Source organism: Cytobacillus sp. GQ23 (genome assembly GCF_059758675.1).
Window position 1 is genome coordinate 1 of the sequence record NZ_JCAXER010000026.1, and the last position, 57,671, is coordinate 57,671.

The 57,671-nt window shown below is 40.2% G+C and carries 57 protein-coding genes, 1 pseudogene and 2 riboswitches (1 of these 60 running past the window's edge); of the genes and pseudogenes, 14 read left to right on the plus strand and 44 right to left on the minus strand.

What is annotated here, in order from left to right; all coding sequences use genetic code 11:
* Positions 1-62: 62 nt before the first annotated feature.
* From AC6CHU_RS19710 to AC6CHU_RS19730, 5 genes are all read right to left on the minus strand, one after another.
* On the minus strand, positions 63-1,175 hold the full coding sequence (locus tag AC6CHU_RS19710; RefSeq protein WP_498122629.1) for a thermonuclease family protein: 1,113 nt from the start codon (positions 1,173-1,175) through the stop codon (positions 63-65).
* 97 nt (positions 1,176-1,272) lie between these two features.
* Positions 1,273-2,163: an L-serine ammonia-lyase, iron-sulfur-dependent, subunit alpha gene (gene sdaAA, locus AC6CHU_RS19715; protein WP_498122630.1), complete on the minus strand. Its 891-nt coding sequence runs from the start codon at positions 2,161-2,163 to the stop codon at positions 1,273-1,275.
* 31 nt (positions 2,164-2,194) lie between these two features.
* A complete protein-coding gene (gene sdaAB, locus AC6CHU_RS19720) occupies positions 2,195-2,857 on the minus strand; it encodes an L-serine ammonia-lyase, iron-sulfur-dependent subunit beta (RefSeq protein ID WP_159869330.1) in 663 nt (220 codons plus the stop codon).
* A gap of 78 nt (positions 2,858-2,935) precedes the next feature.
* A complete protein-coding gene (locus tag AC6CHU_RS19725; protein ID WP_498122631.1) occupies positions 2,936-3,619 on the minus strand; it encodes a helix-turn-helix transcriptional regulator in 684 nt (227 codons plus the stop codon).
* A gap of 162 nt (positions 3,620-3,781) precedes the next feature.
* Positions 3,782-4,015 (minus strand): group-specific protein, encoded by a 234-nt coding sequence (locus tag AC6CHU_RS19730; RefSeq protein ID WP_159869327.1) that lies wholly within the window; start codon positions 4,013-4,015, stop codon positions 3,782-3,784.
* A gap of 134 nt (positions 4,016-4,149) precedes the next feature.
* Here AC6CHU_RS19730 and AC6CHU_RS19735 point away from each other — a divergent pair, with 134 nt between their 5' ends.
* From AC6CHU_RS19735 to AC6CHU_RS19745, 3 genes are read left to right on the plus strand one after another with little or no spacing between them, the layout of a single operon-like run.
* Positions 4,150-5,523, plus strand: coding sequence for a HAMP domain-containing sensor histidine kinase (locus AC6CHU_RS19735; protein ID WP_498122632.1), 1,374 nt, complete (start codon positions 4,150-4,152; stop codon positions 5,521-5,523).
* A complete protein-coding gene (locus tag AC6CHU_RS19740) occupies positions 5,523-6,200 on the plus strand; it encodes a response regulator transcription factor (protein ID WP_498122633.1) in 678 nt (225 codons plus the stop codon). Before AC6CHU_RS19735 ends, AC6CHU_RS19740 begins: the two co-directional genes overlap by 1 nt.
* A gap of 3 nt (positions 6,201-6,203) precedes the next feature.
* Positions 6,204-6,644, plus strand: coding sequence for a VTT domain-containing protein (locus AC6CHU_RS19745; protein WP_498122634.1), 441 nt, complete (start codon positions 6,204-6,206; stop codon positions 6,642-6,644).
* Positions 6,645-6,803: 159 nt separating this feature from the next.
* Here the strand turns inward: AC6CHU_RS19745 and AC6CHU_RS19750 are convergent, their stop codons facing one another.
* The 3 genes from AC6CHU_RS19750 to ltaS (AC6CHU_RS19760) all read right to left on the minus strand — a co-directional run bounded on the left by AC6CHU_RS19750 (position 6,804) and on the right by ltaS (AC6CHU_RS19760) (position 10,008).
* Positions 6,804-7,403, minus strand: coding sequence for a YdhK family protein (locus tag AC6CHU_RS19750; protein WP_251283762.1), 600 nt, complete (start codon positions 7,401-7,403; stop codon positions 6,804-6,806).
* Between the two features lie 186 nt (positions 7,404-7,589).
* Positions 7,590-7,919, minus strand: a complete 330-nt coding sequence (locus AC6CHU_RS19755) for a four-helix bundle copper-binding protein (protein WP_159869315.1) — start codon at positions 7,917-7,919, stop codon at positions 7,590-7,592.
* 121 nt (positions 7,920-8,040) lie between these two features.
* Positions 8,041-10,008, minus strand: a complete 1,968-nt coding sequence (gene ltaS / locus AC6CHU_RS19760) for a lipoteichoic acid synthase (protein WP_498122635.1) — start codon at positions 10,006-10,008, stop codon at positions 8,041-8,043.
* Between the two features lie 315 nt (positions 10,009-10,323).
* Between ltaS (AC6CHU_RS19760) and AC6CHU_RS19765 the strand changes: the two are divergent.
* A pseudogene (locus tag AC6CHU_RS19765) lies at positions 10,324-10,950 on the plus strand (YczE/YyaS/YitT family protein).
* Positions 10,951-10,985: 35 nt separating this feature from the next.
* On the opposite strand, the gene AC6CHU_RS19770 reads toward AC6CHU_RS19765, so the two are convergent.
* Positions 10,986-13,277: an ATP-dependent DNA helicase gene (locus AC6CHU_RS19770; protein WP_498122636.1), complete on the minus strand. Its 2,292-nt coding sequence runs from the start codon at positions 13,275-13,277 to the stop codon at positions 10,986-10,988.
* 157 nt (positions 13,278-13,434) lie between these two features.
* Here AC6CHU_RS19770 and AC6CHU_RS19775 point away from each other — a divergent pair, with 157 nt between their 5' ends.
* On the plus strand, positions 13,435-13,869 hold the full coding sequence (locus tag AC6CHU_RS19775) for a hypothetical protein (RefSeq protein ID WP_498122637.1): 435 nt from the start codon (positions 13,435-13,437) through the stop codon (positions 13,867-13,869).
* Positions 13,870-13,973: 104 nt separating this feature from the next.
* Positions 13,974-14,159, plus strand: a complete 186-nt coding sequence (locus tag AC6CHU_RS19780) for a hypothetical protein (protein ID WP_159869300.1) — start codon at positions 13,974-13,976, stop codon at positions 14,157-14,159.
* A 66-nt stretch (positions 14,160-14,225) separates the two neighbouring features.
* Here AC6CHU_RS19780 and AC6CHU_RS19785 read toward each other — a convergent pair whose 3' ends face one another.
* Positions 14,226-15,260, minus strand: a complete 1,035-nt coding sequence (locus tag AC6CHU_RS19785; protein WP_251283759.1) for a mechanosensitive ion channel family protein — start codon at positions 15,258-15,260, stop codon at positions 14,226-14,228.
* A gap of 136 nt (positions 15,261-15,396) precedes the next feature.
* Between AC6CHU_RS19785 and AC6CHU_RS19790 the strand changes: the two genes are divergently transcribed.
* Together AC6CHU_RS19790 and AC6CHU_RS19795 are read left to right on the plus strand one after the other, a co-directional pair.
* Positions 15,397-16,482 (plus strand): AI-2E family transporter, encoded by a 1,086-nt coding sequence (locus AC6CHU_RS19790; RefSeq protein WP_159869294.1) that lies wholly within the window; start codon positions 15,397-15,399, stop codon positions 16,480-16,482.
* Between the two features lie 107 nt (positions 16,483-16,589).
* On the plus strand, positions 16,590-17,639 hold the full coding sequence (locus AC6CHU_RS19795; protein WP_159869291.1) for a M42 family metallopeptidase: 1,050 nt from the start codon (positions 16,590-16,592) through the stop codon (positions 17,637-17,639).
* A 48-nt stretch (positions 17,640-17,687) separates the two neighbouring features.
* Here AC6CHU_RS19795 and AC6CHU_RS19800 read toward each other — a convergent pair whose 3' ends face one another.
* The 4 genes from AC6CHU_RS19800 to AC6CHU_RS19815 all read right to left on the minus strand — a co-directional run bounded on the left by AC6CHU_RS19800 (position 17,688) and on the right by AC6CHU_RS19815 (position 20,917).
* A complete protein-coding gene (locus AC6CHU_RS19800) occupies positions 17,688-18,227 on the minus strand; it encodes a M15 family metallopeptidase (RefSeq protein WP_498122638.1) in 540 nt (179 codons plus the stop codon).
* A 173-nt stretch (positions 18,228-18,400) separates the two neighbouring features.
* Positions 18,401-19,225, minus strand: a complete 825-nt coding sequence (locus AC6CHU_RS19805) for a MetQ/NlpA family ABC transporter substrate-binding protein (RefSeq protein ID WP_498122639.1) — start codon at positions 19,223-19,225, stop codon at positions 18,401-18,403.
* A 23-nt stretch (positions 19,226-19,248) separates the two neighbouring features.
* Positions 19,249-19,914: a methionine ABC transporter permease gene (locus AC6CHU_RS19810; protein WP_159869441.1), complete on the minus strand. Its 666-nt coding sequence runs from the start codon at positions 19,912-19,914 to the stop codon at positions 19,249-19,251.
* A complete protein-coding gene (locus AC6CHU_RS19815; protein ID WP_159869282.1) occupies positions 19,904-20,917 on the minus strand; it encodes a methionine ABC transporter ATP-binding protein in 1,014 nt (337 codons plus the stop codon). Before AC6CHU_RS19815 ends, AC6CHU_RS19810 begins: the two co-directional genes overlap by 11 nt.
* 80 nt (positions 20,918-20,997) lie before the next feature.
* Positions 20,998-21,102: riboswitch (SAM riboswitch) on the minus strand.
* Positions 21,103-21,294: 192 nt separating this feature from the next.
* On the opposite strand from AC6CHU_RS19815, the gene AC6CHU_RS19820 reads away from it, so the two are divergent.
* Positions 21,295-21,486, plus strand: a complete 192-nt coding sequence (locus tag AC6CHU_RS19820; protein ID WP_498122640.1) for a CsbD family protein — start codon at positions 21,295-21,297, stop codon at positions 21,484-21,486.
* Positions 21,487-21,532: 46 nt separating this feature from the next.
* Here AC6CHU_RS19820 and AC6CHU_RS19825 read toward each other — a convergent pair whose 3' ends face one another.
* The 11 genes from AC6CHU_RS19825 to AC6CHU_RS19875 all read right to left on the minus strand — a co-directional run bounded on the left by AC6CHU_RS19825 (position 21,533) and on the right by AC6CHU_RS19875 (position 34,502).
* Positions 21,533-22,519, minus strand: coding sequence for a C40 family peptidase (locus AC6CHU_RS19825; protein ID WP_498122641.1), 987 nt, complete (start codon positions 22,517-22,519; stop codon positions 21,533-21,535).
* Between the two features lie 290 nt (positions 22,520-22,809).
* Positions 22,810-24,699, minus strand: coding sequence for a selenocysteine-specific translation elongation factor (selB, locus tag AC6CHU_RS19830; protein WP_498122656.1), 1,890 nt, complete (start codon positions 24,697-24,699; stop codon positions 22,810-22,812).
* Positions 24,700-24,763: 64 nt separating this feature from the next.
* Positions 24,764-25,567, minus strand: a complete 804-nt coding sequence (gene coaW, locus AC6CHU_RS19835; RefSeq protein WP_498122642.1) for a type II pantothenate kinase — start codon at positions 25,565-25,567, stop codon at positions 24,764-24,766.
* The gene (locus AC6CHU_RS19840) at positions 25,564-26,295 is read right to left on the minus strand and encodes a YwaF family protein (protein ID WP_251283753.1); all 732 of its coding nucleotides are present in this window, start codon (positions 26,293-26,295) and stop codon (positions 25,564-25,566) included. The genes coaW and AC6CHU_RS19840 overlap by 4 nt, the downstream gene beginning before the upstream one ends.
* Positions 26,296-26,361: 66 nt before the next feature.
* Positions 26,362-26,736 carry an SET domain-containing protein gene (locus AC6CHU_RS19845; RefSeq protein WP_159869271.1) on the minus strand — a complete coding sequence of 125 codons (375 nt, stop codon included), beginning with the start codon at positions 26,734-26,736 and terminating at the stop codon, positions 26,362-26,364.
* A gap of 36 nt (positions 26,737-26,772) precedes the next feature.
* Entirely contained in the window at positions 26,773-27,450 is a 678-nt protein-coding gene (locus AC6CHU_RS19850) for a Dph6-related ATP pyrophosphatase (protein WP_251283752.1), read from the minus strand.
* A gap of 63 nt (positions 27,451-27,513) precedes the next feature.
* Positions 27,514-30,648 (minus strand): SbcC/MukB-like Walker B domain-containing protein, encoded by a 3,135-nt coding sequence (locus AC6CHU_RS19855; RefSeq protein WP_498122643.1) that lies wholly within the window; start codon positions 30,646-30,648, stop codon positions 27,514-27,516.
* On the minus strand, positions 30,645-31,790 hold the full coding sequence (locus tag AC6CHU_RS19860) for an exonuclease SbcCD subunit D (RefSeq protein ID WP_159869266.1): 1,146 nt from the start codon (positions 31,788-31,790) through the stop codon (positions 30,645-30,647). The genes AC6CHU_RS19855 and AC6CHU_RS19860 overlap by 4 nt, the downstream gene beginning before the upstream one ends.
* Positions 31,791-31,968: 178 nt before the next feature.
* Positions 31,969-33,252 (minus strand): Na+/H+ antiporter NhaC family protein, encoded by a 1,284-nt coding sequence (locus AC6CHU_RS19865; protein WP_498122644.1) that lies wholly within the window; start codon positions 33,250-33,252, stop codon positions 31,969-31,971.
* 85 nt (positions 33,253-33,337) lie between these two features.
* A riboswitch (SAM riboswitch) is annotated at positions 33,338-33,442 on the minus strand.
* A gap of 158 nt (positions 33,443-33,600) precedes the next feature.
* A complete protein-coding gene (locus AC6CHU_RS19870; protein ID WP_159869251.1) occupies positions 33,601-34,185 on the minus strand; it encodes a DUF421 domain-containing protein in 585 nt (194 codons plus the stop codon).
* A gap of 116 nt (positions 34,186-34,301) precedes the next feature.
* A complete protein-coding gene (locus AC6CHU_RS19875) occupies positions 34,302-34,502 on the minus strand; it encodes a cold-shock protein (RefSeq protein ID WP_009334826.1) in 201 nt (66 codons plus the stop codon).
* A gap of 343 nt (positions 34,503-34,845) precedes the next feature.
* Between AC6CHU_RS19875 and AC6CHU_RS19880 the strand changes: the two genes are divergently transcribed.
* Positions 34,846-35,115 carry a phage holin family protein gene (locus AC6CHU_RS19880; protein ID WP_498122645.1) on the plus strand — a complete coding sequence of 90 codons (270 nt, stop codon included), beginning with the start codon at positions 34,846-34,848 and terminating at the stop codon, positions 35,113-35,115.
* Positions 35,116-35,164: 49 nt separating this feature from the next.
* On the opposite strand, the gene AC6CHU_RS19885 is transcribed toward AC6CHU_RS19880, so the two are convergent.
* From AC6CHU_RS19885 to AC6CHU_RS19920, 8 genes are all read right to left on the minus strand, one after another.
* On the minus strand, positions 35,165-35,491 hold the full coding sequence (locus AC6CHU_RS19885; protein WP_251283750.1) for a hypothetical protein: 327 nt from the start codon (positions 35,489-35,491) through the stop codon (positions 35,165-35,167).
* Between the two features lie 126 nt (positions 35,492-35,617).
* Positions 35,618-36,373, minus strand: coding sequence for an SDR family oxidoreductase (locus tag AC6CHU_RS19890; RefSeq protein WP_159869245.1), 756 nt, complete (start codon positions 36,371-36,373; stop codon positions 35,618-35,620).
* Between the two features lie 421 nt (positions 36,374-36,794).
* Positions 36,795-37,175: a hypothetical protein gene (locus AC6CHU_RS19895; protein WP_498122646.1), complete on the minus strand. Its 381-nt coding sequence runs from the start codon at positions 37,173-37,175 to the stop codon at positions 36,795-36,797.
* Positions 37,176-37,184: 9 nt separating this feature from the next.
* The gene (locus tag AC6CHU_RS19900) at positions 37,185-37,973 is read right to left on the minus strand and encodes a methyl-accepting chemotaxis protein (RefSeq protein WP_498122647.1); all 789 of its coding nucleotides are present in this window, start codon (positions 37,971-37,973) and stop codon (positions 37,185-37,187) included.
* A complete protein-coding gene (locus AC6CHU_RS19905; protein WP_498122648.1) occupies positions 37,876-38,535 on the minus strand; it encodes a CHASE3 domain-containing protein in 660 nt (219 codons plus the stop codon). The genes AC6CHU_RS19900 and AC6CHU_RS19905 overlap by 98 nt, the downstream gene beginning before the upstream one ends.
* A 301-nt stretch (positions 38,536-38,836) precedes the next feature.
* Positions 38,837-39,859: a VanW family protein gene (locus tag AC6CHU_RS19910; RefSeq protein ID WP_498122649.1), complete on the minus strand. Its 1,023-nt coding sequence runs from the start codon at positions 39,857-39,859 to the stop codon at positions 38,837-38,839.
* 167 nt (positions 39,860-40,026) lie between these two features.
* The gene (locus AC6CHU_RS19915) at positions 40,027-40,191 is read right to left on the minus strand and encodes a hypothetical protein (protein ID WP_498122650.1); all 165 of its coding nucleotides are present in this window, start codon (positions 40,189-40,191) and stop codon (positions 40,027-40,029) included.
* Positions 40,192-40,207: 16 nt separating this feature from the next.
* Complete coding sequence (locus AC6CHU_RS19920) at positions 40,208-40,351, minus strand: hypothetical protein (protein ID WP_201306592.1); 144 nt, start codon at positions 40,349-40,351, stop codon at positions 40,208-40,210.
* A 195-nt stretch (positions 40,352-40,546) separates the two neighbouring features.
* Between AC6CHU_RS19920 and AC6CHU_RS19925 the strand changes: the two genes are divergently transcribed.
* On the plus strand, positions 40,547-40,729 hold the full coding sequence (locus AC6CHU_RS19925; RefSeq protein ID WP_159869227.1) for a hypothetical protein: 183 nt from the start codon (positions 40,547-40,549) through the stop codon (positions 40,727-40,729).
* Between the two features lie 42 nt (positions 40,730-40,771).
* Here the strand turns inward: AC6CHU_RS19925 and fosB are convergent, their stop codons facing one another.
* Together fosB and AC6CHU_RS19935 are read right to left on the minus strand one after the other, a co-directional pair.
* Positions 40,772-41,194 (minus strand): metallothiol transferase FosB, encoded by a 423-nt coding sequence (gene fosB / locus AC6CHU_RS19930; RefSeq protein ID WP_159869224.1) that lies wholly within the window; start codon positions 41,192-41,194, stop codon positions 40,772-40,774.
* Between the two features lie 127 nt (positions 41,195-41,321).
* Positions 41,322-42,863 carry a DHA2 family efflux MFS transporter permease subunit gene (locus tag AC6CHU_RS19935; protein WP_159869221.1) on the minus strand — a complete coding sequence of 514 codons (1,542 nt, stop codon included), beginning with the start codon at positions 42,861-42,863 and terminating at the stop codon, positions 41,322-41,324.
* A 186-nt stretch (positions 42,864-43,049) separates the two neighbouring features.
* Here AC6CHU_RS19935 and AC6CHU_RS19940 point away from each other — a divergent pair, with 186 nt between their 5' ends.
* Together AC6CHU_RS19940 and AC6CHU_RS19945 are read left to right on the plus strand one after the other, a co-directional pair.
* On the plus strand, positions 43,050-43,940 hold the full coding sequence (locus AC6CHU_RS19940; RefSeq protein ID WP_498122651.1) for a TetR/AcrR family transcriptional regulator: 891 nt from the start codon (positions 43,050-43,052) through the stop codon (positions 43,938-43,940).
* Between the two features lie 114 nt (positions 43,941-44,054).
* On the plus strand, positions 44,055-45,545 hold the full coding sequence (locus tag AC6CHU_RS19945; RefSeq protein ID WP_498122652.1) for a spore germination protein: 1,491 nt from the start codon (positions 44,055-44,057) through the stop codon (positions 45,543-45,545).
* Positions 45,546-45,579: 34 nt separating this feature from the next.
* On the opposite strand, the gene AC6CHU_RS19950 is transcribed toward AC6CHU_RS19945, so the two are convergent.
* A complete protein-coding gene (locus AC6CHU_RS19950) occupies positions 45,580-46,995 on the minus strand; it encodes an FMN-binding glutamate synthase family protein (RefSeq protein WP_251283745.1) in 1,416 nt (471 codons plus the stop codon).
* A 133-nt stretch (positions 46,996-47,128) separates the two neighbouring features.
* Here AC6CHU_RS19950 and AC6CHU_RS19955 point away from each other — a divergent pair, with 133 nt between their 5' ends.
* Positions 47,129-47,284, plus strand: a complete 156-nt coding sequence (locus AC6CHU_RS19955; RefSeq protein WP_201306591.1) for a hypothetical protein — start codon at positions 47,129-47,131, stop codon at positions 47,282-47,284.
* Between the two features lie 75 nt (positions 47,285-47,359).
* Here the strand turns inward: AC6CHU_RS19955 and AC6CHU_RS19960 are convergent, their stop codons facing one another.
* The 8 genes from AC6CHU_RS19960 to ltaS (AC6CHU_RS19995) form a co-directional block, all read right to left on the minus strand.
* On the minus strand, positions 47,360-49,000 hold the full coding sequence (locus AC6CHU_RS19960; protein WP_498122653.1) for a glycoside hydrolase family 13 protein: 1,641 nt from the start codon (positions 48,998-49,000) through the stop codon (positions 47,360-47,362).
* A gap of 62 nt (positions 49,001-49,062) precedes the next feature.
* The gene (locus tag AC6CHU_RS19965; RefSeq protein WP_159869206.1) at positions 49,063-50,748 is read right to left on the minus strand and encodes a glycoside hydrolase family 13 protein; all 1,686 of its coding nucleotides are present in this window, start codon (positions 50,746-50,748) and stop codon (positions 49,063-49,065) included.
* Between the two features lie 33 nt (positions 50,749-50,781).
* Positions 50,782-51,603, minus strand: coding sequence for a carbohydrate ABC transporter permease (locus tag AC6CHU_RS19970; RefSeq protein WP_035330520.1), 822 nt, complete (start codon positions 51,601-51,603; stop codon positions 50,782-50,784).
* Entirely contained in the window at positions 51,603-52,466 is an 864-nt protein-coding gene (locus AC6CHU_RS19975; protein WP_251283742.1) for a carbohydrate ABC transporter permease, read from the minus strand. Before AC6CHU_RS19975 ends, AC6CHU_RS19970 begins: the two co-directional genes overlap by 1 nt.
* A 58-nt stretch (positions 52,467-52,524) precedes the next feature.
* A complete protein-coding gene (locus AC6CHU_RS19980; protein ID WP_251283741.1) occupies positions 52,525-53,757 on the minus strand; it encodes an ABC transporter substrate-binding protein in 1,233 nt (410 codons plus the stop codon).
* Between the two features lie 81 nt (positions 53,758-53,838).
* Entirely contained in the window at positions 53,839-54,846 is a 1,008-nt protein-coding gene (locus AC6CHU_RS19985; RefSeq protein WP_251283740.1) for a LacI family DNA-binding transcriptional regulator, read from the minus strand.
* 207 nt (positions 54,847-55,053) lie between these two features.
* Positions 55,054-55,869 (minus strand): uroporphyrinogen-III synthase, encoded by an 816-nt coding sequence (locus AC6CHU_RS19990; protein ID WP_251283739.1) that lies wholly within the window; start codon positions 55,867-55,869, stop codon positions 55,054-55,056.
* A 473-nt stretch (positions 55,870-56,342) separates the two neighbouring features.
* On the minus strand, positions 56,343-57,671 hold the 3' portion of the coding sequence (gene ltaS / locus AC6CHU_RS19995; RefSeq protein WP_159869191.1) for a lipoteichoic acid synthase. It continues 675 nt past the right edge of the window; the window shows 1,329 of its 2,004 coding nt (coding positions 676-2,004); its start codon lies off the right edge, out of view; its stop codon occupies positions 56,343-56,345.

Here is a 57,671-nt window from a genome sequence, read left to right on the forward strand (position 1 = left end):
TATATGTGATTATTACAGTATTAAAATCCAATGTATGCTGATGTGATTATTCAGTATGTGAATTACCTTTCACACGCATAATTATCCTTATCTCTATCATGCTTTGAGTCATAGGCAGGATGTGTCGACGGCACACCATCTGGATATACCTTCCTTAACTCAGTACAGTTTTGGTAGGACTCCGTGCTGCCTTCTGCTGGTGATGAATTTCCGGTTGTACCACTGCTGTTATTTGATCCGCTGCTGCCTGCATTCCCGGAGCTTGATGATGAACTGCTTGCTGCTGCAGAATCCAGGTCTCCTTTAGTCGTTCCTTCATCTCCGAGGGCCCATAACCCTTTGTTGGAATCTCTTGCTTCCCTGCCGAATTTTCTGAAGTATTCACTATATTTTACATCCGGATTATAGGTGGATGGCTCAGCATAACCTTTCAGAACCAAATGGGCATTGAACATTTTTTCACGTATTTCATCTTCGTCCAAATCATCCGCTGGGATGTCCAGCCAAATGATTCTCAGCAGGCGGCCATATCGATCTGTGTCTGAGACATCCTTTTGCATCCAGATTTTTTTGCCCGTCAGCTCAGATTTAGTAAATTGGCTCGCTTCTTTTCCATATTCTTCTACTCTCGTTGTTGATTCTGGAGTGTTCACTCCAATCAGGCGGACTTTTCTTCCGTCAGTAGTTTCGATCGTGTCACCATCTACTACTCTGCCAACGACAACTGATTCCAGACCTAAGCTATGTGCTTCCTGACTTTGAACCTGTTCCTGTTTTTGTTTTTCAGCTTCTTCCTGCTTCTGTTTTTCTTCCCTCTCTGCTTCTAACCTTGCTTGCCCCTCTTCTTGTTTTTTTACTTCCTCTTCATCAGCTTTCTCTTGGGCAAGCCTTTCTTGTTCGGCCTCCTGATCTGTTTCTATTTGTTCCTTCTCAGGTTCATTTACAGTTTCAGTTGCATCGGAATCCGCAGTTGCTAAAAAAATGGATAAAATGAAGCCTGCAGCCATAATCAAGCCTGATTTATTAAAATTTATTTTATACTTCCGGTACTGATTATTTAAATATAAGCCTAGTAAAAAGACAGCTAATCCAATAAAAGCCGCGGGTGCAGCTATGCCCATTAACAGCATAAACAAAATAACAATAGTGATTATAGTCCCTCTTATAACTTTCAAACTCTTGTTTCTCTCCCTTTGAAAAATAATCCTTAGTAATCATATCTTTTTTTCTTCAAATATAAACACCAATTCACTAATGAACTGGTGTAATAAGTCACTGAATTATACTACTGTTTTTTCCAAAAATTTCTTCCTGCAGCCTCCTGCCAGTTGGTGTTGCAGCCAGTCCGCCCTCAGCAGTTTCCCTAAGCGCTGATGGCATGGATTGCCCGATAAGGAACATTGCGTTAATGACTTCATCACATGGTATTCTGCTTGTAATTCCCGCGAGAGCCATGTCTGCAGCTGTCATAGCATTGGAAGCCCCCATGGCATTCCGTTTTACACATGGAACTTCTACTAGTCCGGCAACGGGATCACATACTAGGCCCAGCATATTTTTTAATGTGATCGCCATAGCTTCTGCTGCTTGTTTGGGTGTCCCGCCTGCCATTTCTACAATGGAAGCTGCGGCCATGCCGCTTGCAGACCCTACTTCAGCCTGGCATCCCCCAGCTGCACCTGATATAGAGGCATTGTTTGCCACAACAAAGCCAAATGCTGCAGATGTAAATAGGAATTCGATCATTTCCATGCGTGTTGGTTTGAGGACTTCTTTAACAGCGAACAATGTACCGGGCACCACGCCAGCCGAACCTGCTGTAGGTGTAGCGCATATTGTGCCCATTGCTGCATTTACTTCATTGGTTGCAACTGCTTTGCTGACAGCATCCAATAAGATATTCCCCGATAAAGCCTTTCCACTTTGAATGTACTTTTGCAGAAGGACTGCATCACCGCCTGTAAGTCCTGTAACAGATGTTACCCCTTTCAGTCCCCTCTCAACTGCCTGTTCCATGACAGTCAGGTTGCGGTCCATTTTGGCGATAATTTGATCACGTGTTAATCCTGTTACTTCTATCTCCTGCTGAATCATGATTTCAGCGATTTTTACACCTTTATTTTCAGCGAGCTCTACAAGCTCCGCAACATTTCTAAATAACATGAGATTTTCCCTCCTGATGACCAGCTAACTATTAGTCAACCATTCTGATAATTTGTGTAACATTCGGAAGACCTTCAAGCTCAGTCATCACATCCTGGCCGATCTTCTGATCCACTTCAATGACCATGATGGCCATTTTACCTTTTTCCTTGCGTGAAACTTCCATATGGCCAATGTTGATCTGGTGCTTGGATAGTATATTCGTTACAGCGGAAATAACACCAAACTGATCGTTATGAACAACTAAAATGGCAGGATGTTCCCCTGACAATTTAAGTTCGAAGGAATTCAGTTCAGTTATTTCAATTGTCCCTCCGCCAATGGATATTCCTACTAGTTCAATTTCACGATCCCCTTCAGAAAGCTTCACTCTTACAGTATTAGGATGATCTGTAACGGTATTTTCAACTGTAAAAATAACTTCAATTCCCGCTTCTTCAGCTAGTTGAAGGGCAGAAGGAATTCGCTCGTCAAAGGTATCAAAGTCAAGGATACCGCCAACAATGGCAACATCTGTGCCATGTCCTTTATAGGTTTTTGCAAATGAACCATATAAAGAAATCTCTGCTTTGGATGGCTGTTTTCCAAAAAGAGTCCGGGCAACACGGCCAATGCGTGCTGCTCCAGCTGTATGTGAGCTTGAAGGTCCGATCATAACCGGGCCAATAATATCAAATGCTGATCTATATTTCATTTTGTATGCCCCTTTACTTTTAAGGTCTTTAAATGACTATAGCTGAAATGATAACATCAGCTATATAAATAACTCTTCTTATTTATGCTCCAGGGCTGCTTCCGGATGGAGCTCATTAATCGTTCTTATTTTCTGAAGGTAATTATAGATGGTAAACTTAGAAACCCCTAGGACAGATGCAACATAATCAGTTGCACCTTTAATGAGGAACGTCCCTTTGTCTTCAAGCTGGCGAACACATTCAACTTTTTCTTCCAGCGTCATTAATGAAGGTGCCTTTTTAAAGCCCTGCAGGACCTGATCCACCATCTCGTGAATAACATCCTGGACAGAATTAAAAAAAGTTTCCGATTTAGAGGATTGTTCATCAAAGCTGATAAATTCTTCAATTTCTCCTCCAAATTGCATGAGCAAACTAATATCATAATTAAGGCATAATGCACCAATTACTTTATTCTCATCATCACGGAGAAAAATCGTAGATGATTTCAGCACATTCCTTTTTTTCGACTGAGTTTTATAATTGGCTATATCTTTTACCTCATTTTTATGACTGGCCAATTCATTCAATACAAGATCGGTAATGGGTGAGCCGATTTTTCTGTCTGTTATATTTCCTGCTATATGAATAAGCGATTTTTTTAAGTTGCTGAAATCGTGCACAGCCACTTCACAGCGGGAACCGAACATTCGGACAAGCATATCTGCAGTCCGGATCGCCAGGTCAAAAACAGGTCTATGGCATTCCTTCAACTTTGTCACTCCCTTTTATGAAACCGCTTTCAATATTATACTACACTATTTTTCTCTTAGTTTTATAATACCATAAAAACAATTTAGTTAAAATAATATTTTAATAACTACAAAAAAATTGTAATATACATAAAAAATTGCCGCAGATTAATCAACTGCGGCAATTCAATATTAAACATTCTTTAATACAAGGTAAAGTCTGTTAACACGCTCTGTTCGTTCTTCTTCAGAAGCAAGATCAAATTTTTTCAGCAGATGGAAGACCTCATTTAAGATATCCTGTGTATGTTCCTGCTGGAAAAATGCCTGAAACAGAGCCTTCATCTCTTCCGGAAGGAAATCCCTCTGCTGTTCAAATTTTGTTTGAACATCTTCTGGTGTATGGTCCAATTTACATTCGCTCATTTAAAAACCTCCTGTATGACATCATACTTTCTATTTTACCTTCTACAGTCCTATTAAAACATATACCTCTTCTGCACAGTTTCTTCAAACATTTCGACTATAATAGAAGTACTTGATTTGAAATGGGTGGTTCTTTGAAAAAACTTTCCATGAAGCTGGGACTTCTGTTCTTTCTGATTCTATTTGGGCTTGAAACTATTATGTTCTTCTTTTTACATAGTACCCTTGTTGAATCTCGTGTGGAAGATGAGCTCATAGCTCTGCAAATACGAGGCAATTCACACCGTGCCATACTTGAAAAGCATTTTGATGAAAATACGATATCCCATGTAGCTCTGATGGAATCTGAAGCAAATACAGATGTAGTTATTACGAATTCGAAAAAAGAAATCCTAGGTGCTTCTGTTGACAGCAGTTTGATCCAAAGATACATAGAAATGGCGATTATGTCTCCTGAAAGGGAAGGCAAAACCATCGGGGACAATTGGAAAGAAGAAGATTATATCTCAACAGTCAGTCCAATCGAACAGAATGGAGTACTTATTGGCTTTGTATATATGTTTCAGGATACATCCTGGATTCAGTCGTTAATCTCGCGCTTAAATGAACAATTTTTGATCGCCGGGTTGATGGCCGTCATTTTTACTATCACTATTATCATCTTTTTATCAAAGGCCCTGGCGAAACCGCTCATTAAAATGAAGGAAGCCACCTCTCAAATAAGCAGCGGTGATTTTTCAGTTTCCCTTCCTCAAACCGGTGATGATGAACTTGGGGATTTAGCGCGTTCTATCCAGTTACTGGCGGACGACCTGAATTACCTCAAAGAAGAACGCAATGAATTCCTATCCAGCATATCGCACGAGCTTCGCACCCCTCTTACATATATAAAAGGATATGCGGATATAGTCCAGAAGCGGAACCTTAGCCAGGATGAAAGACATCAGTATTTATCGATAATCCTGGAGGAAACGAACCGGCTTTCAGATATGGTTAAAAATCTTTTCGATCTGGCTAAGATCGATAAAAATTCCTTTGAAATTATAAAAAAGCCAATAGATCTGAACGAATTTATGAAAAAAATTGAAACAAAGTTTTCTCCTGCCTTCACTGAAAAAGGCATGCAGCTATCTGTCAGCTGCCGTGAATCCATCACCATATCTGCAGATGGATCCAGGCTTGAGCAAATTATATTTAATCTTCTGGATAACGCGATTAAGTACTCCTCAGCTGGCGATAAAACAACTGTAGACGTAAGCAGGACAAAAAAACATATCATCATTAGAATAAATGATTCCGGAAGAGGGATTTCTGAAGAGGAACTGCCCTTTATTTTTAATCGTTTTTACCGAGTGGATAAATCACGTGGAAGAGCTCTTGGAGGTGCAGGTCTTGGACTCGCCATTGTTAAGGAACTTGTCTATGCCCATGGGGGAACTATATCTGTCTGCAGCATAAAAGATGAAGGAACAGAATTTGAGCTTGTTTTAAAGGGAGAAATCGAATAATGAAGACTATACTTTTGGTTGATGATGAAACTAGAATGCTGGATTTAATTTCTTTATATTTAGCCCCCCGCGGCTACAAATGCATTAAATTGTCTTCAGGTACAGAGGCCTTGCTTTACTTGGAAACCCATTCTGCAGATCTTGTCCTTTTAGATGTTATGATGCCTGAAATGGATGGATGGAAAGTATGCAGGGAAATTAAAAAATATTGGGACATTCCCATCATCATGCTTACTGCCAAAAGCGAAAAGCCCGACATTGTAAAAGGATTAAATATCGGTGCAGATGATTATATTTTAAAGCCATTCGATGAAGAGGAATTATGTGCCAGAATGGAAGCGGTTTTGAGAAGAAGTAAAAAAGGTGAAAAAACCAAAACCTTTAAAGGGCTGAAACTCAAAGAAGATTCTTTTGAGCTTTCCTATAAAATGAAAGAAATCCTTTTAACTCCTAAAGAGTTTTCAATGTTAAGCCTTTTCCTCTCAAATCTGAACAGAGTTTTTTCAAGAGAGCATTTAATAGGAGCTGTATGGGGCTATGGAGTGTCAATCGAAGACCGCACCATAGATTCGCATGTAAGAAATTTAAGAGAAAAATTAAGAAAAGCAGGGTTTCCTGCAGATGAGTATCTGAAAACAGTCTGGGGTTTAGGCTACAAATGGACCAGAAAGGATTAATTGATGTTTTCTGATATCTTCGAATGGCTTTCAGAAGAACCGATATTGGCAGCTTTATTTAGCATATTCATGAACATTGGTGCAGCGATTACAGGATTCCTCCCAAGTGCCTTTATTACTGCTGGAACAGTTGCCGTATTTGATTTAAAAATTGCACTAGCCCTTTTGATTTTCGGAGAAGCTGCTGGTGCAATTGTTAGCTTTATACTCTATCGCAAAGGAATCACTAAGCTTACCTCCTCTTTTCCTAAGCTAAAGAGTAACAATTTTTTTTCAAAACTCCATAATGCGGATGGCCATCTTGCCTTCTTCATGGTTCTTTTGCTGAGAGTCTTGCCGTTTGTCCCATCAGGGGCAGTTACACTGGCAGCAGCATACAGCAGAATCAGGCTTATGCCTTTTGGCATTGCCAGCACCATCGGAAATCCCTGCTTTAATTATTGAAGCCTTTGCGGTTTCACATGCATTAAAATTGAGAATGGAGCTGCAAATAGCCATTTTCCTTTTAGTTGCTTTTTCATTCTTGGTTTATTATTTATGTAAGAATGCTAAATTAAGTTAAGGGGCTTATCCTCAGCAGATAAGCCCTTTAACTTTCTTATATTATTCAGCAGGAGATAGCTCGCTCTCTGTTACCCACATGTGATTTTTAACCTTCTGCCCATCGGCTGTAGTAAAGTCAACCATATAGACAGTTGTTTCCTGCACAGAATCGATTTCGGCAGCTGCGCCTTCCATCCCATTCATGTGGCTTGCATTTAATATTACCTCTTCTCCTTCTTTAAATGGTTCCTCCCCTGCATCAGCAATCTCCTCGTGAACTACCCATTTATGATTTTCAACTTTTTTACCGCCTGTGGCTGGTGTATAGGAGACCGTATATACGGTTGTATCATAAGCACCTGAAATGGTTGCTTTCGCTCCCTCCATGCCCTCCATATGTCCTTCTGTAATAAAGGCCTTGCTGCCCACTTCATATTTAGGGTTTTCAGCTTCCTTTATTCCTTCAGGAACATCGCCGGAGCCAGAATGATCCATGCCCGCATGGCCTTCTGAATGGCCGCTGCTTTCATTATTTGCTGTGCCCTCTTCCTTGCTGGTATCTTCCACTCCTGAATTTCCGTCATTTCCACCGCATGCAGCTAAAGTTAAAGCTGCAGACAAAGAAACAAACCATATGGCGAATTTTTTCCTTATCAGCATATCTATTCCTCCTTTTCTTTCAGTTAGTATGGCAAAAAATTATGCAGAAATTATGGAACAGATATACAAAAGGCTAATTTACTCTCCTTCTAATTATAAAAATATGTAAAATTATTTATTGCTCGGCATTGTAAAAAAATCGGATTGAAAACAGACATCCTGCACGATGTCTGTTTGGTATGCTGATTAGGAAGCCATGTTACGGCATGTATCTGCACACATAAAGCATGCTTCTGCACAGCGCTGGCAATGAGCATGGCCGTGTTTTTTGCATTCCTTTCCGCACGCTTCACAAATATCTGCACATAAAGTGCAAATTTGTCTGGCAAAAGGGCTGTTTGACCCCATTGACTTAACTGCAAAGGCACAGAAGTCTGCACACTCTCTGTCCAGCCGAATACAATCTGTCATCATTTGAACATCTTCTTCATCTAAGCATGCGTCATAGCATGCATTACAGGCTTTCATGCAGTCTAAACAAGCCTGAATACATTCTTCAAAGGTTTGACTATACACTTTATCATCCTCCTTTTTAATACTTATACTTTACACAGATACTCTACCCGTGCATTCTTTTAGTAAACTGCGTTTTCGGTAATAAAAAGAGAGCAGAGAATGATCTCTCTGCTCCTTAACTTTACTTCTGTATACCCGGCCCATTTCTTTCCTCTTTAAAAGGCAGTTCTTTCTTTACATAAGAGTAATCATTCCTGTCTATTGGAACAAATCCTTCCGGCTTATAAAAGCGCAGCAGGTCTTTGTATACAATGTTGTCTGACATTTCAAGCTCTTTTTTTGCCTGATCTGAAAATGGCCTGCATGCACTTGCCTCCGCTATTTCACCTGTTTCAGTATAATAGCAGGTTTCTTCAATCTGTGTATATTCCGGTGAAATAAAGTTGCCGTTTCGGAATGGGACAACTTTACGATGTTTTTTTGATAATAAATCAGATCCCATTTCAAGGTGATCTCTTGTATCAATACCCAGCAGATGCAGGAGAGTCGGACGCACATCTACCTGTCCCCCAACATTATGGACAATTCCGCCATCTACTCCAGGAACATGTACGAATACTGGCACCCTTTGAAGCTTGGCATATTCAAATGGAGTGATTTCTTTTCCGATCACCTCTGCCATTGCCTCGTTGTGGTTTTCGGATATGCCGTAATGATCGCCATACAGGACTACTACTGTATGATCATACAATCCGGAATCCTTTAAATCATTAAAGAACTGCTCAAGTGCCTGATCCATATAATTCGCAGATTGAAAATAGTGATTAACCACATCATTATCTGTTTCTCCTTCTGGAAATTCAGTATCCCACTCATCCATTTCAAAAGGGAAGTGATTAGAGAGAGTGATGAACTTTGTGTAAAAAGGCTGTGGAAGACTGGTCAGCATTGGTATGGATTCCTTGAAGAATGGTTTATCTTTCAATCCATAGTTTTTCGTGTTCTCATCGTTCATATCGTAATATTCTGCATCGAAAAATTTATCATAGCCCATGGTTTTATACATTTCGTTCCTATTCCAGAATGTTTTGTAGTTGCCATGGAAAGTTGCTGAAGTATAGCCATGCGGCTTTAAGATAGCAGGAGTGCCATGAAAAGTATTTTGCGCTTTTGTTACATAAACAGCTCCCTGTGACATGGGATAAAGCGATGTATCCATAATGAACTCTGCATCAGAAGTCTTTCCCTGTCCTGTTTGATTGACTATATTATCAAAGTAAAATGTCTTGCCGCTATGTGCCAGTGAGTTCAGGAAAGGCGTAACTTCTTTCCCATTCAGCTTGTAATCAATAATGAATGTCTGCAGTGATTCCATCGATACATAAATAACATTCATTCCCTTGGCTTTCCCGAAATAATCAGGGTTTGGAGGTGCGTATTTTGCTTTAACATAGTTCTCCACTTCAGTCACATCATTCGAATCTGCAAGAGCCCTCTGGCTGGCAGACTTCGCATTTTGCACAATATCATAAATAGTGAAGTTGTATGCACCAAGGTATTTCACCAAATAATTGCGGTCGAATGAACGAGTAAGCAATTCAGGGCGGTCATTCTCGGCTATTTCAAGATTAATGAAGAATACAATGATTCCTGCAGTTATAACAGCCAAAGCAGGTTTTCGGCTAATTTTCTTTTCAGGCTGGTACCATCTCCTAAGTGCCAGAAAAAGAAGGAGCAGTGTATCTGTAAAATAAAAAATATCCAAAGGGGACATTAACGACAGAGCGCTATCGCCCAGCTGCCCGCCATTCACTTTTGCCTGCATAAGTACGGGTACTGTAATGAAGTCGTTAAAGAATCGATAATAGACAACATTTGCATAAAGCAGAAAGGACAAAAATAAATTTAATCCAATAAGCATACCTGACTGCATTTTCCCTTTAAAAAATAAAGCAAATCCCAGGAATACAAGTGTTGAACTTAAAGGATTCAGAACCAGCAGAAATCGCTGTATGTCATTATTGATCCCTAAATTAAATTCAATTCTATAAGCGATATACGTTTTTAGCCAAAATAGGATAACAATCAGAAAAAACACTGCAAGACTGCTCTTTGCCAACTTCTTAGGCGAGTTAAATAAGTTTCCCATAAACGTGGATTCACCTCTTAAATTGTAAACAAGCGAAAAGAAGATTTTATTTATGTAAAATTTTTGCAGATACAGAATTAATAAATAGTGAATGAATGTAAAATAATATATCACAGTTTCATATCAATGAAAATGGATATCTTCTTAATAACATTCGCCCTTTTCCTCCAAAAACCAACAATTTAATTTATATCCTGTTGCCTATTTTGTTTTAATGGTAAAATGAATTTTCCCTTCATAAATTCAATGCTGAAGGAGTATTGATTTTAAAAAGGGCCAAGCTAAAATTAATCATAGTTGGATTGGAGAGTCTTCATGAAAGAACGTCTTTTATTTTTTATTTTTGGGATGCTGATCCTGACAATGGGTGTTGCGCTGATTATCAGGTCAAACCTTGGAGCTTCTGCGTGGGATGCCCTGGCGGTTGGTGAATCGCAAATGTTTAACTTAACAGTTGGCACCTTTGTTTTTATAAATGGAGTTGTACTCATTTTTATAAACGCTTTCTTAATGAAAAGAAAGCCTTAAATCCTGGCTGCCATTTCCATTCTGATTATTGGCGCACTGATTGACTTTTGGCTTCTCATCATTTTCGGTGACCTTTCGCCGCAGTCATTAGCAGGGCAAGCAGCCATATTGCTTTTTGGCATCCTTTCGATGGGGATTGGAGTTGCGATCTATCTTCAGGCTAATTTTCCGGCAAGTCCTATGGATACATTAATGGTAGCCATCCATACCAGATTCGGATTAAACCTGAGAAATTCAAGGATCATCAGCGAAAGCTTTGCTTTGCTTCTTGCTTTTTTATTCAGAGGTGCCATCGGAGTAGGCACAATCGTCGTCACATTAACTCTTGGACTAGTTGTGCAATTCTTTTACCCGGTTTTCCAAAGAGCACTCCAAAAACTGCAGGCCCCCAAAGATCCTGTGATTACTAAGTAATAAGCTAACATCCTGCTCTTAGAGCAGGATGTTTTTTAACCTCTTAATATTTCAAAATCCTTCCATTCCTCAGGAAGGAGGGACTGATACTTTGCCTGCATATACCTGTCATCCATTAAAACAATCATGCCTGTATCTTCTTCAGAACGGATCAGACGTCCCCCTGCCTGCAGAACCTTGTTCATACCAGGATACGTATAGGCATAATCATAGCCGTTTTTTCCTTGCTGATGAAAATAAGCTTTCATAATGTTGCGTTCGAACCCAAGCTGGGGAAGCCCTACACCAACCACAAACACACCATTCAGCCTATCTCCCTGCAAATCAATCCCTTCTGAAAAAATTCCACCCATGACAGCGAACCCCAATAGAGTTCCAGAAGGATTTGGCTTAAATGCATCCAGAAACCTCTCCCTTTCTCCTTCATCCATTCCAGCCTTTTGAATGATAACATTTACTGACAGTTCCTCATCGAGTAACCGTCGATAGACATCCTCCATGTATTGATATGATGGAAAAAAAATCAAGTAATTCCCCTTCTGTTCCTTTAACATGTTCCTTATAGTACTGACGATCGGCCTGATAGATCCCACACGGTCACGATATTTTGTGGAAAGCGGCTGTATGTAAACCTTAGCCTGATCTTTGGAGAAAGGGGAGGGAACGGATAAAATAAAATCATCCTCTTGATAGCCAAGCATGTCCAAATAATAATTTAGAGGCATTAAGGTTGCAGAAAAAAAGATAGCTGACTTATATCCTTTTCTTGCCTTGTGCAAAAGATTAGATGGATCCAGGCAAAATAATTTAATGATCAGGTCATTTCTCTGCTTTTGAATATACGTTACGAACCTTGCATCATACAATTTTCGTATTCTGATAAAATCCTGGGCAGCAAAGAATACTTCCAGCAATTCTTCATCGATATTGAATCGGTTTTGTCCCAGATAGGCTTCAGCATATTGAACAAATTCCTCAAGAACTTCAATAAGCTCCTCTGGGGGATCTTTTTCTGCGATTTCCTGCTGCTCGCCACATTTCTTTTTAAATGCAATCAAAATTGAGTTTACCCTTTTTGCACTTTTTTGAACTCCTTCATCCTTTCCCTTAAAGCTTCTGCTCAATTGAAGAAAGGCTGATTTCTCAAGGGAACTTGAATACATTTCCCTTCCGCGGTCCACAAGGTTATGTGCTTCATCAATCAGCAGAGATGTTTTCCTTTTATCCTCTTCCAGCAATCTTTTCAGTGAAACCTTAGGATCGAAAATATAGTTATAATCACCAATTATGGTGTCAGCTGCATATGCAGCATCCAATGAAAATTCGAACGGGCAGACTTTATGCTTCATCGCATATTGTTCTATTGTCGTTCTGGGTATCATAGTCTCATTTGTCAGGAGGTCAAGTACAGCATTATTAATTCTGTCGTAATACCCATTGGCAAATTCGCAGCTGTCTTTTTGGCAATTGGTCTTTTCCTTAAAGCAAATTTTGTCCTTGGCCGTAATTGTGACCGATATAAGATTCAAACCATTTTCCCTCAGCAGGTTAATGGCCCCTTCTGCAGCCTGACGGGTAATCGTTTTAGCTGTGGCATAGATAATCCTCTGAATATGACCTTCCCCAATGGCTTTTAATGCGGGAAAGAGGGTGGAAATGGTCTTGCCGATGCCTGTAGGTGCGTTGGCAAATAAGTTTTTCCCCTCAGCTATGGTTCTGTAAACCCCCACTGCAAATTTCCTCTGGCCATATCGATATGCCGGAAAAGGAAAAGTCAGTTCCTGAAGACTTTTTCTTAATTCCTTTTGATGCCGGACCCTTAATTCTGCGTATGGGTAATAGAATTCGACAAGATGCATTATGAATTCTTCCAGTTCACTATAAGAATAGCTTTGCTGAAATCTTTTTACTTCCTCTGTTTTAGCCTGTACATATGTTAATTGGACAGTCATTTCCGGAATATTATGGTCCTTCGCATACATGTAAGCATAACATTTAGCCTGGGCCCAATGGACAGGATACGTATATTCCTCAATTTCAGATAGCGGGAGGGAAACTGACTTAATTTCATCAATAATATGTTCTCCATTTCTAATAAAAAGTCCGTCACACCTGCCCTCAAGCTGAAAATCGAGGTGCTTGAAGGGTATGGCTGTGTGCAGAAATACCTCTTTTTGGCCTTCATCGCCATAAAGTTTTTGAATCCGCTGATGAATCCTTGTTCCTTGTGAAAGCGGCACTGAAGAACGGAAGCCTGTTTCAATGCTGCCGCTTTTATATACATATTCAACTAGCGATCTTACTGATATTTTTATCTTATCATGCATTGAAACAGCTCCTTACATTTTCACCCCTCAATTATAGCACGTACGTTCTGTATTTAAAAAGATTTGTAAATTCAGGAAAAGACCATTTACAATTTAAGAAGAAAGAATATGAAAGGAGTGTGAACGGAACTGTTCGTTTCTTGAGCAGCCCATAAAGTTGAAAAAAATTATTTTTTTGACCATCATTGGAGGGTCTTTTATTCTATTGGGATTCCTCATCTATTTTGCTTCAATGAATTTCATATCTAACAAAGTAATGACAGCAGTTGCCGGAAGCATCACTGAGGATGATCTGGAGATGCTAGCCAGTGACCCAAATGTAGAGGCCCTACTGGGAAGCAGCAAGGTAGATTTAAAAGCTGTAGATCTTCAAAAGACAACATTGCCGATCAAGACAAAAGAAGAGGCTGTGCAAAAGATTTCAGAAAGTTTTTCAATTGATGAAATTCAGCAGAGTGTCTCAAAAGTAAAAGGCGGACTGACTGCTGAAGAGCAAAATGAACTTTACAGTCTTTTAACAGAAAGGCTATCGGAGGAAGAAATAAATGCCCTGAAAATCATTGCTGTACAGGAAGCATTGATGAATCAATAGGTAATTCTTAAGACCTATTTTCGACTTATTCTGAAGATTCGTGATAATCAACCAAGCAAGATTTCTCCCTTTTCATAATTTAATATGGAAAGGAGGGATTGATAATGTACCAATTGGCATTATTATATCTTGCATGTATGCTTGCTGGCTACGGCTTGACAATGGTTCCTGTTTCTGCAGTTATTACTTCAGGTATTGCCAGCTTTTTTACCATTGTCGGCAGTCTGGCCATGATCATCTTTGGCCTTGCCATCCTGTATCTTGGAATAAAAGCTTTGTTAGGAAAATAGCTTTACTTCAAAAAACACCAGCCTTTGCGGCTGGTGTTTTTATTCTTTCTCATGTTAACAGAACCGTTATTCACCGGTCAGCTGCTGTGCTGAGGCAAGCTCAATTTCATTTTGATAAAAGCTCTCTGCAATTACATGCCTAAGCCTGCTTTCAAATTTCTGCTTGGCTTCAAAGTTTGCAACAGGCACTTCTATCAGAAAGTCCATGGCCTTACTGCGAAAATCCACAAAACGGATATCCGGTGCAGGTTCCATTAAAACCCCTTCTGTTTTATGCAATTCCATGTCCACTGCTTCTATCATTAGCTTTTCGACTTTTTCAGTATCAGTGCCGTATGCAACGCTGATTTGAACTTGGGCGAGCATTTCTGAACCTGTCCGATTTCTGATGATTTGTTCGATAAAGTATTGGTTTGGCACAATCAAGGTTCCCTCTTTAGCCGTGCGGATAATAGTAGATCGGAGACGGATGCTCTCAATTGTTCCAATTTTGTTGTTGATTTCAATCACTTCCCCAATCTCGATCGGCCTCTCGAACAGAATGATAATGCCTGAAATAAAGTTACCGGCAATATTGCGCAGGCCGAATCCTATCCCAATACCGAGGACACCCAGTATGGCAGCAGCTGCTGTTAAATCAATCCCAACCGCAGTCAGGCTGATGGCGAACGCTGCAATCATGACCGTGTAATAGATCATTCTGTTGAATGAATAGCCGAGTCCGCGGTCAACTCCATAGAATTCATAAACAGATGTTAATACATATTTGGTGAAAACATTTACGATCCGATTTGCAAGAGAGACTGTCAAAAATGCTACAATTATTAAATAAAGTGTCACATCTACTTCCCCTGCTGTGAACAGGGTATGAAAAAGCCACTTTTCCCTTGAAAAATGGTACAGGAATAAAATGATAATTCCATAAAAAGCAGCCCAGTTTACGAGTGAAGAAACTCCCTTGATGATCCGATCGTTCTGTATGGACTTGCCCCTCATCTTTTTCACCAGTAATTCAACTGTCCATTTGGCAGCCAATATCACTCCTGCAAACAATAAAAACATCAGCGCTTCCTGAATGGTTACATCTTTAATAAATAGCATCGTCAGATTCCCTCACCTGTTATATGTTTCATTCTTAAACTATTCCTCTTACATAGATTATTAAACCGGTGTTTAATACTGTTTAAAAAAAGGAACAGTGTGTATTAAATACATAAATAAGGGTTGGGGTATATGCATGTGGATCAATAAACCATTTTTTAAATATGCAGCGGGCACCATATTCGTATTAATCATCATTTTTCTCCTTGGGAAGATTGATTATTTTTTATGGCCAATCCGTGCCCTGATAGCAACTATTTTCTTCCCGGTCTTAATTGCCGGCATTTTATACTATATACTAAGACCCCTTGTGAGGCTGGTCTCAAGAGCTGTGCCAAAAACAGCAAGCATTTTGCTTATTTTTGCTGCTGTCCTGGGTATAGGCTACCTAGGATTTAACCTGCTTGGATCTGTAATTGGAAGCCAGATTGCTGAAATTAGTGAAAGCCTGCCTGCTAAAATGGAGGACTTATCGGATGAAACGGAGAAAGTGGTGGAGGAAAATAATATGGGCATGTTCTCCTATGACCGTGTCAAAAATAAAGTGCTGAACTTCCTGGAAACCCTTTTATCAGGGGCAGGAGAAAACGTAATGAAAGTATTTTCTACCATAACAAGCATTGTCACAGTCATCGTTGTTGTACCTTTTATCTTATTTTACTTCCTTAAGGATGACCACAAGCTCAGGCCTTTTCTTTTAAAATACCTGCCTGACAAACACGAGGATGAAGGCCAGCGAATTTTAGGGGATATAGACAAAACCTTATTTTCCTATGTAACCGGCCAGTTTATTGTGGCAGTTGTTGACGGTGTGTTAATGTATGCCGGGTATAAGATTATCGGATTGGAATACGCATTAATATTAGCTGTATTTGCCATGTTCCTGACAGTTGTTCCCTTTCTAGGTCCTGTACTCGGCATCATTCCTGCAGTATTCATCGGGTTATTGCAGGGACCGGGAATGGTATTAAAAATCATATTGGTTCTGATTTCAGTTCAGCTGCTTGAAAGCAATCTCGTCTCGCCTCATGTGATGGGCAAAAGACTTAACCTCCACCCGCTTACAGTCATTATTATCTTAATGGCTGCAGGATCCATTTATGGTTTTATCGGAATCCTGATTGCTATACCTTTTTATTCAGTCATAAAGGTTCTGGTAAAAGACTTCAGAAGATTTTACCGATTAAGAACAAGGAAAAGTCTGCTATCCGAAGAAATTTAAATTAAACTGCCGATCTGGCAGTTTTTTTATTTATAAGACATGCTTATCCCAAGAAATCACAGTATAATAAGAATTGCGCGTGAATAATTTGAGAGGAGATATTCTATATGGTATATCCAGACATGAAAGAAACCATTAACTTATTAAAAGAAATCGTTTCTATTCCAAGTCCTTCCGGAAATACAAATGAAGTTATTACATATGTAGAAAAGTTTTTGAATGAGCTTAATGTTGAAACGAAACGTAACCGGAAAGGAGGCCTCATTGCCTCCCTCCCCGGAAAAGACGAAAAAAACCACAGGATGCTGACAGCTCACGTTGATACCCTTGGCGCGATTGTTAAGGAAATTAAGCCGAGCGGACGTCTGAAAATTGATTTAATTGGCGGATTTAAATATAACTCAATCGAAGGCGAGTATTGTGAAATTGAAACATCATCAGGCAAAAAATTCACAGGAACAATTCTGATGCATCAGACTTCAGTTCATGTCTATAAGGATGCCGGGAAAGCAGAAAGAAACCAGGAAAACATGGAAATCCGCCTCGATGAAAAAGTTAAGAGCGATGATGATGTCCGTGAGCTTGGAATCGGTGTCGGTGACTTTGTATCCTTTGATCCTCGTGTGCAGACCACACCGGCAGGTTTCATTAAATCAAGGCATCTTGACGACAAGGCAAGTGTCGCGATCCTTCTTCAGCTGATTAAACAGCTGAAAACCGAAAACATTGAGCTGCCTTACACAACCCATTTCCTAATCTCAAACAATGAGGAAATAGGCTATGGCGGCAATTCCAATATTACACCGGAAACGGTCGAATATCTGGCTGTTGATATGGGGGCAATGGGAGACGGGCAGTCGACAGATGAGTATACCGTTTCCATCTGTGTCAAGGATGCAAGCGGCCCTTACCACTATGAACTAAGAAAGCGTCTGGTTCAGCTTGCCAAGGATAATGGAATTGAGTACAAGCTTGATATATATCCTTTTTACGGATCTGATGCTTCGGCAGCCATCCGCGCAGGGCACGATATTGTCCATGGCTTAATCGGACCGGGGATTGATTCTTCCCATGCATTTGAACGTACACATGAGGACTCGATTGAGAATACGGCTAAGCTGCTGTATCACTATGTACAATCTGAAATGGTAATTTAAGAAAAGAGAAGAACCTTCACTCATTCATGGGTGGAGGTTCTTTTATCATCATTCAGCTTCAGGAGGCCTCTTCCCTCTTTGCAGCTCCCAGATGGAAAGTCCAAAGTCCAGTTGAAGATGAGGATAGTCCTTGAATTTAGCCCAATCCCCTCCCCATTCAAACCCAAGGTTTTTTGCGATTGCAACCACTTCCATCCAATCCGCTTTGCTGTTTCCGTTTCCGTCATACTGCATATCCCATATCACCTGGCCATCTACGGACAGCAGTGCGAAATCAATCGCCAGACCAAAATTATGGTAGGACTCTCCCCCTTTTGCATGGGTAACAATATTCCCCTCAGCTGTACGTCCCTTTTCATATAGGGCATTCTGTTCCTCTATACTTCTGAAATCCTGGGTAATGACAACATTGATGCCGTTAGCGGCAGCCTGAGCGATCAGCTCATCCTTCTTTTCAGCTACTGCAGGATGAAGAGCGGTTGGAGGGGGCCCATCCTTTAAATCAGGATCTGCAGAAAACTGAATATATTGATAGACTAAAAGCCATACAGTTGCTAAGACTAAAAAAAAGAAAAATAATCTTCCCAATTGTTTAAAAAACAATATTATATGTCCTTTCTATGGAGGATCATTAAATAGACCTTGTTTATTTTATCAGGATTTTAAGAAAACTTCACTAATAATAGATTGTATTCGATTTATGGCCTGATAAATAAAAAAATACGCCAGAAGGTCTGGCGCATTCTCTTATTAATATTTTTTTATTTCATCCACTCCGGCTTACCGAAGCCTTCAAACTGTTCATCGATAACCTTTTCGAATTCATCAGATTCAACAGCTGCCTTTAAGTCCTTGGCTAGTTGTTTATCTGTATTTTTCGTGTCAATTACGACTCGATTTCGGTACTTATCTGGCATGTCCTCTAGTTGCAGTGCATCGAGCAAATCCATCTTTGCAGCGAGGGCATAGTTTCCTGGTACGGCTGATAAATCAACACTGTCCACTGCACGCGGCAGCTGGGCAGCTTCAATTGGCTTAAACTGCAGGTTCCTGACATTGTCTTCTACATCTTTTTCAGAAATAGTAAGCGGATCAGCTTCTGCATTTATTGTGATAAGTCCTGCATCCTCAAGGATTAAAAACGCGCGCGCCGCATTCGTTGGATCATTTGGTATGGCAATAGCTGAACCTTCTTTGATTTCCTCGAATGAAGCGAATTTTTTTGAATAAATGCCCATTGGGGCAGTTGGGACGGTAATCACTTCTGACAGCTCAATATTATGTTCTTTTGCAAAAGTCTCCATATAAATTTTATGCTGGAAAAGATTAGCATCCAGGTCTCCTTTTGAAAGGGCAAGGTTAGGCTGGATATAGTCACTAAATTCTACTACATTTACTTTATAGCCTTTATCTTCAAGAATTGGCTTTATTGCTTTGCTGACCATGTCACTGTATGGACCCGAAGTAGCACCAATGCTGATATTTTTCTTATCACCGCTTGCCTCGGAAGATGAGTTCTCACTTCCGCACGCCGCAAGTACAGCAAATGTAAGCATAAGTATGAATGCAAATGTTATCTTTTTCATTTTATTTCCCCCTGATGATATTTTTATCTTTTATCAACTAATCTGGCGATCCGGTCCCCGGCAAATTGGAAAATCTGGACTAGACAAATTAGAATAATAACAGTTGTGAACATGACTGTATTGTCATAACGGTAATAACCAAAGCGTATCGCAAGGTCCCCGACTCCACCGCCGCCGACAATACCTGCCATTGCAGAGTATGCTACAAGACTGATGACCGTAATGGTAATTCCCTGAACAATCCCCGGCTTTGCCTCAGGTACGAGTACATCCTTTACAATCATCCACGGTGTAGCCCCGACTGCTACAGCAGCCTCAATGACACCTTTATCAATCTCTCTTAAAGACTGTTCTACAACCCTCGCAAAAAACGGAATGGCAGCAACTGAGAGTGAAACCGATGCAGCAGTCGGTCCAATGGTCGTTCCGGTAATCAAATTAGCTAATGGCAAAAGAGCAATTAGCAGAATAATGAACGGAATGGAACGGATCATATTGACAATGAAGCCGACAATGTTTTTAAAAACGGTATTTTCCAAAAATAGACCCTTATCAGTTACAAAAAGCAAAACACCTGTTGGCAGACCAACAATGATGGCTACTGCAATAGATATTCCAACCATATAAATGGTCTCTAAAAATGCTTTATTCAGTTCCGGCAGTATAGCTATTAAACTTTCAAGCTGCATCACGAACCACCTCCAAATTCCTTGTCCGGTCTGTAATATATTGAATGGCTCTTTCGACTTCAAGCACAGGACCTGTTATCGCCATAACAAAAATCCCGAGCGGTTTTTCCTGAATGTATTCGATTTTTCCATGAAGGATATTCCCCTTCACTTTAAATTGCTGAAACACCTCAGAAATAACAGACTCCTCTGCAATTCTTCCCTGGAAGTACACCTTAATAATCTTGCCTTCACGTTCCTTTAAAAGCTTCTCAGGCAAGTCAAATTGAAGCACGCTATTAATGAACTTTTTGGTCAGCGCTTCTCTCGGGCTGGCGAACAAATTATAGACCTTACCTTCTTCAATTACTTTTCCATCCTGCATGACAGCCATTCTGTCACATATTTCTTTAACAACTTCCATTTCATGTGTAATTAGTACAATGGTCAGATTTAATTCTTTATTAATTTTTTTCAACAGAGACAAAATGGACTTGGTAGTGCTTGGATCAAGTGCTGATGTAGCCTCATCACACAAAAGAACTGATGGATTGTTTGCCAGTGCACGGGCAATGCCAACACGCTGTTTTTGCCCGCCGCTAAGCTGTGATGGGTAGACATCCCTCTTATCCGTTAATCCGACCATATCAAGCAATTCATGAACTCGTGCTTCTATTTCAGTCTTCGTTTTGTTTGCTGCTTTTAAAGCAAAAGCAATATTTTCGAATACGGTTTTCGAACTAACCAAATGAAAATGCTGAAAAATCATGCCAATTTTTAAACGCGCCTGGCGAAGCTCTTTCTTGCTTAAAGACGTTAAAGATAATCCATCAATAAGGATTTCTCCAGAAGTGGGCTTCTCCAATAAATTTAAACACCGCAGCAAAGAGCTTTTGCCTGCTCCACTGTATCCGACGATGCCAAAAATCTCCCCTTTTTCAATCTTAAGCGATACATGATCAACACCAGTTACTTTACCTTTCTTAGTTTCATAGACTTTTTCAAGTTCTTTAATTTCTATCATGCAGATCCCCCCAGTTTCATTGCCCCTTTTCAAACAAAAAACCTCTTTCCATTCGGGAAAGAGGCATCGTTATGTATCACGACTTATCTTTCAGAATGAAATCATTCTGCAGGAAGTGGCACCGTTCCATTATGGAGGTTGCCGGACGTCATAGGGCCTGATCCCTCAGTCACTCTTGATAAGTAAATTATTTAATTGATAGTAAAAATAATATATCTATAATAATAAATTGTCAATAAGTTTTTAATTTTCCATCATTATAAGAAACACATTCGTTATGGTTTGAGAAATAAAAATGCTTTTTTATTATATCAATTGTTTGGACTTTTTCATTTTGGGTATTTAAGAAGTAAGCAATAACTTAGGAGGGTGCAAATATGAATAGAGAACAAACAAAAGGGAATGCTGACCAATTTAAAGGTGAATTAAAAAAACAATACGGCAAACTGACCAATAACGAATCTAAAGAAGCGGAAGGCAATATGGATAAGTTAAAAGGACAAACCGAGGAAAAATGGGGAGACGCAAAGGAAGCTCTTTCCAAGACTTTTAATGATCGAAGAGATTAAAAAAAAGTACTCAGTGCTTATTAAAGCGCTGAGTACTTTTTTATAACTAAAAAGTGGTTTTTGCCCCTAAGTAACGAGGCTTCCAATAAGAATTATTCATATCGCTTATTTCTACACCCCGTGAAGAACCGGCATGAATGAACTTATAATCGCCAAGATATATTCCAGCATGTGATGGACCTGATTGGTAAGTCTCAAAGAATACCAAATCTCCCACTTTTGGTGAGGCAACATGTTTTGTGGCACTCCAAATGGATGCAACTGTACGAGGAATAGAGATTCCTGCTTTCCCATATACATAGTTCAAATAGCCGCTGCAGTCAAATCCTGCAGGAGTGCTTCCTGCCCATTTATAAGGTGAACCGATGTATTTTTTTGCTTCAGAAATAAGTTCATTTACCTTGGATGTCGATTGAGCAGCTACCTGTGATTCTGCCGGCTTGCTTGCTGCAGCACCTGATACCTTTATCGTTTTGCCGGCATAAATGATGTCTGAAGTAAGATTATTCAAGGCTTTTAACTGTGAAACCGATAGGTTATGGCGAGATGCAATACCTGAAAGAGTATCTCCTCTTTGGATAGTATAAGATCCAGTGCTAGCAGGAAGAGAAGGTACAGCAGTGTTAGCCGAACCTTTCACTTTTAGCTTTTGTCCCGGATAAATCGTGTCACTGCTGATTCTGTTTAAACTCTTAAGGGTACTGACAGAAAGGCCGTGTGTTCTTGCAATTCCCCATAAAGTATCGCCTGATTTCACTGTGTAGCTGACTGTACTGACAGAAGAACCGCCAGCTGCTGCGTCATGGCTGTGCGGTGCCAGCAGAGTCAGAGCTTGTCCTTTATAAATTATTGAGCCTGATAGATTATTCCATGTCTTTAACTCTTCAATTGAAAGATTATTAGAGCGAGAGATTCCCCATAAGGTGTCACCAGACTGAACTATATATTTATTTTCATGTGCACTTGCTTCTCCATTGAACGGTGTAATCAAAAAACCAGCTGTCGCAGCCATTGTAAGTAGTTGTTTCTTCAAGTTGTACACTCCTTAAATTTCTTTGACATCCTAATATTAGTAATATTTCTAGTAAAATCCTATCTGAAAATAATGGACAAATAAGAAAAAATATCAATTTTTTCATGTTATTTCCTTTATTGGTTAATTCGCAGTACATTTATCCTGCATTTAATTGGGTTAATTACCATAATTTCAGGAAGACATGGGTAGTTTATCACCATAATTCAAATTATTCTAATTAAACTTTTTTCTTCTGAACAAACTAAAAAGACCAGCATTCAGATGCTGATCCTTCTAAATAAGATATTTTAAATCCAAATTCTTTTATTTTCTGCTCTGCGTGTCATTCCTAAAGAATCAAGTTTTTCAAGGAAAGGGATCATATACTTTCTGGAAAGACCCAATATCTCTTTTGCATCCCCAACCTCAAATTCAGCAGCAGTGCTCTTTTTCAGTTCTTCCACTGCTTTTCTAAAATGAACACCATGCCAATAGTATTGAGCATCAAGCGGAACTGCGATTTCCTGGTCTTCCAAAAATCGTTTTAAGTCTCCTTTGAGATTCTCTGGGATTCCTGCAGAAGCATAATATTGATCGAAAGGCTTTACTGTATAGCCATCTTTTTTTAATTCAACAATTAGATTGTCAGTGCGTTTCTGCCAGCTTTTAGGTACATGGGGATAGAAATCCTTATACTGCAGAAACTGGCCTTTGCGTTTGAAAAGATTTTCTTTAATCCCTGAATTCAAAACAAATTCAACCAGTATTTTAGGGTATTTATTCTGCATTGCCTGAAGCAATTCTGCTTTATTAATCCCTTGCTTCATTGCATTTTCCTGGTGGAACTCATTCAGGCGGTCAGCTATCTCTTCCTCTATTGCCTCTTTAATGACTACTAAAGTGAATTCCTTGTTATTAATGTTCAGAAAGTCTTCTTCTTTTAAAATTTCTTTAACCGTCCATTCATCAAGCGAGGTTTTTGCTATAATTTGTGAAGGTGTTAGGACCATTTCTTCGGACATCGCCGCTTTTATACGATCTTTCGGTGTCCCTTCTTTTTTTCTGCTTAAATCTTCAATGGTTTTTTGGCCGAACCGGTATTTTTCCCCATTAGGATCGATAACCCAGCCACCGCCGATTGTCTCCTGGGGACTTGGCCGCCTTAAAATGAACCTGTCTCCCCTTTTGGCGACAACTTCCTCTTCTAAACGGAGCTGGCAGAGGATTTCTCCTTCAGAATTGGATAATTCATTTCGGTCAAAAAAGACAATTTTGCCCATGACCTCGGCTGTACCAATATGACATTTGATCGGCATTCTCTGTTTGACGATATGCTCTAAATCTCCCACCATTCTTACTGAAACATCAATAATTTTCGTAATGCTGAAATGCTCCGAGGATACGAGGACCTCGCCCCGTTCAATTTCCTCCTTTGACACACCCGAAAGGTTAATGGCCGCCCTTTGGCCTGCAAATGCCGCCTTTGCGGGCTGATGATGAACCTGCAGCTGGCGTGCCCTGGTCTCAATACCCTTTGGCATGATTTTCAGAAGCTGTCCTTCCTCTACTATACCTTCATAAACTGTGCCTCTTACTACAGTTCCCTGGCCTTTCACAGTAAATACCTGATCGATTGGAAGGCGGAATGGACCTTTTACATCCCGTCTGTCCTGTTTCTTCAAAGTATGGATAATTTGCTCCTTTAGCTTTTCAATACCTTTGCCTGAAAGGCTATCTGTTAAAATAAATGGAGCTTTTTCAAAAACTGTACCTTTCAGTTCCTCAAAGATTTCTTCCTTTACCAGGCCGGTGAACTCTTCATCCACACGATCAATTTTAGTTATGGCAACAATGCCATTGCGGATCCCCAGAAAATCAAGAATTTCAAGGTGTTCTCTTGTTTGCGGCATAACTCCTTCGTCAGCTGCCACAGCCAGGATGACTAAGTCAATACCTGCAACACCAGCAATCATTTGCCTGATAAAACGTTCATGACCGGGTACATCCACTACTGAAATTTGAATTTCCTCATCTTCATGTAAAGGGGCAAATCCCGGTTCTATGGATATTTGCCTCTCTTTTTCCTCTTTAAGCCTATCTGTATCCACATTTGTTAATGCTTTTGTCAATGTGGTTTTTCCATGGTCGATATGGCCTGCCATACCGACTGTAAAGAATCTTTTCTTCAAATCTGCCACCTGCTTCTTTTTGCATTCTATTTCAACTTTATCTTGAAAAAAAGAATCTTTCAATCATCTGGTTCTACAAGGACAGCATTGCACCTGCTGCTCCACAAAACTCCCCATTTTGAATAAAGACAGAATTCTTGCCGAGCATGGCGGTATACTTTTCTAAAAGGTCCTTTAACGGGGCATTATGCCGAAGTGTGCTTCCTATGTATATAATGCAGTCTATTTGGTGCTGATCTGCTGCCTGAGAGCTTAGAAGAACAATCGTTTCCGCAATCATCTTCGTTAAACTGGCTGCTTTGTCCTCCTTGCTTACTTGATCATCCTTAATTTTTCCGAAATTACTGGCAGTCAGGCTTCCTTCTATCGGTGCATCAAATGGTTCATAAATATCTTTGACCAACAGGTCTGCACTTTCCGCGTTCCCGCATTTAGCCAATGAAACGAGTTTGACAAAATCATTTTCACCAGTCAGCAATCTTCCAAGCCCCATAAAAGTGCCTCCGCCTATACCGCTTCCGGACAAGCGTGTAAAGTTACCATCCTTTTTCAGAAAAATCGAAGTTCCTGTGCCTATATTTATTAAGAGGGAACTTTTATGGGATAATCCATCCTGCTTCATTAAAAAGGATGTACCTATACCGCAAGACTCAAATTCAGGGACTATCAGGGCGTTTTGAAAAAACTCTTTTTTAAGGTATTCAGCCTTCCCGCCGGTCAATGCCATTGGCACATCAGCAGCAGTCATCTTCAGCCAATTCATAGAACTGTATAGTTCATCAACCGAATAGCTTTTGTAATGGATTTGACCATGTTCTTCAAATGCCATTTTCAGCAGGGAACCTCCAGCATCAATTCCTATTTTTACAGGTTTCATACGGGCTCCGCCTTTCCAGCTTTATTTTTGCCAATCATCTTGAATGGCAGCAATAATAATGAAAACAGGAATAATGCCGTTATCTCCAGTGTTATTATGTAATAAGGGTAGGGCCCTAAGTAATCTAATAATGTATTATTCTCCGGCTTTTGGGACAAAAACATATAGTTTCCTCCTGTTAACTTGTTTGCAAAAAATGCAGCTGATGCACAGAGATTCAGGAAGACAAAGGACTGGAACAATCCTATACCTGTTGGCTTAAATTGATGAACCAGCACAAAATAAAGGCAGGTCCAGATGATTAGATTATGGGTAATGAAAAATTGAAAATAGCGAAAATGAGGAAAGCCTAAAAACAGCTCAGGAGTCAGTATTGCCATGAAAGCTCCCGTGACGCCTAAATAATAGACAATCTGGAAGATGGCCTTAGATTTCGATGCTAATAATAACAAGCTAAGAACTAAACTTATGGAGCAAAGCTGAAGCGGCAGGGTGAAGGAAATATCCCATTCCCCTCCATGATAAAGCCAGGCATGGTAAAGAAGTTCCAATGTAAAAAGCATTAGAAACATAGACAGCCTTATGAGTTTATCAAGCCGGAATAATTCTTTTCTGAAGATGAATAATAGCGCGGATAAAGCTGTAAATAATACAAGCATGGATATATGAGGTGCGGATAATACCATAAAAGGGAAAGCTTTATAATCGTGAGAAAATACGCCGGACACACTACTCTCTCCCTTCTGGGCTGGAGACTGCTCTTTCGGCCATGAAAGGGGCAGTCTCCAATTAAATTACTTATTAAACCAAAGGGGATCATCATTTTCAGCTTCCCCGTTATAATTAATCAAAACCTCTTCACCTGCTTTAATATCTCTATAGGCGAAGAAATCAAACGTATGGTTGTCAAAGTTAATATCATAAACTGCATTTGGCTGGTAAGAATGGTTGAATAGCATCCCATAGCCTAATAAAAGGGCACTGTGATTTTTCCCGTATTCAAATGCATAGTCTGCCAGAGTCGTTTTTTCAATATGCTGATGCTCATCATTGGGATAAGGAAGAACCGGAGCCTCATGTATAAGTTCACCCTTCTTAATATCCCGAGTTGCAAAGACTCCTCTGTTATGTTCGCCATCACTTACTGCCGATGTTTTAATTTCAATCATTTCGTTACCTGCGCATTCCCGTCACTGACGTTTTTATTATTTTTCTGCGAGCCTAAACTCGCCAAATTCTAATTTCTTAGTGGTTTCAAGCTGAATAACTTCAGGTAAAACCAGCTGGATGCTTTTAGAGAATAGCGGTCCGTCATAAACAAATGTATGATACTCACCTGATTCCCCCATTGGACAAACAGGTTCAGCTTCAATTTTGCTTAAAAAGTCATGATCAAGTTCTTTGCCAAGCCACGAGTTGTCCAGAACATCTTCGCGGACACGTATGACTTTGGCTTTATAGCCTGATTCCGCAAATGCCCTTAAAGCCTTAAGACTATCTTTCTCTTCCATCCATAGAGGATATATCGCATCCAATCCTGCTTCTGCCGCTGTTTTTTCTCCCCATTCACGGTGTCCATCCAAGTAAAGATCTCCATATGCAATGCCTGTAATTCCATAAGTATCCTTTATTTTTCTTAAATCACTTACGAAACGTTCTGAGTAATTTTCAAAAGTACAATAAATAAACTCTGCAGGTATGGATAAGCATTTTGCCTGAAGTTGAATTAACTCCTGTTTTTCGCCATGCCCGAACGTCCTGCCAATTTCCTTCGGAACAGTTGTCAGAAGGCATGCTACTTCGTATCCCTGTTTTATAAGCACATCCAGAGCCATGCAGCTGTCTTTGCCTCCGCTCCATGATAAAACAACTTTCTTCCTCAACAGTCATCACCAACTTTAATAGTATGGGAAAAAGGACAGGAGGTCTATCCTTTCTCCTGAATTCTAATTTAAAAATTGAAATTGTGTATGGCTTCCTGTCTGGCTTGCTGTAACTTCCAGCCGGGCATCAATCCGTTCCTTCAGCTCGGGAACATGTGAGATGATGCCTACAAGCCTGCCGCTGCTTTGAATTTCGATCAGCGCTTCAATGGCCTGATCTAATGATTCGGGATCAAGTGTACCAAATCCTTCATCTATGAACATCGTTTCAAGCGAAACTCCTCCTGCATATTGCTGAACGACATCAGCAAGTCCAAGTGCAAGTGCAAGCGCGGCTTTAAAGCTCTCTCCACCAGATAAAGTCTTAACATGCCGTTCCTGTCCAGTGTATTGATCGAAAACAAGCAGTTCCAGGCCGCTTTGTGTGTTGCCCTTTGACCGGTCTGTTTTTCGAAGCAGCATATACCTCCCGCTGGTCATCCTTGTTAAACGTCCATTAGCTTCCCTCAGTATATCATCTAAAAATGCCGCAAGTACAAAACGTTCAAAAGTAATTCGGTATGTGTTCTGGCCTTTTGAAATTTCATATAAGTGCCCGATAACTTTATACCTTTCCTCAAGGGATTTCATATTTTCATTAATTTCTATAATTTTACTTAAAGTCTCTTCATTTTGCTTCTTCTTCATAAACAGATTCGTATATTGATCCTGCAGCAGCTTCAATTGATTATCTATTTCTTGTAATGTTACCTGAAGGCTTTCCAGATCAGGTTTTTCAATCCCCTCTAGGAGCTGCAGCAGTTCAGCATATCGGTCATTGACAGAACGGACTTCTTCCCGGTACTCCCTTACTTCCCCTTCAATCTGTCTGATTTGAGCTTCTGATTTTTTGGCATCCCGATATTCTCCGTACACTTCAAAGCCCTGGTCCTTCATACGCTGAACAAAATTACGCCTTTCAGCTGCAAGCTTTTCCTCTTTCTCAACGGCCATCTTTTGAAGAGTCTCAAGCTTTGCCTGCTCTGCCATATAGGACGATTTTGTATCCTGATATTCTGCCTGCGCAGTTTCCAGCTGTCTCTGCAGGTTTTCAAACTTTTCAGCAGCTGTTCTTAAACTTGACTGGTAGGCTTCAATGGAGTGCAAACCCTCAGGAATAGCAGCCGTCATTCTGGCCAAGTTGCTTTTCTTTTCGGCATGTAAAATGGCCGTGTCATTTATTTGAACTTGCAGTCTGTCTATTTCTGATGCAACTGTTTCTTTATGCTGCTGCGTTTTTACTAACTCAGCATTACAGTTTTCCAGTCTTAACGATTTCTTCTTTAATTCAGCCTGTAAAGCCAAAAATTCTTTTCTTTGATCGGAAAGAGAATTATTAAGTATCATCAAACTTTCTGGTTCAAAATCTGGACGCTGTTTTAGTATTTGAGCCGTAAGTTCCGCCAATCCACTTTCGCTTGCATTCATTCGGGATCTCGCTTCATAAAATTCCGACTCTGCTTTCGCTTTCTCTGTTTCCATTTCAGCTGCCTGTTTTTTTGCCGCCTTCAGATCTTTTTCATCAGGAGTATCATGAGGAGAGACAGCCGGATTTGGATGGTCGCATGAGCCGCAGACCGGACATGCCCCTCCGTTTTGGAGCCTGTCAGCCAATATGGACGCCTGTCCATGGAGCCATTTGCCTTCAAGCTCCTCTACAAGCAGTTTTGCATCTGTCAGCCTGGATGAAGTCTGCTCAAAATAACGTTTTTTGCTTTTATAATCATTCATGGATAAATAATGCTCTTTTTGCAGTTCTTCATATCTTTGCAGTTTTTCTATTTCATCAGTCAATTTCTCGAGTTTTCTTTCATTCTCAACCAGTTCAAGCTTGCTCTTTTCAATGTCCTGCTTTTCTTCGGTCAGTTTCTTTATCTTCTGATCAGCTTTTTGATGCGCTTCATCTTGCTGTCTTTTATGAAGCAGCAGTTTTTCCAAATTCCCTTCGAGAGATAGCACCTGCTTCTCCACTTCGGCAAAGGAGAAGATATCCTCTCGCAGATTTTGCAGGTGATTAACATGTTCTGCAGCCTTTTTTCTTTCTTCCTCGCGATTCTTCTCGGATTCCCATTTATCTTGTTTTTCTTTTAGAAGAGCTGCAAGATTGCCGATATTTTTCTGAAGGACATTTAGATTAGCATTTGCCGCATCCAACTCCTTCTTCAGATCATGGCAGTGCTGCTCCTGCTGATTAAGCAGGGCTGCTTTCTGGGCAAGAGCAATTGCATTCTCTTTAACAGAGTACTGATCCTTCAATCCCTCTAGCTCTTCTTTCCTTTGCTTCAAGTCTTCTTTAGCCTTTAGCTGTTTTAGCAGCATTTCTGCTTCATAGAGCTTTTGCTGAAGTTGATCTCTATGTTGTTTCTTTTTCTTCCCGGCTTCTGTCAATTCCTTAAGTCCTTCTTCCATTTCCTTAATTTCGTTTGTCAGAAGCGGCATGAGCAGTGTGTCATTGACACTTCCTGCTTCAAGGTATGATTTTAGCTCCCCGTTGTATACAGCCTGCACGTGATTAAAATACTGATCTCTCAATTTAATCTGTTCTTCAACCGTTCTTTTTAATTCAGTCGCATCCTCTTTTAATTTTTCTTCGATACGCTTGTATATTTGTGTATGAAATAGCCGCTGGAGAATAACCTCTTTATCTTTGCTCTCGGAAGTAAGAAGCTTCCTGAACTCACCCTGAGGGATCATTAGAATCTGCCTGAACTGATTGCTGTCTATTATCATGATTTCTTTTATCTTTTCATCAGCATCCCTGACATTTGAGGCAAGAAGCTTCTTCTCTCCATTTTCGCTGTACATGTAGAGCTCTGCTTTTGCACTCACTGTCGTCATGCCTTCGCCGCGCTCTTTTTTCTTTTCCTGCTGAGGGGATCTTATAATGTAATACCTTTTATTTCTTAATATGAATTCGAGAGAAACCTCGGTTAGGGTATTATTTTTGGCAAACTGGCTGCGAAGTTCAGGACCATTCCGATCCTCCCCGCTTGCCTTTCCATAAATGGCATAGCTTATGCCGTCAAAAATCGTCGTTTTACCAGAACCTGTCTTCCCGGAGATGACAAACATTGTCCGGTTTCCCAGTTCGGTAAAATCTACGCTTTCACTGTCTGCATAGGGGCCGAACGCCTGCATCGTTAGTTTTAATGGCTTCACTTTAGGGCCTCCTCCCTTAGCACTTTTTGAATCACATCGCTCATTACCTGCTGTTTTTCATTAGTAAATTCTGATGTGGTCATTTGTTCATAAAATTGTTTAAACAATTCCAGCTCTGATTTTTTTTCTTCCTTCATTGATAGGAAGGAGCCTTTTTTCTTCATATCTGTAACGGCTATCCTTCTTTCAAGGTGAAGAACATTCGGGTAGACCTGTCTCAGTTTATTAATAGGGTCAAGCAATGCGCCTTCATCAAAAAGGGTGATTTTCAGATAGTCATCAAGATTCTGTTTTTCATAGAAAGCTGGATCCATCAGTTCATCTAAATGTCCTTCGATCTCTCTCAAGTCTTTTTCAGGCTTTAGAGAACGGGTACGCAAATCAAATTCTCCATTTTCCTTCATTTCGATAATAGAAATCGATTTTTCCTGTTTGGCTTCTGAAAAAGAATATTTTAATAGGGAACCAGAATACCGGATCTTTTCATGTTTTATGGCATCAGGACTATGCAAATGCCCGAGTGCTGTATAGGAGAAAGGATCAAAGCAGCTTGAATGGACACAGCCTGATCCGCCGACTGAAAGAGTCCTCTCCGAATCTGTGGTGGCCCCACCCAAAACAAAAGCATGCCCAACAAAAACATTAGGCTCATTTGGATTCAGGTATTCTTCAATTTTGCCTACAATCGCCTTCATTGCATCATCATGGGAGTGCACCCGATCATCATCAAGCAAATGCCTGACCATTCCAGGCTCAGCATAAGGAACCAGATAGAAGTTCACACCATTAATATGTATCGGTTTAAAATCATTTATCAGCTTTCCAGAAAGATAGAATTGACTTTGTTTATACCAGGAGGTTCCAAAAGAAAGTCTTTCGGCACTGTCATGGTTTCCGCCTATTGCTACCACTGGAGTATTGAGCTCTACATTTATTTTAAAAAGAATTTCATTCAGCAATTCTACAGCATCTGTCGGAGGTACAGAGCGGTCATATAAGTCCCCTGCAATGACAACTGCATCCGGCTTTTCTTCCGCTACCAAATCAACAAATTGATTTAGAAAATGACGCTGATCATTGGTCATATAAATTCCATGGACCAGTTTGCCCAGGTGCCAATCAGCAGTATGGATAAATTTCATTTCGAACACCCTCTTTTCCTTGCCTGAGATTCATTCTGTAATATTCCTATTATACCAAAACAGAAAATAGCAATAGCTAAGTAAAATTTAACAGAACATTCGTTCTTATTATATCAGAAATTTTTTCCAATACATAGCACTCTCAGAATAGAAAAAGAGCCCTTACCAGGCTCTTTTACTAATTAATCTTCAACTTCGGAAAGTTAATTAAAATGGCAATTACACCGCAAATTCCAATTAATACTGGATAAATGGAATATGCCATGATGCTTACCGGCGAAATGGCAGCAAGTCCGGAAGCAGCGAGCATCTGTGCACCATATGGGATAGTCCCTTGTACAAAACAGGCAAAAATATCAAGGATGCTTGCTGATTTACGCGGGTCAATCTCATATTGATCTGCAATTCTTTTGGCAAGCGGCCCGGCAATAATGATGGCAATTGTATTATTGGCTGTCGATAAATTTGTAAGAGAGACAAGTGACGCAATCCCAAATTCTGCACCCCTGCGGGATTTTATCTTGCTTGTAGCCATATGAAGCAAGTAATCGATACCTCCATTAACCCGGATGATCTCCACCAATCCGCCAATGAGGATGGCAATAATCGCAAGGGTCTGCATGCCGGCCATTCCCTCAGCAATCATTTTCAGGAATGAAACAAACGTATAGCTGCCGTCAGCAATTCCGATCACCCCAGCAAGAAGGATGCCTCCGCTAAGCACAAGTATGACATTCAGACCAAGCAAAGCTGCTGCCAATACGCCAATATAAGGAACTACTTTTATAATGCTGTAAGCACCGCTCGTTACAGCGCTCTCCTGGCCTGCGGTTAAAATCCCAAGTATTAACGCAGTAAGCAGTGCAGCTGGCAGAACGATTAGGAAATTTACACGGAATTTATCAGTCATTTTCGTTCCTTGTGTTCTGACAGCTGCAATGGTTGTATCAGAAATAACTGAGAGATTATCCCCGAACATGGCACCGCCAATAATCGCTGCCATGGCCAATGCTACAGAAATATCTGTCTCCGCTGAAAGGGCTATACCAATTGGAGCAAGAGCTACTACTGTCCCCATGGATGTTCCCATTGATAATGAAATAAAGCATGCAATAATAAAAATTCCGACCATAAGCAGATTCTGCGGGATAAAAGAGAGTGCAAGGTTTACTGTCGCATCAACTGCCCCCATTCCCTTAGCCGTACCAGAAAAGGCCCCTGCAAGGATAAAAATGATGGCCATTAAGATAATATCAGGATGGCCGGCCCCTTTCGTGAATATCTCTACTTTTTCCATGAATGGCTTTTTTCTGTTCATTGCCAGTGCTATTCCGGCTGTAGCGGATACAATGACAATGATTGGAATGCTATTGAAATCTCCTGTTGCTATGCCGCTTCCAATAAAAATTAGAAGGAAAGCCAAAAGCGGCAATAATGCCCAGGGATTGCCTTTGTTTTTCATTAAAAATCTCCTCTCTGAATAGATTTCCAGCAAAATAAAAAGACCTCTTCAAGCAAGAAGAGATCCTAACAAATCAATCGTTCTCTTCTTATCTGCCAAGCATCTATGCTTGCTGGATTTGGCACAGCGCTCTATAGAGCCCGCTGCCGAGACATCTTCGGGCCAGTCCCTCAGTCTCTCTTGATAAGCGATTCATATGAAATTATTCTGAAATAACTCACGTTTGAACATTATACAGGAAACTCGCGAAACTTCAAGCACTTTTTTATTGTGAATTATGAGTTGAATAATACTTTAAAGGGGAATAATGGGGATTGAAAGTAAAAGAAGCCGCAATGCGGCAATAAACTAGTGAAGATCTTTGGAATTTGGCGGGGTATGCCCCTTTTCCAGCTCCTGAAAAATATCATCTGATGCTTGAGGTGCAGGCTGAACGGGCGACTGCAAAATCACTTCTCCCATAAGCCTTTTAAACTCTCCAACAGTTAAAGGCTTCGCATCATTCATTAACTCATACCCAAGCTGTCCATTCGGTTCAAGAGTAGCCATTTTGACATCTGAAATTTTTGTGATTCCGCTGGTTCTGAGCCTCATTTCCAGCTGATCAGCTGTAAAGCGCAATTTTCTCATATTTGCTGTTTTAAGTTCCCCATTCTCAATCACAATTTTAGATTTACCTGTAATAAATTTTTCAACAAAGTTAAATCTCACCTGCAAGTATTCCATCAAAATTAATGATCCAACAAAAATACCTGCAGCCACGATGGTTTTCCATACACTTGTCTCGATAATTGGCTGAATGATGATAGAACCAATGGAAATCATAACTACCGTTTGTGCCAGTGTCATTTGTGAAATAGATTTCCTGCCGGCAACTCGTAATAGCAAAACACCAGCGAAAACCAGAATCACTGATTGCCAGGCAAAATTCATCTGGGATCACCTTCCTTTTTCTAATAGGGTGCGGATTTGATGGAGGAATATTCAATATGGCAAAAAATAAAACAGCCTGACCGTATGGCCAGGCTGTTTTTGTATGGGTGTGTCGATTATAGTTTAGTTACGTTAGCTGCTTGCGGTCCGCGTGCACCTTCAACAACTTCGAAAGAAACTTCTTGGCCTTCTTCTAAAGATTTGAAACCTTCAGATTGGATAGCAGAGTAATGTACAAATACGTCGTTTCCGTCTTCACCTTCGATGAATCCGAAACCTTTTTCAGCATTGAACCATTTTACTTTACCGTTTTTCATGAAAAAAATCCTCCTATTGGCTAGAAAAAGCCATGTGTAAATTCACCATATACACGATTGTTACTTTACGTTCATTACTCATCCAGACCATTCCCTAACGGTTGAAAAAGCAGCTAGCAAAAAATAACACGATGCATTACGGCTGATTCAAATTTAGCACTTATAGGAATGAAAGTCAACTATTCTGCGAGTCTCCAATAGGTTTTATCAAACTATTCCGTCTTTTTTAAAATTAATGTTTCCGAGTCTATTCACGCATTACCTTCTATTTTATAGACCAGCAAACAAGCAACTGATAAGAGACTTTCATAAGCTATATTAAAAATGATCGGGAGGTGAGTTTTTGAACTTACTTGATTTTTTAAACGAGAATTACTATATGATGGTTCCGGCTTTGTGGGTGATTGGGTATGCCTTGAAACAGACACCTAATGTTCCTGATTGGTCTATCATATGGATTCTTGTGATTATTTCCGTATTCTCAGGCAGCATAGCATTTGGTCTTTCTTTAGAGGGGGTTGTTAATGGAATTGTTGCAGCAGGTGTCGCAGTTCTCGGACATCAAATGATAAAACAGACAATAAAAGGTGCATACAGCACCAAAAAGAAATAGCTAAATAAAAAGTTCATGCCTCTTATGGCAGAACTTTTTGGGTACCCTATCATTTTAAGACTGCCAGGATTTTTTCAATGTTCTCTTCAGTCATTTCCTGTGCTTTTGCAAAGCTGTACACATGATTCGATGCCCAGTAATCATAAAGCCTGGCAAGGTCATTTCGGTCATATACTTTATTGCCAAATGCGCTGAAAAAATAAACTATCAGGACATTTACGACATTATACGGCAGCTGTTTTCTGTTTGCGAGTGTAGCCAATGCGATTTTTTCAAGTCCTCTTATTTTTCCTCCTGTTAAATGTTCAACCATTTCATGCGGGGAAGCAGTTTCACACATTTTCACAATTTCAGGGTCATTCAATAAGTTTATCATAGGTCTCTCCCCTCTATTATTTCTATTTATACACCTTTGGAGGAGATCAATGAACCCTTTTGGGTATTTTGCATCAAAAATGATATAAATAGCTTTAATTTGTTAAGTAAATGTCACTTGCTTTTGTTAACTTCGAATGAACCCTCCCTCCGAATGAATCACCTGACCTGTTATCCACTTTGATTCATCACTTGCCAGAAATGCTGCCAGGTTTGCCGCGTCCTCCGGCTGACCTATTCTTCCTGCCGGAAACTTAGGCAAAAGATGGTTTCTAATGTCTTCATTCATCCATGTAGTGTCCGTAGGGCCGGGGTTGATTGCATTGACAGTTATGCCTAAATGAGCAATTTCTGTTGACAAAGATCTGGTAAATGCAGTAATGGCTGCTTTAGTAGAGGCATATGCTAATTCTCCCGGCATCACTCCCAAATCTTGGCCGGAGGTCATATTAATGATTCGTCCGTAGGGTAAATTCCATTCTGGAAACCTTTTAGCGAATTCTGTACACAGAATAAATACAGCTCTCATATTAACTGCATAGTGTGCGTCCAAAATATTTGAATCAAAATTAAGATAGCCATCACTTGTCGAATGAGCTGCATTATTTACAAGTATCATTGGTTCTCCAACTTCCATTACTGCTAATTCCAGCACCTTTTCTGCGGATTGAACATTAGATAAGTCAATTTCGAGTCCTTTGCATGCTACACCGGATTCTGATATTTTCTTGCTGAATTCTGTTTCCCAATGGGGGACAGCATCAAAATAAGTAAAACATATATTAAAGTTCTGCCTGGCTAATTTTCGGCAAATAGCAGCACCGATTCCATTTGGGCTGCTGACACCTGTAACTATTGCGGTTTTAGTCTGCTGGTTGATCATTCAGCTTTCCCTCCATTTAGGGCTTACCGTGACCGGCTTTTAGTTTAGATTCAAATAAAAAGGCAGATACACAACAAGGTATCTGCGAATTATAGGTTTGAAAAACCATAGTAGGCAATTCTAGTTATAACCATTTTTTAAAATTAGCATCTCCTCAACATAGAGGGCGATGTTCTTTTTTTAAATGATTACAAGTTATGCTACATGTCAGATTTCAATTCCCCGTCGTATATCACCTAGTTTGAGCATATCTTCAAAACCATTAAAAAGCAACTTAATTTTTCTGACACTTTTAAGTTTCCTTCATTTCTCATTTTATAGGGGAATGATCAGTTTACTTTGTTTAAAGTGAACTTTCTAGTCTTCAAAATCCGGAAAAATCGAAAATGGTTCTTAACGGTAATAGGGAAAGAGTAAAAACTTATAATTTGAATTTCGAGACCGCTACCCGTAATTCTTCTGCATGTTTCGCCAGTGAGCCCGCTGATGATGAAACTTCTTCCATGGTTGCGAGCTGCTCTTCTGTTGCGGCAGAAGATTCCTGGGAAGCTGCTGCGTTTTTTTCTGAAATGTCCTGCACATTTGACATGACTTCAATAACCTGAGTGGTCAAGGCTTTCATTTCTTCCACTGAAGAAGAGACTTCTTCGACTTTAAATGTTACATCACAAATTGAATGAGCAATTTCAGTAAAAGCTGCACTTGCTTCCATCGTATCTTCAAGACCATCCTTTACCTGTTCATTCCCTTTACCCATTGCCATAACTGCCTGCTTTGTTTCTTCCTGTATAATCCCTATCATTTGCTGAATCTAAATGGCAGATTGCTTGGAACCCTCTGCCAGTTTTCTGACCTCGTCAGCAACAACCGAAAAGCTTCTGCCATGGTCACCTGCCCTTACAGCTTCAATAGCGGCATTCAGTGCCAGTAAATTTGTCTGCTCTGCTATATTGGTGATGAACTCCACAATATCGCTGATTTCATATGATCGAGATTCCAGCTTATAAATATGCTGAGAAGCACTGCCTTCAGAAGTTTTTATTTTATTCATTTGACTTACAACATTATCGACCGAGTTAGTGCCTTGTTTAGTTAACAATTCAGCCTTTTCCGCTGCTTTAAGCATCAGCTCGCTGCTTGAAGCAATTTGCTCCATTCCGGATGAAATCTCTTGCATTGAAGAAGTTACCTCTCTGAAACGGTGAAGCTGCTGTTCAATGCCAAGAGCATTTTTCTGAGAAATACCTGCTACCTGCCCTGAAGCCAAAGAACTTTCTTCTGCACTTGCAGCAAATTGTTCACTGCTTGATGCAACTTGTTCTGATGTACTTCTTACCTGGCTGACTACAGATCTCAGGTCTTGAGCCATCTTATTTAATGAGGAAATAAACACTCCTATTTCATCCCGGTTTTTTCCTTTTATTGAGGTTTGACTTAAGTCTCCTCCTGCCACTTTGTCTATCGTTGCTGCAGCCATATTAATCGGCCTGGATATCATTCTGCTAATAACATAAGCTATAAGCATGGCAGCAAAAATGGCTGTAATGGTAATTAATAATGTAATTGTCTGAGAACAATTTAACGCCAGCAACAGTTTCATTTATCCCGTCTTCTAATTGCGTTTCATAAAATTTTACAAGCTCGTCCGCTTTTTTGTTAAAATCCTGGCTAACCTGTTTTTCGGAGGTTTCAACTAATGATATGTAAGCATTATTCTTCTCCAGCTTAAACTTAATTTCTTTGTCAATAATGCTCTGGTAGCGTTTTTGAAGCACTTCCAGTTCTCTCGCCAATCCCTTTTCGTTTTTACTGCCAGTTAATTCATTCAGTTTATTAATATGATGTTCCATTCTCTTGCGGGAACTTTCATAGTCACTTAGATATGCATAATCGCCTGTCAGGAGATAGCCGCGGATTCCCCCTGCTTCATTCATCAGCTCCGCCTTCAGTGTTTTCACAAGCATCACTTCTGTGACATTTTCATCTATTAAGCTTTGATAATCCCGGTTTACATTACCGAGTTCATAATTAGAGAAAACGGCTGCAAAACCAAATAATAAAATGACAGACAAAAAGCCGAAGAACAGTTTTTTTGCCACAGATAATTTCATAATCTCCCTCATTTCCAGATAAAATAGGATATCATACTTATAATTTATCATGAACAACCTGGCAATTTAGGTACTTTTTTCCTGGGGTGGCATATTAACAGAAAGTTCTCTTTCTTTCCCCCTATAAAAAAAATGCCGCTAATCCGGCTGGCAGATTAGCGGCAACTATGCAGACCAAAGATCCTTAGGGAGGAGATCTTCTATATCATTGTATTAAAAGCTGCAAGAAAGGTGTGGACAAACCCCTCCGCTATTTGCTTATTTTTAACTAATTGTTATTTCTTGCGTTATAAGTCCTACAACCAGGACAGTCGGCACCTATACTCGAATCATGAAAAAGGTGCCGCCCGCCTTATACGGCTTTCTTCAGTATACCTTCATATTTTTTTGCGGTTCTAATTTCAATTGTTAGAACTCCATTTCCGAAGTGTGCTTTTACAAGCAGGGGAATCCCGGTTGTATTCTCAAACCTGAAATCTTTACCCCCGTAGGATACTGTTGCATCCCTGCCCTTAGGGACATACCCCACCGTCACGGAATGGTGATGTTTTTCCACATAGCTTACTCCAACTTTATCGATTGCATTGAAGAGGGTGGAGGATGTTTGGCAAATACCGCCCCCAATACCCATCACCAGCTTTCCATTAATGGCTTCTTCTGCGGGCTGATATCCATGCGCTTCATCACTGGGTCCCACTGTTGTATTAAATGAAAAATGATCCCCATTGCCAAGAATAATATTATTGATGGCTTCTGCTGAGAGTTCAATGTTTTTGGTCCTGCCTGCCACACCGTTGTTGAAATAAGTGGTATAGGATGCAACGACTACTTCCCCCAAATGTGGAACATCAGCTGGATCATAACCGCTTTCCGACACATAGAGCGGCAATTCAACTTCTCCGCCGCTTACAGAAGCAGCAAAAATTTTATCCACTAATTCGCTTTCTTCCAGTATAATTTCTGGCTGCCCTTTAATAATATTGCCATCAGGACCAAGTTTATCAAGGGTCATCCTTTGGTCATACCCTTTCTTTTCATCTGTTCCTCGCGCTATTTCTTTGGCCCACTGGGCAAGATCTGCCCTATATTTTTCATCGTTATCTCCAAATCCCATTTCAGCAGGACTGAAGGTCTTGAGAACTGCATTTGAATTGGGATCAATGACATTAACCACGACTGGTTTTACTTCTTCCTTTTTTTCTTCCTTTTTGTCCTGCTCCCCTGCCGTCGCCTCCTCTTTAGGCTGTTCTTCTTTAGACTTTTCTACCGCCGCCTTTTTCTCAGGCTCATTGGTGGCGACTTTCCCCGAACAGCCTGCTAATCCCATGAAACAGATAATCAGCAAAATTGAAATTCCCCAGTTTCGCTTGCTCATTTTTCCCCCAGCTTATAGAATATTTTCTTCCTCTCTCTATTTAAGAAGCTGTTGCCATTTTCTATTTGTATTCAATGACGAATTAAGGTATTCCTGCCCTGCGCTAAGTTATAGTTGTACCTTTTTCCTATTTAAAAAACGCCGCATTTAGCAGACGTTTTATCAGCTTATAATCCTCCGCAGCTTGAGGGGTTTTTTTCCTGCTGTTTTCCCTTTGAATAATCTTCCCTTTTCGCAACGGATTCTAAATCATAACCAGTTGAGCTGATTTTCAGCACTTCTTCTGGCGCTTCACCAAATGGTTTTTCATTTCTGCTTTTGTCTCTCTTCATGCTAATCCTCCCTGTTTCACCCTTTTATACCATGAAGCCATTCACTATAACATTCCTTGCAGAGTGTTTCTTCCCGTTCATTATCTGCCATATCAAACGAAATCAGATGCTTTTGTCTGTCCACTATCTCCGCCGCACAATAAAAACACTTTTCATTCATGAAGCAGCCTCCTTATTTGAAAGTGTTTTTATTTTGAGGCCACAGGGTATTTTTTATTCGTGATCTTGGGGTTCATAGAGAGCAGCTTATTTACTTATTGTTCATAATTGACCATGAAAGAAAAGACTTAATTCCTACTTGACTAATCGGATAAATATGAATTAAAATATATTTAACAAAAGGAGGGTTTAATACATGCCATTAAACAGGGAAACATTAATCAGCAAATTATTATCATTATCTAAATTCCAGCAAAATCATAGCTTGTTCAATTTAAGTGACCGGAAGCTGGAAGCTCTGTATTTGGATCATATTTTATTTTCACCTCACCCTCACAGCGGACATCAATCAATCAAATTAGTTGGGAAAAATAGATAATTAGAAAGCCTGCAGATGCTCAGTAAGCATTGCAGGCTTTTTTCATTCAAAAAACTCCATATGTCCTTTTTCTGTTCTATAATAATCCAATCTATCCTTTAATGTTCCTGTATGAAATTCAAATTTATGTCCGTCCGGATCTGTGAAATAAATCGATTTCTTATCCCTTGTGTCCCTGGCACGGCCAGGCAGGATATGCACCTTCAGCTCTTCTAGTTTATTGCACATTTTTTCAAAATCTGTTTCATCGACTGTAAAAGCAACATGTGTATAGGAATGAGCAATTTCATTCCTTGGTATGTTCCGTTCTTCATTCAGGGCAATCCAGATCCCAGCCATATCAAAATATGCAGTCGTTTTGCCCTTTACCAGGAGCTTCGCATTAAATGCCTCTTGATAAAATTGTATCGATCTCTCCAAATCCGAAACTGAATATAAGAAATGATTTATACCCCTAACCGCCATATGTTCTGCCTCCCATATCAGTACTTAAGTAAAATTCTTGCATACCTATTAGACGCCTGGCGGTCCATGTATGTTTCATATCCAATCCAAGCATAAAAAAAGGGAAATCCTCGATTTCCCTTTGCGACTAATTCTTAGCCAATTTTGGTACCATATTTTCCTGCTTTACTTCTTCAACAGGGTCTTCCATAGGAGTTGCACGTTTAATAAAGAAGGCCAGAACAAGTGCAGCTGCAGCAATAAAGGTTGCTACGAAGAAAGCATCGTTAATCCCTTCAAGCATGGCTTTCATTAGAACCTGCTGCTGCATTTCCGCCACTGCAGCTTCCGTCATTTGGCCGCCATTAGCCATAGCCCCGCCTTTCATTGCTTCTTTCGCAATTTCTGCAGCATGTGTTTCTGTTCTTGTTGACATAACTGTTACTAATAAGGCTGTACCTATTGCACCTGCAACCTGGTTCAATGTATTGTTCATAGCAGTTCCATGAGGGTATAAACGTCTTGGCAGCTGGTTTAAACCATTAGTCGAAACAGGCATCATAACCATGGACATCCCAAACATTCTTATAGAATTCAGGATGATTAACTGTGTGTAAGTCGTTTCCAGGGTTAATCTGCTGAAAATATAGGTGGTTGCAACTATTATGGCCAAACCTGTAATCGCTAAAATCCGGCCGCCGATTTTATCGAATAGCTTTCCTGTTAATGGAGACATAACAGCCATCACAATAGCACCTGGAAGCATCATTAATCCTGCATCCAGCGGTGAAATGCCACGAAGTGTCTGAACATAAATCGGAATTAGAATCATTCCGGAGAACAGTGCCATATTAACCGTCATGGCGATGGCAGAAGACAGTGCAAACATAGGATATTTATAAACGCCAAAGTTTAGCATCGGGCGGTCACTTTTAGTCTGCCTTAAGATAAACCATATTAAAGAAATAACACCAATCACAATCGTTAAATAGACATGCGGACTATCCCATCCCTTATTTCCTGCAGAGCTGAAGCCATAAAGAATTCCGCCAAATCCTGCACTTGAAAGAATGAGCGAAAATACGTCCATACGGATATTTACTTTTTCCTTCTTATCTTTAAGTAACACAGCTCCCAGCACCAGAATAACTCCCGCTAGTGGAGATAGAAAGTGGAAAAGCATTCTCCAATCATAATGTTCGACAATCCACCCTGACAGAGTCGGGCCAATTGCAGGGGCAAACATTAAGATTAAACCAAATACACCCATAGCAGCCCCGCGCTTTTCAACCGGGAAACTGATCAGCATGACATTCATTAACAGCGGCATCATGATGGCAGACCCTGAAGCCTGCAGCATTCTGCCACCCAGCAGAATTGGGAATTCATGCGCAACCCCTGCGACAAGCGTACCAAGTGTAAATAAGCCCATTGCCACAATAAATAACCTGCGGACTGTATATTTTTCAATTAAAAAGGCAGTAGCCGGGATCAAGATACCATTAACCAGCATAAAACCGGTAGTCAGCCACTGCACTGTTGCCGCTTCTATTTCTAAATCTGTCATAATAGATGGCAATGCAATATTAAGCAATGTATTATTCAAAAAGGCAATGAATGCCCCGATCATTAAAACAGCAAGTATTCCATAAGGAGCCCGGTCTGTTTTATTATTTATTGCTTGTTCCATTATTTTTCCTCCTGTACACTCAGTTCATTCTTTTATACTCGTGTTACACACAAATCATATAATATACTATGAGTTCAATTTTTGCAACAAAAAAATCCTTGTAAAATAGAGGGTTTGTGTAAATTAATTCATTGAGGTACTATTAAGTTATACACATAGTTCAAATAAAATGACAGGTGATTATATATGAATAACAGGAAAATGCATGTTATACAAAAAGCACATCACTTATTCCTGGAAAAAGGTTTTCAGGCAACATCCATTCAGGATATTTTAGATTACAGCGGGATTTCTAAGGGCACTTTCTATAACTATTTTTCTTCAAAAAACGAACTGCTTATTTCCATTTTTAAAACATTGCATGAAAAAATGGAATCAGAACGCAATAAACTTCTTATTGGCCAGAGCCCAAGCAGCTTGGAGGTATTCACTCAGCAGATTGAACTGCAAATGAATATGAATCGGACCAATAAGCTGGTTGCCCTTTTTGAAGAAGTCCTTGTTTCAAATGACCCTGAACTCAAGCAGTTTATTAAAGAAGGACAGCTTAGAATGGTGGATTGGATTTTTGGACGGTTTATCGAAATTTTTGGGGAAGATAAGAAGCCATATCTACTGGATTGTGCCGTTATGTTCCTTGGCATCCTCCATCATAACGTAAAATACTATACTAAATTCTTTGAATTCTCTTCAAGCATTAATCCGGTGGTCCGCTATAGTGTAGAAAGGATAAGGAAGGTCGTTGAAGAGGTAAGTTCAGCCGGTGACTATCTGCTGAAGCCTGAGCTTATTGAAAACAGATTTCGAAATAAAGATCATGGTAATTTGTATATTCTCTGCAAATCCATATTGACCTTAAAGAAGTCCATCAAGCAGAAAGAACAGAACGATTGCATGGAGCTTCTGGACTTTATTCAGGAAGAGATGGTTCATTCGAAAAAACCAAGGAAATTCCTCATAGAGAGCGCACTTCACTCTTTGAGCATGTGTATCGCATTTATGGATGCCAAAGAATTTGAGAATCTTGAAAAGCTGGTTTCTTCCTGCTTTATGCCTCGGGAGGAAGAACCGGTATAAAACCCAAGCCTGCCCCAATGGAGCAGGCTTTTTTGCTATTTCCCCTGTTCATTCATAATCTTTCCAAAAACGGAAACACTACACTTAAAGCCGAAACAAACTGGTGATTGCGGAATGGAAAAAATGTTAAAAAAGAAGAGACCTGTGTCTGAAGTCGAACTTGAGGAGCTTGAAAAGTCGCTTTCACGGTCTCATGATTTTCAAAAAGTACATTATAGCAATAGACAAACTGGGCTCTGTTTTTCCTTTACTTATTACAAAACACTGACTGACCAAAAGATGATCACCAAAAGTTTGCTCCCTCAGCTTCTTCAGGGTAATTTCAACAAAATAGATAATTTGAAGAGGCTTTTGCCATCTGCAAGCATTCAAATTTGCGAAGATCTTTCAAATGCTGAATATTTGCTATTAAATGGCTATGTGATGATTACAACCAAAACTGAGAATAATAAAGCAGCTTTTATGGCTGCTAAATGTTCTTATGTAAGGGAGCTGACACACCCTGAAGTCGAGCAAACCGTTATTGGAGCAAAGGAGGCCTTTGTCGAGTCACTGCAGAATAATCTGAATTTAATCCGCAAAAGGTTGCCCACCTCTGAACTGATCATTGAGGAATATTTTATCGGCAGCATTTCCAGAACAGTTGTGGCGGTTCTCTATATAGAGGGAATCACGAATGCAGATTATGTCAGCAAGGTTAAAGAAAGAATCGACAATATCGATTTTGATGAAATTACTGACAGTTCCCATATTGCACAGTTTATTTCAGATAATAAGAACTCTCCTTTCCCGCAGGTGCTGGATACAGAAAGACCAGACAGGGCAGCTGCTGTCCTTGCTGAAGGAAAAGTCGTGATCGCCGTAGACGGGTCACCGCATGTGCTGATTACCCCTACAACGTTTTCTGAATTCTTCAGTTCCTTTGAAGATTATTTTATAAATTGGACTATCGCTTCTTTCGCAAGAATATTGCGGGCCTTTTCTGTTATTTTTTCAATACAGATTACGTCCATATATGTTGCAACGCTGACTTATCATATGGAGCTTATCCCCACGGATTTGTTAGGAACACTAGTGACTTCAAGACAGCATATTCCTATGCCGCCTTTCTATGAAGCCTTAATTCTCGAACTGGTAATAGAGCTTTTAAGAGAAGCTGGAGCCAGATTGCCCACAAAAGTAGGCCAGACAATCGGTATCGTGGGCGGGATTGTCATTGGGACAGCATCTGTGCAGGCAGGGCTGACAAGTAATGTCCTGTTAATCATTATCGCACTGGCAGCTCTTGCCTCTTTTACAACACCAGTTTACAAAATGAATAATTCGATCCGATTTCTAAGATTCCCGTTTTTATTTTTTGCCACATTATGGGGTTTTGTAGGAGTGCTTTTCTGTTCCTGTATTTTGTTAACTCATATGATCAGGCTAACATCACTCGACAGACCTTTTTTGGAGCCGTTTTATCCACCCAGGTATCGGGACTTGAAAGACTCATTTATCAGATTTCCGTTTCAGCCATTAAGGCCAGTTTATTTAAGAACGCAAAATCCGCATAGGTTTCAGCCTCAGAAAAAATCAAAAGTAAAGAAAGATATTGATGAGTAACAACGAAAGCCTGGCTACATATGCCAGGCTTTCATTATGCCTTAGTTGATTTATCCTCCCATGGTTCAAAGGAAAAAGGGATTCCGATCATTTTTGCTGTGAGTTCATTATAAGATACAAGATCTTTCCTGGATAATTCTTTTAATGACTTTTTCCCCATGGCTCTAAGCGCCAGTTTGATTTCCTCAGTGCTTGCGGTCAAGAACTTTTCCGCCGACTTAGCACCATCTTCTGTTTTGAATACATCTGTGAACTTCCCCTCGTTCCATACAGCCTGTGTTGGAGGTTCAAAAGGAAGTGCATTCAGGGTTTGTGTATGAGACACAGTAAACAGCATAACAGATCCCAGATATACCGCATCTGCTCCAAGTGCCAGAACTTTTAAAAAATGTCCGGGGGTAAAAAGTCCGCCAGAAACAATTAAGCTGATATCCCCCTTCTTTTTTCTTTTTTCAAGATGGTTCGAGGCACGCGTGATAGCATGAAGGGTTGGTATACCAAAATCATCTGCCAATAAGGGAGGTGCACCAACAGATGCGCCCTGTCCGCCATCAACTGCAATAAAATCTACACCTATTTCGATTAAATGATCAATGTCTTCTTCTATCTTACCCCCTGCCCCTATTTTTGCACCGATTGGAACACCTCCTGACATTTTTCGTAGCTCATCCACCAGTTCCTTTAAATCCTTCAATGTCTGTTTTTCAAAAAAGTGTTCCATTATATGGGCAGTTTCATCTTCCTTTAACCCCATGACTTCTCTTGCACGACCTGTTAAATTTTCTGGGGAGATGTTTCCGCCCATTCCCAATGTAGCTCCCTGACCCAGCTTAATTTCAATCATGTCCGCCCTTTTAATAGTCTTCTCTTCCTTGCCCCACTCCGTCTTAGAAAATTGGAGAATGTATTTCCCGGCACTTTCAAGCTCCTCGGGCAGAATTCCGCCTTCACCGGAATTTATGGCCGTTCCAGTATTCTTGGCAGCTGTTGCTAATGCGATTTTTACTTGCTCACTAAGAGCAATTCCATAGGCCATACCACTGATCATCAGTGGAATTTTAATCTTCATCGGTTTTTTCGCTTTTGGACCAATTGTCACTTTCACATCAACGTCTTCGTCACCATCAATGGGAAAAGGTGAAGTTTGTGCTGGGATAAATGTAATTTCATCAAGGTGCGGCCATTTTTTCGATGAGCCAAATGGGCGATGCAGCACATCTCCAGTTTCCGCACGCAGGTTATTTTCAAGCGCATTTTGAATGCCCAAATGCCTGAAACCTGGAATCAGCTCAATAATGTTTTCCTGATAGCTGTCTGTCATTATGATCTTTCCAGCCTGCTTTACTGCCCGCTTCATGAACCAGCGCCAGCCGTAAATTAACATAAATAGTAAAAAAATATACATTAAGGAAATCAGTGCCAGTATTGCAAATATTAATATTTTAGTCATTGGTTTTCTCCATAGATCTTTTAAATTCCATTATTTCCATTGCAAGGGAATTTAACCTTTGACTTTCCGGTTTTCGGAATAATAACCATGCGGGAGGCAAATTCTATGTAAAAATATAAAATGAGGTGAATTGATGGACAGTCGTGAGAATGATCGACCGTATAATATTGATAAAGAAAAACAAGTTAATGGAAGTCTGCTTGAATCTATGATGGAGCCTATGGACCAGCTTTCCAAGGTTCCTCCCGAAAAAACAGACCCCAGAACCAGTGCTGGAGAGAAGAATTAAAAATGAAGAAAGCCGGCTTTTCAAATGCCGGCTTTTATTTTTATATGGAGTATCAGACCTGATTCACTTACCTTCTTAATTCAGCTGCTTATTATGTCTTTGAATCTCATAAATTCTCGCTTCATGCGGGAGCATTATTTCTTGATTCTCTACCGTGTCCCTTCTGTAATTTGCGAGAATCAGTTCCCGATTTGGAAAGCCATCAAAGTTGAACGTCTGCTCCTCGTCACAATGGTTTAAAACAATCAGCCAGGTTATATCATTATAGGAGCGTGTAAATACATATAAATGTTCATCATCTGGCAATAGATCCTTATAATCCCCGTATACCATAACCTCGTTTTGTTTTCTTAATTCAATCAGCTTTTTGTAGAAATAAAAGATAGAGTTTGGATCACTCAGAGCTGCTTCAGCGTTAATCTCCTTATAATTCGGATTCACTTTGATCCATGGTTCTCCAGCAGAAAAGCCAGCGTTAATGCTGTCATTCCACTGCATCGGTGTCCTAGAATTATCGCGGCTCAAAAGCAATAGACTTTCAAAGACTTCCTTTGGATCCCGCCCTTTAGAAACTTCTTCATGATATTTGTTCTTCATGGCAATGTCATTGTAGTCTTCAATCGAATCAAATTTCACACCTGTCATGCCAAATTCTTCGCCCTGATAGATATAAGGAGTCCCAGGTAATGTATGAATCATTGCCGCTAGAAGCTTTGCAGATTGGTCTCGAAACTGGCCATCATTTCCATAGCGGGTTACCTGTCTTGTGTGATCATGGTTGTTGAGGAATTGCGAATTCCAACCCTTATGCTTAAGGCCCTCATACCAGCTTGTTTGGATTTCCTTAAATCTGAGCATGTCCCATACCGGCATTTCATCTGCTACCTGAAAGTGGAACAGTGTGTTTAATTCATTCCGGCTTTCATTCACATAGAGCAATCCCTCTTCCGGTGAAACAAACGGAATCTCGCCGACAGTCATCACATCATAATGCTGAAGAACTTCCTGGTTCATTTCCTGAAGATAATCATGGATACCCGGATTATTGGCGAGATAGCTAATATCATAAGGATTCTCTGCATTAGATAAATCTTCTTTTTTGGCTAGTAAATTAATCACATCCATTCGAAACCCGTCGATGCCTTTATCCAGCCAGAAGCGCATCATTTTGTAGATTTCCTGGCGCAATTCGGGATTTTCCCAATTTAGATCAGGCTGCTCGACTGCAAAGGAATGATAATAGTACTGTCCTGTTGCTTTGTCCCATTCCCAGCAGGAAGGAGCAAAATAGGATCGCCAGTTATTTGGCTCCCTGCCATCCTTTGGATCCTTCCAAATATACCAATCTCTTTTCGGATTATCCTTTGAGGAAAGTGATTCCAAAAACCAGGGATGCTGGTCAGAAGTATGGTTCACAACCAGGTCCATAATGACCTTCATTCCGCGCTGGTGAATTTCATGAATTAGATCATCAAAGGCAGCCATATCACCGGCTTTTTCCATAATTCCATAATAATTTGAAATATCATAGCCATTATCCCGGTCTGGTGACTGATAAAAAGGATTCAGCCAAATCACATCAATGCCAAGGTTCTTGATATAATCAAGCTTTTCGATTATTCCTCTTAAATCACCATAGCCGTCACCATTGGAATCATTAAAGCTTCTCCAGTAAATTTGATAAACAACAGCTTCTTTCCACCACTTTTTATTCACAGAGACCACCTCATTATTATCAATTCTTGTAAAAAAGGGCCCCAAAACAGGCCCTATCTTTATTATTTCTTTAAGCGATACACTCTAGCTTCATACGGCTTAAGTGTCAGGCTATCAATTTCTTCATTTTCATCTGCGGTCAGGTTTGATACCAGAAGTTCCTTAGACGAATAATGGATATGTTCCGGAAGCTTAAAGTCAGGTGTTCCTTCACTGAAGTTGCAGATCACAAGCAGCTGATCATCACCCAGAGTTCGTGTGAAAGCAAAAATCTGCTCATCCTCTTCCATTATTAAATCAAATGTTCCATAAACAATTACTTCATTTTGCTTCCTAAGCTGAATCAGCTTCTTATAAAAATGGAAGATTGAGTCTTCATCTTCTAAAACTGCTTCTGCGTTAATTCTTTTATAATTAGGATTTACGCTGATCCAAGGGGTTCCTTCTGAGAAGCCTGCATTCGGGCTGGCATCCCACTGAACAGGCGTTCTCGCATTGTCCCGGCCTCTCTCATGAATGCCTTTAAAAATTTCATCATGTGTTAAGGAATCCGGTGTAAGATCACGGTATGCATTCAGCGTTTCTATATCACGGTAATCATTGATATCATTGAACTTTACGTTTGTCATGCCGATTTCCTCGCCCTGGTAAATATAAGGCGTCCCCTGCATCATATGAAGGCATGCAGCAATCATTTTACCGGAAATTACGCGGTATTCTTCTGAATCATTTCCCCATCTGGAGATGGCACGGGGCTGGTCATGATTACTCCAATACAAACTGTTCCAGCCATCTTCTTCAAGACCCTTTTGCCACTTGTTGAAAATCTTTTTCAGATCAGTCAATTTCCAGGGGCGTGGATCCCATTTGCCATATTGCCCATCCCCAAGACCCACATGTTCAAAATGAAACACCATATTTAATTCATTTCTGTCCCGGCCAGTGTAGAGCTTGCCTTCATCAACTGTTACACCAGGCATTTCGCCAACCGTAATAGTATCATACGGGCTAAGGGCCTCTTTGTTCATTTCCTGCAGGAACTCATGAATTCTCGGACCATTCATATAATACTTGCTGCCATCCCCATATTTATGGCCTTCCCGGATCTCTCCCTGAGGATAGCTGGTATCTTTTGAAATGAAATTTACGACATCCATGCGGAATCCATCAATGCCTTTATCCAGCCAAAAGCGCATCATTTCATACACTTCATTTCTAAGGACAGGGTTTTCCCAATTTAAGTCAGGCTGTTTTTTGCTGAACAGATGCAGGTAATATTCTCCGGTTTGTTCATCATATTCCCATACACTGCCGCCAAACGCTGCTCCCCAATTAGTAGGAGGTTCGCCATTATCCGTCTTTTTCCAGATATAATAATCCCGATAGGGGTTGTCTTTTGATTTTCTCGATTCTTTAAACCACTGGTGTTCATCGCTTGAGTGGTTAACAACGAGGTCCATCATAATTTTAATGCCGTATTCATGCGCTTTTGCCAGCATGCCGTCAAAGTCTTCCATGGTTCCGAACTCATCCATAATATTACGGTAATCTGAGATATCATAGCCATTGTCATCATTAGGAGATTTGTAAACGGGGGATAGCCAGATGACATCGATCCCCAATTCCCCTAAATATGGAATTTTTTCAGTGATTCCGTTGATATCGCCAATCCCGTCACCATTTGAATCATTAAAGCTTCTTGGGTAGATTTGATAAATAACGCTTTCTTTCCACCAGGTTTTGTTCAATTCATACAACTCCCATCAAAAAAGTATTCTCTATTATTTGATTGAACCCTTCATCACACCGCTTATAATCCATTTTTGGGCAAAGATGTACACAATTATCATTGGAGCAAGTGCCATTAAATAGGAGGCAAATGCCAAATTATAATCTGTGCTGAATTGGCCCTGGAAAATATATTGAACAAGCGGCAAAGTAGCCATTTCTCGGTCGCTCAGCAGAACAAGCGGAAGCATGAAATCATTCCATGCACCAAGACTCGTAATAATTGCAACTGTTGCATTCATAGGTGCCAGCAGCGGGAAAATGACCTTCCAGAAGACACCCCATGTGGTTGCTCCGTCCATAATAGCCGCTTCTTCCAATTCAACTGGAATGGCACGAATGTAGCCGATATAGATAAACACATTAAAAGAAAGATTGAAAACAATATACAAAATGATTAATCCAACCAGATTATCCATTCCCCATGCACTGGTCTGTTTGACAAGAGGCAGCATGATGATGGGAAAAGGAATAAACATCGCACTTAAAAAATAGAAGTATAGGAACTTATAAAACTTCTTATGAAGGTTTCTCGCGATGGCATAAGATACCAGTGAGTTCGTTAGCACTGTAAAAATGACAACAAATATTGTAACAAATGCACTATTTTTAAACGCATTAAAGAAATTAGTCATTTCGATTGCCTGTGCAAAGTTGTCAAACGACCATGATTTTGGTAGAGCGAGCAAATTCCCTGCCATTTCAGGCGGTGTTTTAAACGCAATGGTAATGGTTAAATACAGTGGAAAAAGAATGAGCAATGAACCTAAGATTAATAGAGTAGTGACTAGCCAGCTCGTTTTTTTGCGATTCATTAGTTTTCCACCTCTCTTTTATTTAAGAATTTCAGCTGAATAACAGAAAAGACGATGATGACGATAAAGTATATAACCGCATTGGCTGATTGATAGGCAAACTCTCCGCCTTCAAATCCTCCCCGGTAAATAAGCAGGGAGATCGATTCGGTTGACTTTCCCGGGCCCCCGCCAGTAAGGGCAACAATCTGATCAAATACCATCAGAAAGTTCTTCAAAGACAGAACCATATTAATGGTGAAAAAAGGTGCTATCAGCGGAAACGTAATTTTCCAGAACTTTGTCCAGACACCTGCACCATCAATGCTTGCCGCCTCATACAAATCCTCTGAAATTGTAACCAGCCCCGCAAGATACAAAATAGTATTAAATGACACAGCCTGCCAAACGGCTACAATAACAATCCCGATCCATGCAAGGTCCGGATTTCCAAGAATATTTCGAGTAAGAAATTCCCATCCGAATGCATCGCCAATCTGCGGCAGGAAATGAGCAAATATAAAATTAAAGATAAAGCCAACAATCAAAATACTCAGAATGTAAGGCAAGAAGTAGACTGCCCGAAGCGTTCTGTGAAACTTAATCTTGGAGTTTAGCCCGATGGCCACAAGAAGGCTAATAATATTGACCAAAATGGTCGCAACAATGGCAAATTTAAAAGTAAATAAGTAAGCATCTCCTGCACGTTCATCTTTAAAAACGTTAAGGTAGTTTTTTAATCCTACAAAATTCCAATCTCCATATCCTTTCCAATCCGTAAAGCTGTAAAAAATCCCCTGCAAAGCGGGAAAGCTGTGGAAAATGAAGAAAAGAAGGAAAGCGGGTATCGTGATGATGAGAAACACACTGTTTTTCTTTTTCATATTGACAACTCCTTTTTAGAAAGCCAGGAAATCTCAAGAGATTCCCTGGCCTGTGCCATTAACGGTTTTGAACTTTTTCCCACTCGCTGTCCATTTTCTTCAGGAACTTTTCTTTATCTTTCTTGATCAGAAATTCCTGAACAAGGTTTTCAGCTCCCATGCCTGCAGGATAATAATGATCAGGGAAGCTTGTAATTGTTCCATTTTCAAAGTTGGCTTTGATTCCTTCAAAGACTGGATCTTCCTGGTAAACTCCTTCAATGGCAGAGAAAGCTTTCTGCTCGTCAATGTAGGTTTTAGCAGTGTCTTTATTCATCATAAATTCAACAAACTTCATCGCTTCTTCTTTATGCTCAGTTTCATTGCTGACTGCTAAAAGAACATCTACACCTGAAACAAGTTTGTTTTGTGCAGGTTCGTTAGTAACAGGCATTGGGAATACTCCAAGTTCCATATCTGGATTTGCTTTAAGTATTTCAGGGATTGCCCAGTTGCCTTGCAGATAGAAAACAGACTTGCCGGCCGCAAATGCATTGTTTCCATCCCCATATGCAACACCCATATTGTCTTTGTGGCCATATTGGACTAATGCAGCCATCTTGTCTGCAACTTCATCATACTTTTCTTTGAATGATGTTTCACCGGCATCTTTCTTTTCGGCAAAGTCTTCTCCAGCAACATTAGCACCAAGAGAGTTCCACGCGATCATGCCAGTCCAGGCATCTTTCAGCGTAAAGTAGATCGGTATGTCACCAGCAGCTTTCACCTTTTCAAGACTGGCGATGAATTCATCCCAGGTTGTCGGGACTTCAAGGCCATGTTCTTCAAACTTTGCTTTGTTATAAATTACGGCATTAGCATTTGTGGCATACGGAAGACCGAAAGTGCCTTCTTCTTCAGGTCCAACCAGGCGATTGATCATATCGATATAGGATGGCTGAACTGTTTTAGCTAAATCTGTTCCTGAAAAATCCTCAAGAACGCCTGCACGGCCAAGCTCGCCGTAGGTAGCATTACCAGCGATAGACATGATGTCAGGAAGATCGTTTTTAGTCAGGCGTGTTTTCAAAACCGTTTCTGCTTCCGGAGGTGCATCCAATTTAATCTTAATATCAGGATTTTCCGCTTCGAATTCTTTAATCAATCCTTTGTATGTTTCGATGCTTTCTGATTTATTAGAGAACAGCTCAAGCGTTACTTTACCATCGTCACTGCCATCAGATGAACATCCAGCCAGTAAAGATGCTCCTAAAGTTAATGCCATCACACCTGCAGTCATTTTTTTAAACATGGTATATCCCCCTATGTGGTTTTTGTATAATAGCTCAGTTACGTAAACGTTTACGTAACTGAGCTGAGAAAAAGAGAGCTATTATTTTCTCTCTTTCACACTCATTCTTTCTATGATTTTGTGCTGCATTATCCGGCTTTCCGGAGTTTCGCCTGTTTCTAGGATTGAAAAAAGCATTTCTGCTGCAGCTTCACCCATTTTTGCCAGAGGCTGTCCTACTGTCGTAAGTGGAGGGGTGGACATTTCAGCAAGTTTCAAGTTGTCATACCCTATCACTGAAATTTCGTCTGGGACTCTTATTCCCATTTGATATGCGGCTGATAATGCACCTATTGCTATTTCATCACTTGCTGCAAATATTGCCGTTACATCTGGAAACTGTTCGATAAGACTTTTAAAACCCTCAACACCATAAGGGAAGGTAAATCCCCTGCCGAAGACAATATTATCAGAACCCAGAGGTATATTATGATCTGACAGAGCCTTTTTAAAGCCCTCAATCCTCGGAATCCCCGCGATGATATCATCCTTGTTACCGCTTATCATTCCAATTCTGGTATGACCCTTATCGATTAAATGCTTAGCTGCTGCATATGCTGCATGAAAATCATTGACCTTTACGAAAGGCAAAGGGTAAGCATAGGACTCTGTCGAAAGCAGAACCATCGGCATCCTGGTTTTGATCACAAATTTATAATATTCCTCTTTTAATATTTCGCTGGCAAATATAATTCCGTCTACCCTTTTCTCGGTAAGCAGCTGGAGATATTTCATCGTTTTTTCGCCATTTGATTCTGTATGACAGACAATCACGCTGGAACCGTTATCATTTGCGGCCTTTTCAATTCCATCCAGCAGATCGGTAACCAGTGAGCTCGAAAGCTTTGGGAAAAGCACCCCTATTGTATGGGTTCTCTTATTAATTAATCCCCTTGCCACTGCATTAGGCTGATAGCCCAGTTCTTCAATTACTTTTAGAACCTTGCTTTTTGTTTTTTCTGAATAACCTCCCTGGCCATTTAAGATCCTGGATACTGTTGCAATAGAGACATTTGCCTTTTTAGCAACATCTTTGATGGTATAGGACATATCCCACCTGCTTTAAGAAACTGATTTTTGTTACGAAAACGTTTACGTTGTAATATTATCACGATGTGTAAGCCTTTTCAATATTTTTTTATGACTTTTTTGAAATTTGTATATACAAGAATACAATAAAAGGAGCCTAAAAGGCCCCTTATAAAATAATCAGTGCTTTATTAGCATATTCGTTTAATAACTTTAACAACTTAGCCCTTAAGTACCTTCTTCACTGCTAAAATAACGGGCAAGTTCAATCACGGAACTCCCTATCCTTTCGACTTCAGGAAAAATAACTCGTGAAATCCCCTCCTCAAATAAAGCCTGAGCAGTTACTTTCCCAACCGACAATGCTACAGTCCGTCCTGAAAAACAGACTTTCAATTGTTCTTTAGCATTTCTCTCCCGTGCGAAGCTGAATAGATTCCGTACTTGAGGTGTACTTGTGAAAAAAACAGAATCGAGCTCTCCATCAAGGAGCTCTGACAGCAGCTGACTCATCACTTTTTCCTCTGGAGGAATATGGATATAAGGTAGAATATCTTCGTAGTCCGCCTGATTTTCTTCCAGCCATTGTTTTAGTTGCGGTGCCGGGTCCCCGTGAAGCTGCAGAGCTACTTTCGAGCCTTTCAATGGATATGCTGAGAGCTCCCGCATTAACCCTGCCATACTTCCGTCATCATCCCGCACTGCAGGTAAGATTTCAAGCCTTTTCAGAGAGTTGGCGGTTTTGTATCCCCTTGCTGCAATTTTTGTTTTTTGCAGGCTGCTGATCAGCGCATCACTCCTATTCATGTCAAAAGAAGTTTGATAAATGGTTTCGACACCTATGCCTGTTGTAAAGATAACCCAATCGAAGCTGCCCTCAATCAGCATTTCTACATGATCCTTAAGTTTATCATCCTTCAGCAAGGCGGTTCCCTGTGCAGGCCTGCTGACTGCAACCCCACCCTGATTCTGTACTAACTTGCTGATTTCATCTATTTTCCGTGAACCTAAAAGCGCAATTTTTTTGCCGGCAAGCTTTTTCATTTTTTACTCCCCCTCGGTATGAATCTCTTTATGTATCATTATAGAATATGTAATTCCATAAAACAGCGTTTAGCACATTAAGTAGAGCATCTTTTATATTTTTTCCAGGGTATACAAGTTTTGTCCACTATGTAACTTCATTAATAAAGGCTCTTTACGTATAAATTTGTGTTTTTCGCTTATCAATGTTGTCCGTTGATTGCAGCGAAGGGATGCTCAAGCGTTCTGCAGAGCGGGCGCCTAACCCTCCCCGATGCTGTGCGTCTGCGGGGTATCACCTGTCCCGCTACTCCCGCAGGACGTTGAATAAGCTTCTTTGAGTACACACCGCACGAAGAAAATGCGCATGCTTTTCGAGGATCTCGCACCTTCCGCTCCAATCAACTCTGTAGATATAATCCAAATAGCAACATACTTTACGAAAACTGCCTTAACAAAAAACTGCCTGCAGGATCTCCCGCAGGCAGTCATTATTATTTATCAGCCGGTTCAGTTACAGGCGTTTTTTCAGTGTTTTCGTTCTTTTTGGTTACTCCATTGTTCTCTGCTTTGTAATCATACTTGGAACGATCAACCGGTTCGAAGTTTTCCGGTTTGTAGAAGCGGAGCAGGTCTCCGTTTACTACTTTATCAGATAGCGCCAATTTCTGCTCAGTACTTTCCTGAAGCTTCTCTGCTTCTTCAAAACGGCTTTCATCCAGCAGTTCACCAGTTGTGGAGTCATAGAACTTACCGTCAACAGATGAAATGGTTGGGCTCATGAAATCACCGTTACGGAAAGGAACAAGATCATCATGATTTTCTGAGAATAAGTCTGTGCCGAACTGCAGATACTGCTTAGTATCAATACCAAGCAAGTGCATCAATGTTGGCATTAGGTCTATCTGACCGCCAAACTCATGGTTTACTCCACCTTCCATGCCAGGTACACGGATGAATAGCGGAACTCGCTGCAATCCTGCACTATCGAAAGCTGTAATTTCCTTGCCAAGCACTTTTTCCATTGCTTTATTATGGTTTTTGGATATTCCATAATGGTCGCCATACATGACAATTACTGAGTTCTCATACAGGCCGGAAGCCTTTAGCTGTTCAAAGAACTGTTTAAGCGCTTCGTCAGCATAACGGGCAGTCTGGAAGTAATTATCAACTGATTTGTCCCCTGTAGTATGAGGCTCAATAGTCGCCTTTTCCTGATCCATATGATATGGATAGTGATGGGAAACAGTAATGAATTTAGAATAGAACGGCTGCTTCAGGGATTTAAGGTATGGCATGGATTGTTCAAAGAACGGCTTATCCATTAGGCCGTAGTCAGCCATGTTTTCAGGTTTTAAATCATAGTAATCTGCATCAAAAAAGTTATCATATCCAAATGATTTATAAATCTCGTTACGGTTCCAGAAGCTTCCGGAGTTACCGTGGAAGACTGCAGAAGTATATCCTTTATCCTTCAGAATTGCCGGAGCTGCATTATACGTATTCATGCCTTTTGTTGTAAAGGCAGAACCCTGCGGCAGCCCATATAGGGAGTTCTCAAGAATAAACTCTGCATCTGCTGTTTTACCTTGTGCAGTCTGATGGAAGAAATTATCAAAGTAAGTTGTATTTTCTTCTTCAATCAGCGAGTTCAGGAATGGTGTTACTTCTTCTCCATGCAATTCATAATTCATTAAGAATGTCTGAATAGATTCAAGGTGAAGGTAAATTACATTCATGCCTTCAGCTTTTCCAAAATACTTTGAATTCGGCTCTGCATAATTCGATTTCGTAAAGTTTATGACTTCAGTTGTATCACTGCT

Coding starts and splice junctions, on each gene's coding strand:
- AC6CHU_RS19985 (WP_251283740.1), bottom strand. CDS start 54,846: ATGTCCTATACCATCAAAGATGTTGCTAAAAAGGCAAATGTCTCTATT.
- AC6CHU_RS19815 (WP_159869282.1), bottom strand. CDS start 20,917: ATGATAGAAATTAAAGAACTTGAAAAAGTCTATGAAACTAAGAAAGGT.
- AC6CHU_RS19790 (WP_159869294.1), top strand. CDS start 15,397: ATGTGGATCAATAAACCATTTTTTAAATATGCAGCGGGCACCATATTC.
- coaW (WP_498122642.1), bottom strand. CDS start 25,567: ATGAAACCTGTAAAAATAGGAATTGATGCTGGAGGTTCCCTGCTGAAA.
- AC6CHU_RS19805 (WP_498122639.1), bottom strand. CDS start 19,225: ATGAAAAAGATAACATTTGCATTCATACTTATGCTTACATTTGCTGTA.
- AC6CHU_RS19875 (WP_009334826.1), bottom strand. CDS start 34,502: ATGAAAAACGGTAAAGTAAAATGGTTCAATGCTGAAAAAGGTTTCGGA.
- fosB (WP_159869224.1), bottom strand. CDS start 41,194: ATGGCGGTTAGGGGTATAAATCATTTCTTATATTCAGTTTCGGATTTG.
- AC6CHU_RS19895 (WP_498122646.1), bottom strand. CDS start 37,175: ATGATAGGGATTATACAGGAAGAAACAAAGCAGGCAGTTATGGCAATG.
- AC6CHU_RS19795 (WP_159869291.1), top strand. CDS start 16,590: ATGGTATATCCAGACATGAAAGAAACCATTAACTTATTAAAAGAAATC.
- AC6CHU_RS19770 (WP_498122636.1), bottom strand. CDS start 13,277: ATGCATGATAAGATAAAAATATCAGTAAGATCGCTAGTTGAATATGTA.
- AC6CHU_RS19845 (WP_159869271.1), bottom strand. CDS start 26,736: ATGATTGAAATTAAAACATCGGCAGTAAGTGATGGCGAACATAACAGA.
- AC6CHU_RS19950 (WP_251283745.1), bottom strand. CDS start 46,995: ATGACTAAAATATTAATATTTGCAATACTGGCACTGATTTCCTTAATG.
- AC6CHU_RS19730 (WP_159869327.1), bottom strand. CDS start 4,015: ATGAGCGAATGTAAATTGGACCATACACCAGAAGATGTTCAAACAAAA.
- AC6CHU_RS19945 (WP_498122652.1), top strand. CDS start 44,055: ATGGAAAAAATGTTAAAAAAGAAGAGACCTGTGTCTGAAGTCGAACTT.
- AC6CHU_RS19980 (WP_251283741.1), bottom strand. CDS start 53,757: ATGTTTAAAAAAATGACTGCAGGTGTGATGGCATTAACTTTAGGAGCA.
- AC6CHU_RS19780 (WP_159869300.1), top strand. CDS start 13,974: ATGTACCAATTGGCATTATTATATCTTGCATGTATGCTTGCTGGCTAC.
- AC6CHU_RS19910 (WP_498122649.1), bottom strand. CDS start 39,859: ATGAGCAAGCGAAACTGGGGAATTTCAATTTTGCTGATTATCTGTTTC.
- AC6CHU_RS19925 (WP_159869227.1), top strand. CDS start 40,547: ATGCCATTAAACAGGGAAACATTAATCAGCAAATTATTATCATTATCT.
- AC6CHU_RS19955 (WP_201306591.1), top strand. CDS start 47,129: ATGGACAGTCGTGAGAATGATCGACCGTATAATATTGATAAAGAAAAA.
- AC6CHU_RS19975 (WP_251283742.1), bottom strand. CDS start 52,466: ATGAAAAAGAAAAACAGTGTGTTTCTCATCATCACGATACCCGCTTTC.
- AC6CHU_RS19750 (WP_251283762.1), bottom strand. CDS start 7,403: ATGCTGATAAGGAAAAAATTCGCCATATGGTTTGTTTCTTTGTCTGCA.
- AC6CHU_RS19890 (WP_159869245.1), bottom strand. CDS start 36,373: ATGATCAACCAGCAGACTAAAACCGCAATAGTTACAGGTGTCAGCAGC.
- AC6CHU_RS19905 (WP_498122648.1), bottom strand. CDS start 38,535: ATGATAAATTATAAGTATGATATCCTATTTTATCTGGAAATGAGGGAG.
- AC6CHU_RS19785 (WP_251283759.1), bottom strand. CDS start 15,260: ATGCTATTTATTAAAGATGTAACCATTCAGGAAGCGCTGATGTTTTTA.
- AC6CHU_RS19920 (WP_201306592.1), bottom strand. CDS start 40,351: ATGAATGAAAAGTGTTTTTATTGTGCGGCGGAGATAGTGGACAGACAA.
- AC6CHU_RS19740 (WP_498122633.1), top strand. CDS start 5,523: ATGAAGACTATACTTTTGGTTGATGATGAAACTAGAATGCTGGATTTA.
- AC6CHU_RS19820 (WP_498122640.1), top strand. CDS start 21,295: ATGAATAGAGAACAAACAAAAGGGAATGCTGACCAATTTAAAGGTGAA.
- sdaAA (WP_498122630.1), bottom strand. CDS start 2,163: ATGTTATTTAGAAATGTTGCGGAGCTTGTAGAGCTCGCTGAAAATAAA.
- AC6CHU_RS19970 (WP_035330520.1), bottom strand. CDS start 51,603: ATGAATCGCAAAAAAACGAGCTGGCTAGTCACTACTCTATTAATCTTA.
- AC6CHU_RS19810 (WP_159869441.1), bottom strand. CDS start 19,914: ATGCAGCTTGAAAGTTTAATAGCTATACTGCCGGAACTGAATAAAGCA.
- AC6CHU_RS19990 (WP_251283739.1), bottom strand. CDS start 55,869: ATGAAAAAGCTTGCCGGCAAAAAAATTGCGCTTTTAGGTTCACGGAAA.
- AC6CHU_RS19885 (WP_251283750.1), bottom strand. CDS start 35,491: ATGATAAACTTATTGAATGACCCTGAAATTGTGAAAATGTGTGAAACT.
- ltaS (WP_498122635.1), bottom strand. CDS start 10,008: ATGGGAAACTTATTTAACTCGCCTAAGAAGTTGGCAAAGAGCAGTCTT.
- sdaAB (WP_159869330.1), bottom strand. CDS start 2,857: ATGAAATATAGATCAGCATTTGATATTATTGGCCCGGTTATGATCGGA.
- AC6CHU_RS19940 (WP_498122651.1), top strand. CDS start 43,050: ATGAATAACAGGAAAATGCATGTTATACAAAAAGCACATCACTTATTC.
- AC6CHU_RS19900 (WP_498122647.1), bottom strand. CDS start 37,973: ATGAAACTGTTGCTGGCGTTAAATTGTTCTCAGACAATTACATTATTA.
- AC6CHU_RS19935 (WP_159869221.1), bottom strand. CDS start 42,863: ATGGAACAAGCAATAAATAATAAAACAGACCGGGCTCCTTATGGAATA.
- AC6CHU_RS19745 (WP_498122634.1), top strand. CDS start 6,204: ATGTTTTCTGATATCTTCGAATGGCTTTCAGAAGAACCGATATTGGCA.
- AC6CHU_RS19915 (WP_498122650.1), bottom strand. CDS start 40,191: ATGAAGAGAGACAAAAGCAGAAATGAAAAACCATTTGGTGAAGCGCCA.
- AC6CHU_RS19860 (WP_159869266.1), bottom strand. CDS start 31,790: ATGAAATTTATCCATACTGCTGATTGGCACCTGGGCAAACTGGTCCAT.
- AC6CHU_RS19865 (WP_498122644.1), bottom strand. CDS start 33,252: ATGAAAAACAAAGGCAATCCCTGGGCATTATTGCCGCTTTTGGCTTTC.
- AC6CHU_RS19870 (WP_159869251.1), bottom strand. CDS start 34,185: ATGAATTTTGCCTGGCAATCAGTGATTCTGGTTTTCGCTGGTGTTTTG.